The sequence below is a fragment of the Acidiphilium multivorum AIU301 genome (genome assembly GCF_000202835.1).
Lineage (GTDB): Bacteria > Pseudomonadota > Alphaproteobacteria > Acetobacterales > Acetobacteraceae > Acidiphilium > Acidiphilium multivorum.
The window spans coordinates 1-54,248 of the sequence record NC_015179.1 but is presented as its reverse complement, the minus strand read 5'-3'; the positions used below and the strand labels follow the sequence as shown (position 1 = coordinate 54,248).

Sequence of the window (54,248 nt, the reverse complement as noted above, 5' to 3'; positions counted from 1 at the left end):
CGTGATCCTCCGTTGTGGCTGGATCGCGACAGGCAAAGCTCTCCCCTCAGCAGAAACGGCAATTTCCGCTTGGCAAAAAAGCTCGCAATGGCTATGTCTGGGGAAGCAAACTGTTCCAGACGGCCTAGCCACCACGGCCCGTCACGAATTTATGCAAAGCCCGCCCGGCAAGGCGGGCTTTCGCATTTCAAGCGGTCTGCTGAGTAGGTTCTCTCCCGCGCTCGATCAGTTGCAACAGCGCCTGGCTGCGGCTCCGCAGACCCTGGCGTTTCTTGATCTCGTCGATGAGGGCGACAGTCTCGTCGGGGAGCTGGAACAGCACCTCCTGCGCGCCGGCGTCCCGAAGGCGCTGGCGGTAGCGGATGTTCCTCCCAACATAGGAAGCGGCGGCTTTTGGCATCGGCGAATCTCGAATCAATTCCCTAGGGAATTAACTGTCGGCGCTTCGTTCGGGATTGTCTACCACTTCTTCGCAGCGATTCGTGCTTGAGCACTGAAAAGCCCGGTTTCCTTGTGAATTTTCGTTATGGACATTTGGTCCGCGAACACAGAAAAGGGGCGCGACTCGTGCCCCCTGCCCAGACGCAGCTGTACTAATGCTCCACGCGATTCGATTAGAAAGCGCGAAAGCAAGAATTCATGAAAAAGGGAATTCTACCGCTTAAGGCCGCGTTGAACTTCCCAAGCGTCGAGTGCCTCAAAAAGCAGCTCGTTCAGCTTGAGATCGGCAGCGGCGGCACGCTGGCGGAATCGCTTGCGGAAGGCGGGCGACACCTTGAACGCGAGCGCCTGGAGATTGGCAGTCCGGGTGGGTCGCTCGGCCGCATGCTGCGCATTGGCCGGCGCTGGCGGCGGCACTGCCGCTGGAGTCGGGCGCGGGACACGCTGGACTGCCTCAGTCATCGGCCGGGCGGCCTCGGAGGTCAGCGCGGCGAGATCAATGGCCGGGCGCTTGCTCATGGAATTATCTCTTTCATGAATTCTCCCTTTCCAACTTTTCTCTGATTTCGTGCCAAAGCGCCGTAATCTCCTGCGCCGCAATGCCCTTGACCTCGGTTTCCAAGGCGGTTTTCCCGTGAGCGAAGGTTTCGGCGTAGATGACGCGCTCGTGCATCCGGGAGCTGAGCACGAGACCGAGCGCACCGAGCGCCATAGCGGCGCCGTCGTTGTTGCGGAGCTTAGGCCGCACCCGCGTCAGGACGAATTGGAAGGGCTTCCCAGACTCGCGGATCAGTGGCAGGCCTTTGACCAGCGCGCGCAGGTCGGCCGGGGTCGGGTTGAGCGGAATCAGGATCAGGTCGGCAAGCGCGAACAGATCGGCGTTAACTGCGCCAATCGAAGGCGCTGTGTCGATGAAGAGATAAGCAGCCCCTGCCTGGTCGAGCGCCTGCACCCTACCCGCCAGGTCGTCGAGCGACAGCTCCGAGTAGCGCGGCGTCTCGATGCCGCTTTGCTTGCGCTGGTTGAACCAGTCGGCGGCGGTGCCCTGCGGATCGGTGTCGGAGATCACGACCGGACCGTCGCCAGCGGCCTCGGCCGCGGCGGCCAAATGAACCGCCGTGGTAGATTTACCCGACCCGCCCTTCTGATTCGCGATGACGATCGTTTTCATGAAAGTGATATTGTCTGAATTCCCATTTTCATGAAAGAGGGAATTCCTCTCTTTTAGGAGAAAACGAGAATTCTCTCTTTCTCTATAGGATGCTGACAAGCACTCACGAGTCCAGACCAGGTCACGGATCGCTTCATGCGCCGGATCCGGCACCCAGACCGCCGTCAATTCCCCCGCCCGATGTAGCCTGGCCAGGTTCACCGCGTCCCGACGATCCGTCTTGATCCGTTCCCCCGGCTTGCGAGGGATCAGCGACGGCGCCACCACCACGCAGCCATGCCCGGCCGCCGTCAGCTGTCGCTGGATCCCGTAGCCACATGGACCCGCTTCATAGCAAAATCGCAGTTCCCCGCCCACGCGCTGCAACTTCGTCACCACCCTCGTCAGCGCCTCCGGGGTGTTCGCGATCCGGCCATACTCGCGCACGTCATCGCGGCCGCCGGATTCCGCCAGCGCGACCGTGATCGTCTCCTTGTGCACGTCCAGCCCGATAAAAGTGATATGCTTTCCCATGACCCGTCTCCTATGCATTGAGGCTCGGCACCGGACCTCCCGGCGCAACCCTCGGAAACCTGCATACTGCGAGACGGGTCACCCCAATCTCAGGCGAACATCTGGTCTAGCGACGCCCTTTCTCGACATGCTGCACCGGCAAGTCCGGCGTGCTGACGGACAAGCAGCTGATCGATGCGCTACGACCCTCTGACGGCTACATGCGGCTCTACGAGGCGAGCCAGCTCGATGGACGGTCGAGGCGGTCGTTACCGACAATCTGAGGTCGCACCCGCTGTTTACGAGTGATGAACTCGCCCGGGAGCGACAGCGACTCAAGAATTACGGATATATAAGGGCGCTTACCGCCAAATCTGTCCGTAATTCTTGTTTTCACTTTTTCTCTCTTTCCATCTTTTTGGAATTCCGGAAGCGCACAGGAGCGGCCGACCGCGTAGGCTGCGCCTCGGTCTCGTGCAGTTTCAGGGAATGCAGATAATCAGAAGCACGATCACAGCGGGCGGCTGGGGCAGGGCAAGAGATTCAGCCCTGGCATTGTAGTGGGCGGGCAGACCTTCGCACTGAGCGGGACTTCGCTAACCTAGTCGTCGAGCGAGGTCCCGTGTTCACCAGCCGGATGGCAAGGCTATGACGGAGCAGGTGCGATCCCACGTATGGCGTCGTCCGTGAATTACGCGACCGGGCGATATCAGGCTGAAAGGAGGCCGAGACGTCCGGCCCTGATAAGCAAGAGCCTGACCGAAGATGGATGCCAGCGCGTGCCACCCCGAGGGGTGCGCTCACGCATGGCCTCGAGCTGAGTGGCGATCTGCTGCAGGGTGTGGCCGGGTGCCGCCGTCTTGATGCCGGCAACCAGGCGTACCAGCCGATCGTCACTCCTCTGTGGAGGAGCTCGGCCCAGTAGGCTACGGTCAGCCAAACCTTCAGCGACGAGCCGATGGACGGTGCGGCGCAGTCGCTCGACGGTCCAGATTCTGCCGGAAGCGTGGTGTGCTGGTGTGGCCTGTCCGCGGTTGAGAACCCGGACAACATCCCCCCACGGCTGGTCGGGCCGCATCCTACGCACGGTCGGCAGCCAGGAATCGAGCTGGCTCAAAATGCCGTCGAGATACGCTGCATCGCGACTCTTTCTGATCTTGCGGATGGCTTCCGGGTCACGCGCGCGCAGGCCCGGATTACCGCCGATGCGGCCACGGACCCGGGCTGCGCACAGACCCGCCCTGGTGCGCTCGGCGATGAGGGCCCGCTCGAGCTGGGCGACGGCACCGAGCACCTGGAGGGAGAACATGCCTTGCGGTGTTGTGGTGTCGATCGGATCGCGCAGGCTGCGGAAATGCGCCCCCACGTCCTCCAGCTGCTCGATGACGGCGAGCAGGTGGCTGACCGAGCGGGCGAGGCGGTCGAGCCGGACCACGACCAGGGTGTCGCCGGCCTGGATGGTGCGCAGCAGGCGGGCCAGGACCGGGCGGCCGCGGTCGGCGCCGGAGGCGTGTTCCTCGAGGATGTCGGCGCAGCCGGCCGCCTGCAGCTCATCGAGTTGCGGATCCGTGCCCTGTTCCTCTGTAGAGACCCGCGCGTAGCCGATCAGTCGGCCGGGGACGGGGTTTTTTCGGCCCTTGGGCGATGTCACGGCGATCAGGCCCTCCTTGGGGCCGATTTTTACAATTCAACAAGGCATCTGTAAACGACCGTTTGCGGAGGTGGCCAAGTTTCTGGGAAGCGCCGATCCCTCTGCGAGCCGCTCCGATTGCAATCGACCAGGGCATGTTCTGTCAGGATTCAGGGGACGCTTTGCAGCGAACCAGGGCACGGAAACCCGCGCCAAGCGGCCTCAGATCGGCCTTTGTCAGGATCCAGGGCGCGCGACAACTGCGCCCGGGATCCTACGAAAATGCCGTAGTATCGACAACCAGACATCACGACATCAGTGAAAAAACTTTTTTGCGCCCTGAAAAAAATGGTTTTTTCGTGCTATACGGCATATGGCGCAAAATTACGGATCAAAATATTGATTTTTATGATGGAGATCTTTGCGGCTTCCCGCCCGGCCCGGGCCCGATTCCTCTCCTCCATCAGCGGCCGGCGCAAAACATGAGCGACGGCCGACCAAGCGATGATCTCACGGTCGCAGTCGTCGATGACGAACAGAACCCGGACGATGTCACCGTTGCGGCATTTAAGTTCAAGATGGTCTGAGCACCAGCGGATGTTAGAACGCAGCGCGATGACGACGCCATCATGGGTTCTGGCAGGGCGATAGGCGGTATGCCGGGCCAACACTAGGCCATTAGCCTGCATGATGCGCAACACCCGCTTCCGATTGACCGGCGGCAGGTTCTGGGCGCGGCGTTCTGCGGTTGAGCAAGGCCGCGATGCGCCGATAACCGTAACTTGGCCGCTGATCGGTCAGCTCGCGGATCGCGGGCAGGATGGCGACATCTTCAGCCTTCGCATGGGGTTTGCGTCCGGCGTTGTCGGGAGAGGGTGCTTCGCCTGCTCCGCCAGGTTGGAGCGGGCAACACCAAGCGTGTCAGCGATCGCTTTCATGGCGAACCGTCCCTGTCGAGCGAGGCAAGCCGCAAGACTGGCTTTTTGGGGGCGGCCAGAGCGAGCGCCTCCTTGAGGATCTCGGCTTCCATCGTCTTGCGGCCGAGCAGGCATTCCAGGTCGCGCACGCGCTTCTCAAGCTCCTGCACACGCGCCACGCCAACGACATCGTCGTCGGCCTGAACAGCGGTCGCGCCGCCTTCGAGCATCCGCCGCTTCCAGGAAAGGAGCTGGCTGGGAGAAATCCCCGCCCGGCGAGCCACATAGGAAACCGACAAGCCGGGCTGCATGGCCTCTTCGACCAGACGCACCTTCTCGGCCGTCGTCCAGCGCCGGCGGCACTGCACAGAGGTGATCACTTCAACACGCCCGCAACGGCTATCGGGGACGGAACTCATAGTCATATTCATAGGCGTATGCCTATGAATATGCCTTATCGAGCTATATCCCCTGTCCGGTCAAAACGGGGGCACTCCATACTGCCGGGAGGATCTTCGCTATGCAAGCAGCCTTACCGATGCCAAATGGACTTTGATAGCGCGGCGTGGCGCGCATTGCGGGAGAAAGCGTTTGACGGTTCATCCCCGCGCCTGCGGGGAACGCGCTTGGCAATGCATATTCGGGCGCGCTCTCGGCGGTGTGTCGACGAGAAATCGCAGATCCAGGCGCTTGACCGCACGCAACCACTGCTGCCGATGCGCCCCGGCCAGATCGAGCGCCGAACCCACGACTACACCCGGCATGGCACAACCTCGCTGTTCGCCGCGCTCGACATCGCCACCGGTGCGGTCATCGGCCGCTGCTACCCCAAGCACCGTTCCAGCGAGTTCAGGAAGTTCCTCGACCAGATCGAGGCCAACGTGCCGAGCAACCTCGACGTCCATCTGGTGATGGACAACTACGCCACCCACAAGACCAAACCGATCCGCGATTGGCTCGCCAAGCGCCGCGCTGGCATGTCCACTTCACCCCCACAGGAGCATCCTGGATTAACCAGGTCGAGCGCTTCTTCGCCTTGGTGACCGAAAAGCAGATCAGACGCGGCGTCCACCGCTCAACCCAGCAGCTGGAAAGCGATATCCGCGCCTTCATCGACGCTCATAACGCCGATCCCAAGCCCTCCCGCTGGACCAAGTCCGCCGACAACATCCTCGCCGCTATCCAGCGCTTCTGCCAGCGCTCAAGCCAAATCAGAGAAACTACAGAATCACGACACTAGCATTGCTTTGATCCAGATCAAAGACGCTAGGCCGTCTTCGCCCATAGTAGGCCAACCCGGAGCAGGCGGAAGTCACCCGCTTCCCGATCAGCCTCCGGGTATCCGTAACAGAAACGGGAGCGGCCTTGGTGGCTTCCGCACACGGAGTGTCATGCCACAGTTTCCGCACCAATTCCGGCGATACCGAGCACTACATCGCGATCGCGACTCCTGCGCAGCTCAGCTTGGCTCGGCAGATCGATGCGCTAGGGCAGCGCTATGCCGCGGTGCGACAAACCTTGCGCCTGCCGCCGGACAGCGCGGTTTTCCGCCGGCTGTATGTGAGTGATGCCCTCAACCAGGCAGCAATGGTCCGCGACAGCAGCCTTTATCGCGAACCATTGGACAGTCCGGTTGCCGTCTCCATGGTGCAGCAACCGCTGCTGAGCGGAGCGAAAGTCGCGATGCTAGCTTACCACGTGGACTCCGCCACGCCGCTATGCAAGGCCCGCGCGCCATCCTGTGACCTATTGCTGCACAGGGGCGATCTGCGCCACCTGTGGAGCACACAGCTGTGCACATCCACCACAGCGGCGCCCAACTCCGCCGCCGAGCAGCCGCGCGATATTTTCAAACGACTGATCGGGGCGGTGCAGGCGCAGGGCGGTACGCTAGCAGATAACTGCGTTCGCAGCTGGATCTACGTGAAGGACATGGATGTGTTCTACCAGGACATGGTCGCTGCCCGTACCGTGCTGGTTCAGCAGCACGGCCTCACCCGCGATACCCACTACCTGCCCAGTACCGGCATCGAAGACGCCTGTGGCCACCAGTGTGACGTGGTGCTGATGGACACTTACTCCATCTCCATCATCGGCCTCGCGACGGAACAGGTGTCCTATGAATGCCTATGACCGGCTGTGTCACACGCGTGACTACAACGTGACGTTCGAACGCGGCAACCTCACACGCCAGCGTGCGCGCGTACTGGGCAATGTTGATGCGCTGCTGCACGCCGGTGGCGCGACCATCGAGGCAATGAGCCACTTCATCGTCTATCTGCGCGACTCCAGCGACTACAACGTCGTGGAAGCGTGCTTCTCCGATAAGTTTTTCAAATGTCCCGCGCCTGATTCTGCGCGGCCCGCTATGCCGCCCTGAATGGCTGGTGGAAGTCGAGGGCGTGGCAAACTGTCGCTCCCGCTCTGCCTGTGTTCTGAACGACCCCCGCAAGGCTGTCTGCGCCCAGACGCTTCACACGAAAGGAAATCCCCGGATGGCCGACACCAGCGCACCATTCAAGATGCTCGACGAAGCCGCGATCACCGCCGCGGCGTTACGGCGTGATCCGTACGACTACTGCTTTGTCGAGAACGCCATGCCGCAGCTCCTGAAGGAAGAGGTTCTGGGCGATGCGCCCACCATTCCGGAGCGGGGCAGCTATGCCTTGCCTGACCTGCAACACGGTCCGCATTTCGGGGCCGTGGTGCAGGACCTGATGAGCGACCGCTTCCGCCACTTGGTGGAAGCAAAGTTCGACATCGACCTGAGCAAGCGGCCGGCGTGCATTGTGATGATGGGCAATACCAGCGGTCACTACAATGAGGGCTACGCACATCCCGATAGCCCGCACAAGATCATCACCGTGTTGGTCGGATTTACCCGCGCCTGGCCGTATGAGCGCGGCCGGCTGCGCGTACTGCGTAGCAAAAACCGCAACGACTACGCCTTCGAGTTTGCCCCGGAATTCGGCCACATGCTGATGTTCCGCGTCTGCGACCATTCATGGCACGGTTTCCTGCCGCAGAAGGGCCAGCGCAAGAGCTTGCAGCTCTGCTACGTTGATTCTGAGTGGTACGTGCGCAAAGAATACGCACGCCACAGTCTGAGCGCGTACGCTAAGTCGGTGCCACTGCTGCGCAAGGCGATCGACTGGGCGCCGCGCCGCCTACCGGGGGGCCGTTGATGCAATATCCTCCGGTTCCCGCAGTGGAGGACATCGCGCAGCACTTCATGCGTGCAGTGCGCCAGTCGGAATGTGGCGACTGGCCGTATCGGCACTGGAAGTTGCGGGACGTACTGCCCCTAGATGTCTGCACCGGCATCCTGACCCTGCCGATTGCCCCCCCGATGCTCGGCCTCACCGACGGTACACGCAACACCTACAACGACTCGCGCTGCTTCATCACGCCGGCGCTGCGCCGCAAATACCCTGGCTGCGAGGCCCTGGCGCAGGCGCTGCAACGCCCCGACGTTGCGGCGCTGATGGCGGAGATCTGCGACATACAGGTCAACGGCAGCTATCTGCGCATGGAATACATCCAGGACCTGGACGGCGCCTGGCTGGAACCTCACCGGGATATCAAGGAGAAGCTGTTCTCCATGGTGATCTACCTGTTCCTTGGTCCCGACGCGGCGGAGTGGGGCACCGACATTTACGACGCGGACAAGCGCTGGGTCAGCCAGTCATCCGGGGAATTCAATTCTGGCACGATCTTCATTGCCGGCCCGGCGACCTGGCACGGCTTCGATCCGCGACCCATCGTCGGCGTGCGGCGACTCATGGAGATCAACTATGTCAGCCCCGACTGGCGCGACCGACAGCAGTTGGCGCTGCCGGAGGCAGCAATCCAAGTGGGGTAATCCGCTACAGTTGTGAATGGGTCTTGGTGCGGGAACATATTGTCCTTCTGCGCGGGTGACCTCGTGGCCCCGCGATCTGATTGGTGCTACCTGCGTGGCGCTGGAGCCGGTGTTCAAGCACATCGAGACGATGGTGTTCGCCGGTGCGCGCCTGCATGGCGACGACACCACGGTGCCGGTGATGGCACGAGGACAGACCGATACGGCGCGCGTGTGGGTTTATGTGCGTGATGATCGGCCGTTCGGCGGATCGGGTTCCCCCTGCGCGGTGTTCTACTATTCACGGGATCGCGCCGGCGTTCATCCGCAAACCCATCTCGCCGGATACCACGGTATATTCCAGGCCGATGCCTATGGCGGCTACAACAAGCTCTACGAGTTGAACCGATCTCCTGGACCGATCATCGAGGCGGCGTGCTGGTCGCACGCCCGACGAAAATTCTTCGAGCTGGCCGATTGCCGCGCGAACGCGAAGCGCAAGGCCCAGGGTAATAGCCTGCCTATCCGATGACTTTTTTGATCCAGTCTCGTTGGGTGATTGAAGCGATTTGTTCTGGCATCTGCATGAACTTGTTCCAGGCGTTTCGGCAGGCGGCAAGAATTTCGTCGTAGCTGTTCCAGACTTGATGGCTGATGGCTGAGGAAGTTGCCGCGCAGAAATTGCCAGATGTTTTCGACCGGGTTGAGCTCTGGCGCATAGGGTGGCAGCGACAGCAGGCTGATATTGTCTGGCACTGGCAAACGTTCGCCGGCTTGATGCCAGCCGGCACCGTCGAGCACCAGCACGGCGTGCGCGCCCGGCGCAACCTGCGTGCTGATTTCCCGAAGATGCTCGGCCATCGCCTCGCTGTTGACCGCCGGCATGATGATGGCGGCACCAATACTGCGTTCCGGGCAGACGGCACCAAACAGATAGGCGGAATCATGGCGGTTGTCGCGCACAGCCAGTGGTCCGCCCAAAGCTCCAGTGTATCTTCAACCGACGCGCCGCCAATCATCATGTCTCGAATCATGGTTCAACGAGGTCCCGCGGCACAGGTCTTGTCGCTGCTGCGGGCGGGACGTCGTTGAAGCCGGATTGAACGAAGCGATCATCTCGTCGCCAAGATCATGCTTCTGTCCGTGGTCAGTACGCAGGACTGCCACATCATGCCATCAGATCCGGATCCGGCAGGTCAATCTAGAGCGTTTTCTGACCTGAGTGAATCGTATGGGGATTCCCGAATCGGGTGAGAGGTGATTCGGCCCGAAGTAACGGAACGCCCCGCGCTGTAGCATAAGCGGACAAAGTGGGAACGCTGACGGGTTGGGATCGGGGTTTTCTGCGGGTTTGAGCGGAGAGCGCGGTTCTGAGGCCGGAATTGCGTGTGTATGGAAAACACCTGTTTTCCGTCGGTGGTCCGAGACCTGCCGAAAAATTCCGAATTTTGCGCCGAATTATCTACGGAAAACACCGTCGGAATGGCATGATATACGGAAACCGTCTTGAAGGGGATTTCCGTACATGCTGATCGGCTACATGCGCGTCTCGACTGATAATGACCGACAGGTGCTCGACCTGCAACGCGATGCCCTGCTCGGCGCCGGCGTCGATGAGCGGCATCAGAAGAAATCTCTTGCCTGCAGCTTGAAATGGCGAACATGAGAGCGGCATGTGCCCCGCCGAGCCCGCATCCCTCCAATCCAGGCGTCTGGCCATCACCAATTCCGCCAGCCCCGGACCCACACGCCTGCGCTGCTCCACGCCTGCCCAATGTCCGATCGTAAAGCTCACATAATGTCCAAAGCCGAATACCGCGTCAAAAATTTTCAGGTTAGACAAGGCTGTCCGCTGCGGATCATGGCGCAAAAAAAGCGGTGGATCCGGCGGTCCGTAGACAATTCAGGGTGGAAGGTGGCTGCGAGTATGTTGCCCTGACGAACCAAGGTGGGAAAACCTCCATATCGTGCCAAAATTTCCACGTGGGAGCCTGTCCTCACGATACACGGCGCGCGGATGAAGACCATTTCGAGCCCTCCACCGGAGAGGGCGCAATTTCCCATAGCAACACGGGATTCGGTCTGTCGTCCATAAGCATTGCGCTGCACGACTATGTCCAAAACCGCAAGGCTTTGCTGCGGCGACGGCAGAACCTCTTTGGCGAGGATAATGCAGCCGGCACAGGTACCGAACACTGGCTTGGCCATAGAAAACTCACGCACGGCTTCGTACATATTTTCGCGTGTGAGCAGCTTGAGGAGTGCCGTCGATTCGCCGCCCGGAATCACCAAGCCGTTCAGATCAGCCAATTCTTTTGTCGCGCGGACCAACACAATCTCGGTACCACTACTGCGCAAAGCCTCCGCATGTGCCGCGTAATCGCCCTGCAAAGCCACAACGCCGATTTTCAGGGACAAGTCTGTCAATCCCTTATCGGCAGCACCTACCAGCCTCGTGTCTGGAGCAACGCTTCTTCTTTCAAACTAGCCGCAGCAAGGCCGTGTATGGCTCCGAGACATGATTCGCTGATCTCGGCAAGAATCTGCGGGTTGTCGTAATGCGTTGTTGCCTGGACTATTGCTTCTGCGCGTGATTGTGCCTCGCTAGGATCAACAAAATGCTGTGAATCTCTCATGAAGATACCAGAGCCTACGAAAACTGCTTCTGCACCTAGATGACGGACGAGCGCCGCGTCAGCAGGGGTTGCAATGCCGCCGGCCGCGAAGTTTGGCACGGGCAGTCGGCCGATACTGGCGACGATTCTTACCAACTCGTAGGGAGCCGCCAATTCCTTTGCGGCGGCATACAGTTCATCCTCGCGTAGAACCGTTAAGGCGTGAATATCCTTGGCGATTTGCCGGACGTGCCGGACTGCGTGCATCACATCGCCGGTACCGGCCTCCCCTTTTGTCCTTATCATTGCGGCTCCTTCGGCAATCCGCCGCAGTGCCTCGCCCAGGTTACGTGCCCCACAGACGAAAGGAGATACGAAAGCGTGCTTGTTGATATGATGCATTTCATCAGCCGGGCTCAGAACTTCCGACTCATCGATGAAATCTACGCCGAGAGCCTGAAGCACCTGCGCTTCGGCGAAATGGCCGATTCGGCATTTTGCCATCACGGGGATCGAAACGGCAGTCATGATCTCCTTGATTTTTTTCGGAGAAGCCATTCTAGCGACGCCACCCTCAGCTCGTATCTGTGCGGGCGCCCGCTCGAGTGCCATCACCGCCACTGCACCGGCGTTCTCTGCGATCTTCGCCTGCTCTGCGGTAGTGACATCCATGATGACCCCACCCATGAGCATTTCGGCTAGTCCCGTCTTAAGTCGCAACGGTGATGTTTCGATAAGGTTAGTCGGCATATCGCTCATATATAGAACTCCTGTGTAAGTGTCCGTCTAGCAAGCCGACACGCGCTGCGCGGCTAAAATTTCCGCGCATAGGCAGCAGAGTTGAAAGTTATCTCGCTTCTGCCCGCTCATACATCCCTTTGACTTCAGCCTAATATCAACGGCTCGCTATGCGGCTTCTTGTGTGGTCGCTTATGACGACACTCCCTGGCCGAACACTGCGAAGACTCGGAAGATCAGAAACTTGAAAGGGTCGGATCTTCATTATCGGCGATGGCTATGCCCTCGACCTCTACCAGCCATTCCGGCCGGCAAACCGGACCCTGTACAATGATCGCCGGGACTCCGGGCAAGCGCTCGGACAATGCCGTTTTGATCCGTGGATGGTCGGTTGGGTCACGCAGATAGACGATGAGGTGCATCAGCTCACTGAGTCCCGCCGAGCCAGCGCGCAAAAGCGCCTCCACATTGTCGAGCGCGTGGTCGAATTGGCGCAGCACATTTCCGGGATGAACTATCTGCCCGGAGCGATCAATGCTGGCCGTTCCCGAGATAAAGAGATGGGCGCGATCGGCATATGCAATACGGGTGCCACGCTCGAAGGTTACGTTGTAGTCCTTCGTCGGACAAAGATGATCGAAATCATTGAGATAGGACACCTGTTGTGGTGCAAGTCCGAGGATCGAGTAGGCATCCATCGTTACTATATCGAATCTGTGTGCGCACGCTCCCTCGATGCCGGTGCTGGCAATGAAATGCGTCTCCGCCGACAGACCCTGTTCAAGAAACACCTCACTCCTGCTTGTCACCATATCCTTATAGAATACGTCGATGTCCTTGACGTAAATCCAGGTGCGGACGCAATTGTTGTGTAGGGTGCCCCCTAGACCATCGAGCTCATCGATAAGAGTATCGAACAACCGCCGTGTCTGTTGTGTCACAGGAACCTGCCTTTCGTCCGATCCCGGGCAGAGACCTGTTGTCCAGAGATAGGCAAGACCATTTTTTTCAACCACGACATGCCGCGGCGTAAGCCGGCGCTTGGAGAGATCGAGAGCTCCGCTGACATGATAGGCAAGAAGGGACAGCTTGGTTCCTGAGAGAGGCGGCTGCTGGATGATTGACAGTGCCACAGGAGAGTTATCTTCATCCTCTGCAAAACGGCTGTGCCGCAGCAAAGGTGCCTGGTTCATCGCATCGCTGACGAACAATCGCCGGAACACGGCACCGCCGGCCGGCAGGCAGAGCTCCTGCCGTGTTTCATCATAACGTTGCTCAAGACAGGCGAGCTGCTCGGTGAGGTCGAGATCAGCGGGTGGTTCGATGACAATGTAATGTTCGCTTCCGCCGGTCATCCGCCCGAAGCTTTTACTGATAACTCTGCCACTACAGTCCATACTCAGAATGCTTCCCGTTGTTTGGTAGATCCCAAAAGTGTGGTGTCCAGAACGCTGCTGCTATTGCCTCTATCCTGCCCGGCTAGGCTGCCAGTCCATCCCGGCGCGCCCATGCAGATAACCATTGACAAACGGCAGCTGCGCGGTGAGTTCGCGCAGGCGCGTGAGCGCCTCCTTCGCGTCATAAATGCCGTCGAGCACGGCGCGGTAGAGTGTGGCGATTTCGACCATGTCGAGTGCGTGTGGCGAAAGACGGAAATGGGTGACGCCTGCTGCCTGGAGATCGGCGAGTTCGTCGAGCAGAGCGACATGGCCGTGCGAAAGGGTCTGCGTGCCGTTGATTGCCAGAAGTGGACGCCCGTCAAGCTGTGCGATCGCCAAGCCATCCGCATCCTGGCCACAGACGAACTGGCAATTATCCTTATGCAGATCATGCGCGCGCGCATGATAGCAGCGCTGTGAGATGGCCAGCGGTTGGCGGCCGAAAACGAACACTTCAATCTCACCCGCTTGGCTCCGTGCCGCCAACGTGGCAATCGCGGCGATGGATAGCTCCATTGGAGCGTTCACCCGCATGGCACCCAGACGGAGAAGGACATCGAGTGTACCTTCATTGAAAACGTTCACCAGAGGGCCGGAGACGAATGCCTGCCCATTTAGCAGTTGCAGGCAAGCGAGATCGTTGATCTCGATCAGATCGCCTGTCTCGCAGAGCGCGCGGATCATCGCGATCTCATGATCGGTGATGATCAACGCCGGTGTCGAGAACACGACCTGCTTTCCTGCTCGACGCAAACGCTCGGCGATCTTCGGTAGGTCTTTCTCGAACCAAGGCAGACGCTTGCTGCAAACCACCTCGCCGAGATAGACGCAGTCGACAGGCGCCTCGTCAGCGATACGAGCGTAGAAATCCCGCCTACGCGCCGCGGGCCAGTGGAACTGCAGCGGCCCCAAAGTTAAACAGCTCATCGCCAGCCTTTCGCATAGGCGCCGAACGTCTCGCGTCCTCCTTCGGCAACCGCACGCAGCACGGCGGGAATCGGTGCCGGCGGCGCGCCCTCGGCAAGCGCGTCGAGGATGTGGCGGAAAGCGGTGACGACGGTGGCCACATAGGTGCGACTGCGCTGGCGGCCCTCGATCTTCAGGGCAGTTACCCCGGCTGCCTTGAGTTCCGCGAGGAGCGGGATAACGTTGAGACCGGTCGGCTCCTCAAACAGATAACTCGGACGGCCGTGTACTAGGAAGCGACCCTTGCAGGGGGTCGGGTAGGCTGCCGGCTCATCGCGCGCGAATCGGTTAATCATGACTTCGCCGAGACGGGAGACCAAGCGATCGCCGTTCTCATGGTAGGAGGCACACTCGGCCGGAGCGCAGACACCGTCGCTACTCGGCGAACGACCGGTCATGTAAGAGGAGAGAAAGCAGCGGCCCTCCACCATTGTGCCAAGGCTGCCAAAGGCAAACACCTCGGCCTCGATGCCTGTTTGTCCGATCAACGACGTGACTTCTTCGACCGAAAGCACGCGTGGTAGCACGACACGGCTGATTCCAAATATGTCCCGGTAGAATCGGATCCCGAGCGGACTCGCTGCGGCCGCCTGCACCGAGAGGTGCCGTCGTAAGTTCGGATGGCGGCGCGCCGCATAATCGAGCACGCCGAGATCGGCAAGAATAACCGCATCTGCGTCGCATGAAGCAGCATCATCGATCGCGCGCTGCCATGGTCCAAGGTCGCCGGCTCGAGGAAACGTGTTGACAGCGACGAAGACGCGGCAACCGCGGGCATGGGCGTAGCTGATGCCCGCATGTAAATCTTCGCGGGTAAAATTCAGGCCAGGATAGTTGCGGGCATTTGTGCAGTCCTGGAAACCGCAATAGACGGTGTCGGCTCCAGCGTCGACCGCGACGCGCAAGGCGGCAAGAGTGCCCGCCGGACAGACCAGTTCGAGATAGCGTGTCATGTCACCGCCCCGATGGGATTCCGACGCCTCGTTTGCGCTTCAATCTTGGCCATGCGCATTCTCAATGCCTGTAACTCTGCCTCCACCCGTTCGCAATTCGCAGTGACGGGATGTTCTTCTCGTCTTGCCGCATGCAGCGCTTCGTGCCCCATGGTCAGGCGCTGATGCGCTGCGGCGAGCCGCCGCTCGAGCATGAGTGCCACCCGCCGGGCGGCACGCTCTCCCGGTCCGAACAGTGTGGTTGCCGCTTTGAATACATTGACGGTTTCGCGATCGAGTGCGTTGCGCAAGCTGACGACCGCCTCCATGTCTCCTGTAATGATAATCTCTCTGGAAAAGAACAGCGCATCGCTGTCGAGTCGGCCTTCGAGCAGCCCCACTAACGTCGCTAACCGGCCCCTCACGCAGGCATTCAAGGACTGCTCCAAGGTCGATGTAGGCACCAGCGATACTGGCCTTCCCCCGAAGCGGAGCACGAATCGATGCCGCAGATCGGTCGGCTCGATACCGATCGTGCAGGGCTTATGGGCTGCGAGGGCGCGGAACAGCCGAGGATGTGTTCGGCCAAGCCGGCGCGTCAGCAAAATCGTAGCACGCATCAGAGCCGGCGCGGGAAGCAATCCCAACACATTGGTCGCGAGCAGAACCGGGAATTTCGTCTCCGCCATGAGCCAGCACTCCTGCTATTTCCATGCCGCACCGCAACGCCGCACCGCAACGACAACCGCATCTTGTCAACATGCAGAAGACGAACGCGCCTTGATTTAGATCAAGGCGCGTCGACGCAATCACACATATTGTAACTACCGAGGTTTCGCGTGCATGGTTTTGAAACTTGGCGACTTGTAGTATGAGTTCCAGCCACCGAGGCGGGCGATGATCCAGGCGAGGGATCAGGGTGGATGAAGGTTTTTCTGTCTTGGTGTTTTGCCCTCGAGCGTCGGGCCGATGGCATCCGCTGCTGGGAGCAGTCCGGGATCGATGACGTCGGTTGCCGGCCGGCTGCTGCCGTTGCGTGCGTCGACGAACTGGACGGTACGGGTGGTTGCGGCAAGACCGATCAGGGCCAGCTTGAACAGGCGTCTGGCGTCCTGCATCTCGGTTTCTTTGAGCCTGAGGCAAACACTTTTCGAAGACCGGAACACTTCCTCGGTTCTCCACCTCAACCGGTAGAGCCGCTTCGGCGGCGCCGGCAGCGTCGTTGGCCTCGATCGTGGTCAGCAGGCGCGACAATATCGGCGCGCCTCGATCATGGTCAGGCGGACAGGTTTCTGGCGCTGCCGAACGGCATTCCGTCCCACGACACCTTCCGGCGTGTATTCATGCTGATCGATACCGGACATTTCGAGGCATGTTTCGAAGCCTAGGCGCGCTCATTCGGGCGACTTTGGACCGGGAAGTGGTGGCGATTGACGGGAAAACGAACCGCGGTTCGTTTGATCGCAGCCGGGACCAGGCGGCTCTTCACGTGGTCAGTGCCTGGGCGAGTGATCGGGGACTGGTGCTCGGCCAGCGCCAGGTCGGCGACAAATCGAACGAGATCACCGCGATCCCGGAATTGCTGGATGTGCTGGACATCAAGGGCGCCATTGTCACGTTGGACGCGATGGGGTGCCAGCGAGCCATCGCCGCCAAAATCCTTGAGCGGGGCGCCGATTATCTCGTCACCCTGAAAGCCAACCAGGGGGAAAAACACAGCGCCGTGGAGGAGCTTTGCGCAACCACCTGCTTCAGCCGCTCACCCACTTATCGGCCGGTCCACGACGAATTCGATGATGGTCATGGCCGTCTTGTTGGGCGCCGGGTATTCGTCTGTCCGGACGCCGTAGCGCTGGAAACGCTGCGCGACTGGCCGGGGTTGAAGAGCGTTCTGGCCGTGGAAACCATCCGCGGCGTCAACGGATCCGGCAAGATCGAACCCGAAATCCTGGCGAAAGCGATCCGTCAACATTGGCAGATCGAGAACAGCCTACACTGGGTGCTCGACGTCACCTTCAACGAAGATCACTACCGGATCCGGGATCGCAACGCCGTCCAGAACTTCTCCCTGCTTCGCAAGATCGTGATCAACCTCGTTCGCCGCCATCAGGCATCAAAGGTCAGCCTCAAGGGGCGGCGCAAAATGGCCGCATGGGACAACAGATACATGGAGCAAATTCTCACCGGCATCTTTCATGCGTAACCCCTGGAGGAAGGGCCGTCTGTTTAAAATCACGGGAGACTGTAAATGAAGACTTGGTCACATCCCTATTCCTGGCGGCTTGCGGCCGCAGGCATGGTTGCCGCAGCCTGGCTTGCGGCGCCTCACGCTGCCTACGCGATCCCCGCCTTTGCGGCGCAGACTGGCGAACCCTGCTCGGCCTGTCATATCGGCTTTCCTCAACTCACTCCGTACGGTCGTGATTTCAAACTTGAGGGATATATTGCCGGCGGAACTTTTCCGAAATGGAAAAATTTTGCCATCGCTTCTCAAATAGGTTTTACCCAGTTGCACGACAAAATACCGGGAGGACTACGTCCGGGCTTCAAATCCAACGACGTTGTGGTGCCGCAGCAAACAAGCCTGTTCTATGGTGGTGCTCTCGATGCGCAACTTGGGCTAGGCGCATTCATTCAGGCAACCTATTCTGGAGTATCAAAGAGTGTTCACTGGGATGGTATGGATATCCGGTTCGCACACCCCGCTACGCTGTTCGGGAAGCCGTTGTTTTTTGGCCTTACGTTCAACAATGCCCCGACGATCACGGACCTGTGGAACACAATACCTGCTTGGGGCTTCCCGTATATCCACTCAAACGTGCAACCCGAGCCCGTTGCTGATGATCAGATAGATGCCTTAGGCGGCGAAGTCTACGGCATTGGTACGTACGGCGCCTTGAACATCACGCCATCAGATATGCTTTACACTGAAGCCGACCTTTACAAGTCGCTTCCTAACCACCTCAGCTACGCACTGGGGGTTGGACCAGCGCCGCGCGTTAATGGCGTGATTCCATATGTCAGGCTTGCGTTCCAGCACACTTGGGCAAACAACTCGTTCGAGGTCGGGTCATACGCATTAATTTGACCGCCCCTATCCATCGGGCAGGCTCAACGGACCTACCGATAGAATCCTCGACGTCGCCGCTGACTCTCAATTCCAGTACATCACAGCGAAGCAGGCACTTTCGATCCAAGCAAATTTCGTTCACGAGACACAGGATTGGAGGGCAAGCTATCCGCTCGGGATTACTGCAAATCCTTCCGATACTCTAGATATACTAACAGTTAGTGTGTCTGAACTTCTATTTCAAAAATACGGTATTACTGAATCTTTCCGCACAGTTTATGGCAATTCTGATCCGCTGCTGTACGCACCATCACCAATTGGTGGAAGCGCAAACGGCAAACCAGACACGAATAGCTGGACAACAGAGCTTGACTACTACCCGTTCAATAATGGCGGACCCAAGTGGCTACCATGGTTGAACGCCAAATTATTTGTGACCGACACGTTTTATCCCACGTTCAATGGATTGGCCAACAACTACGACGGCTTCGGTCGTAGCGCCGGAGCCAATGACACGCTGTTCGCTGGACTGTGGGTGGCGTTCTGAAACGATTGGTGCCACTCTAGAGGCACATTCTGCAGGAGGCTTCCCCATGGTTAATCGTATCGCCCTCGCCTCATTCGCCGCCGTCTTCGTGGCTGGTTTTGCCACAGCGGCAACCCCGGTTTTCCCCACGCCCGCTCTGGCCGGCGGCATGCCCGATGGCAATGCGGTCAAGGGCAAGACGATCTTCAGCGCACAATGCGCCGCATGCCACAGCGTGGTCGCCGGGCAAAACGGCATCGGCCCGAGCCTTTACGGCGTCTTTGGAAAGCCAGCCGCGAGCGTGGCCGGCTTCCCGTTCTCGCCCGCGTTGAAATCCGCCCACATCGTTTGGACCGCGGCCGCACTGGACAAATTCTTGACCAACCCGCAAGCCGCCGTGCCGGGCACCAAGATGCCTTACATGGGCATGCCGAATGCACAGAAGCGCGCGAATGTGATCGCCTATCTGGCAACCTTGAAGGACCAAAATTAATCAACGTGTGGGCGGCAAATGACCGTGCGGGACACGCCTGACCAATTCGACAGGAAGAATAGCGTGATCCCAACTGCCTGGAGTACCGCCGCCCGATCATGGGTATCGATCGCGAGCGTGTCACACCACTCGGCACCTCGACGGCGAGTCCATGCCGCTTGGCAACAGCCGAAGCAGATCGGCCTAACCGTTAATCGAACACTCTACTACAGCCCTGGTTATGAGCTTCTTGACCGACTTGGCCGTCGCCCAGAACAAGTCGTCGCAGTGACCGCAAGGCAACAACCCATGCAGTTCCCCTTGTATCCCGAGATATTCGCGCTCATCCTAATCCGACCGAACGCAAGAAACGACCGCTGCTACCGATAAAGAACTGGGCGTTTGTATCATTCGGAAGCGCTCAGTTTAGGTAAGATTTTCATGGTTGCCGGCGCCGATTTCGTGCGGCCCACCGACGTGGAGGCAGGAAAGCATGCCTGAAATTGACCCGCTAGTGGAAGTCCGAAGCGGCGCGGAAATCTGCAACGCCTGCCGGTTTTGTGATAGCTATTGTGCGGTATTTCCAGCGATGGAACTACAGCGCGCATTTTCTGATGGCGATCTACGTTACCTTGCTTATCTTTGTCATAATTGCCGTGGCTGCTACTACGCTTGTCAGGAGGCTCCGGAGCCAATCGATATCAATTTACCCCGGAGTTTCGCGGAGTTGAGAGACGAGAGCCACGCACGCTTCGTTTGGCCCGGCCTATTCGCACCTTTGTTTCGACGTAACGGCTTAGTCGTATCTGTCACCTGCTTAGTCAGCATCATGCTGGTGTTTTTAGCCACTTTATTGTTGCCCCCACACCCAGGGGCAATTACACGTGCCCAGAGTGGCCCAGGCGCCTTCTATCAGGTTATCCCCTGGGTGCTGATGGCCAGCATCGCTGGTGGAAGCCTGCTGTTCTCTGTTTTTGCGCTAGCTGTAAGCGGCGTCAAATTTTGGCAAGAATCGGGCAGGAAGGGTAAGTGGATCAAACTGACTGTTATTATGCACGCAATGCGCGATATCGCGACACTTCAAAACCTCGGTCGAGGCGATCAGAACTGTAGCGATCACGATAAAAGCTTCTCGATCCTGCGGCGACGATTCCATCATGCCATGGCCTATGGTTTTTTGTTCTGTTTTTTGGCGACCTGTACCGCGACCATTTATGCACATTTCTTCGACCAGCCGGCACCCTACCCACTATTCAGCCTACCAGTTTTGTTCGGCACGATTGGTGGCATCGGGATCACTATCGGCACATCGGGGCTTATCTGGGTTAAAATAATCAGTGATCCTGCCCCTGCTGTGGCACGGCTGATGAGCACTGACTTTGCCTTGCTCGTGTTGCTCTGGCTAGCTGCGATGACCGGCCTCGTGTTGCTTGCTATGCGCACGACAGCCGCCATGGGCGTCCTGCTTGCGCTCCATCTGGGCATTATCCTCGCACTATTCCTGCTGCTTCCCTACAGCAAATTTGTCCATGGCTTATACCGTAGTCTTGCCTTGCTTCGCGCCGCCGCCGACCGCTCACAACTCGACCGAAAGAATTGCTCTCCGTAGTTCAACGCTTGCCTATCCGGTTGACTCCCATACCTACTAGATCTAGTGTTGGGCATGGATGTCCTGGCCCGTGAAGACCTGCCGTTCCCGCAGTCTCTGCCGGAATTCCAGCGTATTTTCCCGAACGACGCGGCCTGTGCCGCCTATCTCGAAAGCGCCCGCTGGAATGGAGGGTTCGCCTGCCCAAGGTGCGGCGTCGTTGGCGAGCCGTTCCGTTTCGAGGCGCGCCCGGGCGTTCTGCGCTGCCGGGCCTGTCGCAAAGACGTAAGCCTGATGGCTGGGACCGTTATGGAACGCAGTCACACGCCGCTGTCGACTTGGTTCTGGGCGGCTTACTTGATCGCCAGCCAGACGCCCGGAATGTCGGCCGTCCAATTTCAGCGGCAACTCGGCCTGTCGCGCTACGAGACCGCCTTCGGCATCCTTCATAAGCTGCGCGCCGGGATGGTGCGCCCCGAGCGCGACAAGATTGGCGACACGCCGCAAGAACACGTCGAAGTGGATGAAACGTGGGTTGGAGGACGAACCCGAGGCGATGGACGGGGTGTCCATCACAAGGTTCTCGTCGCCTGTGCCGTGGAGGTGCGCCACCGGAAACCGGGAACCAAGCTCGACAATCGGAAAGACGGTCGCTACGCGGGACGCGTTCGTCTCGCTGTTGTCCCCGACCGTAGCGCCAATTCGCTCTGCGGATTCGTCGAAAACGCCGTTGCTCCCGGATCGCTGATCGTTACCGACGACTGGAGCGGCTATGCCGGTCTCGGAAGGCGCGGGTTCGACCACCATGCAATCGCCGAATGCGGCGACCCGGAGGTGGCAGAAGAATTCCTGCCGATCGTCCACTTGGTCTTTACCAACCTGAAGACCTGGATCAACGGCATCCATCACGGGGTCAGCGCCAAACATCTACAAGCCTACCTCAATGAATTCACGTTTCGGTTCAACCGGCGCCTCTATCCCTTCAACGCGTTCCGCTCGCTGCTCGGAATCGCGGGTAGGGCAGCCGCACCAACCTTTGACGAGCTTTATTCCGGGGAATGGACACACCCTACATTTAGTGGGTGTGGGTAACAACCGGATAGGCAAGGTTCAACGTTACCGTTACGTGGATGGGGTTCTCGGCAGGGCTGTTCAACGCTTTGGGATAGTAATGAGGGCGAGAAGGTGATCGAGTCCGGCGAGAGCTGCGCGGTAGCGGTCCTGGCTGAGGGTGCTGGCGCTGGCTTTGCTGTTCATCAGGATGTTGAAGGCGAAGCTGCGCAATCGGGCGATGACGCCAGGGTTGGTTCGGATCCGGGATCGATCCTCGGCGAAGGTGACGTCTCGGACATAGTGGGAGGAATTTTCGATGCCCCAGTGTGCGCGGATGGCCTTTGCGACGATGGCGGCGGTGAGCGAGGTGTTGGCGACGTAGAAGGTGGTATCGTGTGCCAGCTTGAGCAGCCCGGTTTCGGGATTGCGTGTGGCGATTGCGCGCTCGACCTGAATGATGGCGGCGATATGGTGGATCGCCTGTTTCAACGTCGGTTGATTGTCCTTGACCTGGACGATGAGGCGGATGTTGCCTGTCTGGGCGACGTTGAAGGCTTTTTTGGCAATGCAGGGCATCGAGGGTGACGATTGCGTCCTCGGCGATGCCCATTTCGGCGAGCAACGCCTGGGCGGCAGGGATCTCGCTGGATTTCTCACCGATGTCGACATGAGCGAGCACCAGCCTGGTGTCGGTGGCGAAGGCGCTGAGCACATGAGCCGCGGTGCGGTCATGGAACCTGTCGAAACTGCCGCGCAGGGTCTTGCCGTGGAGGGCGATGCTGGCCGTGCCGGGCTTGGCCCTGGCCGCCTGCAGCTGTGCCGCATGGCGTCGGAACGCGGCCTCCACCGCGGCCGGATCGAGCCCCTGGAGGATGTAGCGGATCGCCGTGTGCGAGGGCGCGCGACGCCATTTCAGGCCGAAGCTGCGGTTCAGCCGGCGGCGATGAACGTCGATGAAGGTCACGATGCCGCGATACGAGTTACTGCCGCTGATGATCGCCAGGATCGAGAACAGCAGGACATGCGGCAGCTTGTAGAGCTTGCCTTCCGCGCGCCGCGGATCGGGGACCTCTGCCAGTATATCGAGCAACGAACTGAACGCGACCATGACAACCTCCGGATCGGTTGCCTTCCCAAGAATCCGAAATCCCGCCCGTCGGGAATCCCCGCGCTCCCCGAAAAATCAATTCTCGCCCACCCACTGTCCAACTCGGGCCAAAGCGTTGAACAGCCCAGCTGATGGAGCGACGTCTGGAACAGCGGCTGGGACAAATGCTGACCATTTCTCGCGCCTCTCTTGTTCAGCGAAAGCACGAACTTTGTAAGATTACCCATCCAGAAAATGGTCCTCGATCAACAACCATTCGTACGAACGACGATTTCTGGAATAATCCGTCGCAAGTGTGTAACAAGAGATGTCGCAATGCTGATGTTTTCTGCGCTTAGCGCTGGCTCCACGCAGCCACGGCCACAAAACGGCTGAAGCACCCACCGTCCGATGCCACTCGCTCGGAGATCGAGCGCCAGAGTCTGAAGCACTTGTGCATCCAGCAACGCTGGGTGCACGGTGGTCCGCACTTCATACGGCACGCCACTTTCACGGAGCATCGCAAGGGCGACTCGCGCTCGGGCACCGCTCGCCTCGGAGCCAGTGATCCGAGCATAGTCGCCGAACGGCGCCTTGATGTCCAAACCAACCCACTGGAGCAAAGGCAGTACCCGCCCAAGACGTTTCGGCGAAACGCCGGCCGTATGCAGAGCGACCTCAAACCCCAATGAGCGAACGTCACGTATCATCTGTTCCAGGCACCGATCCATCGTTGGTTCGCCGCCACTGAAGACAACACTATCAAGCAGACCACGTCGCTGATCAAGCCAAGTCAGCGCTTCTAGCCATCGTAAGGGAAAAGTCCCTCGGCGTGCCTGCAAATCCGCATTGTGGCAATAGCGGCAACGGAGTGGGCAGCCACGGAGAAAGAACGTCGCAGCAAGGCGTCCGGGAACATCAAGGGTGGTGAACGGCGCCCAGCCACCGATCTGCGGCTCATCAGGCTGTGGCATGGCACATGGCTCTGGGTTCGACGAAAAACCGCCGTTCGGTGAATTCGCTCTGTTTACCGATATTAAACGAGGAAACAGGACGATGATAACCCATCACACGCGTCCAGACCTCACACGCGCGTGGGATTGTGGCAGGCTCTTCCGCGGCGCAGCGCGGACAGTGATGATGCGCGCCTGGAAGATAGCCGTGCACCGGACAAACAGAAAAGGTCGGGGTTACAGTGAGGTAGGGTAGCCGGAAGCGCGTCAGTGCCCGCCGCACCAGGTCTCGGCAGGCCGCGGAGGAAGAGATCTGTTCGCCGAGATAGAGATGCAGAACCGTGCCGCCGGTATATTTACCCTGTAGTTCATCCTGACGGGTAAGCGCCTCGAAAGGATCTTCGGTAAACCCGACAGGCAACTGTGAGGAATTTGTGTAATAGGGCTTGTCCGGAGTACCTGCCTGAAGAATTTCCGGATATCGGCGCAGGTCTTCTTTCGCAAAGCGATAGGTGGTTCCTTCAGCTGGTGTTGCTTCAAGATTGTAGAGATGGCCGGTCTGTTCCTGGAAGCTGATGATCCTGGCCCGAATATGGTCAAGCAGGTCACAGGCCATCCGATGTCCCACCGGCGTCGTTATGTCGTCGGTATCCGCTGTAAAATTGCGGATCATTTCGTTGATTCCATTGACGCCGATCGTCGAAAAATGATTGCGCAGGGTTCCGAGATAGCGTTTTGAATAGGGAAACAGACCGGCATCGAGATATTGCCCGATCACTTGCCGCTTGATCTCCAGGCTGTCGCATGCATGCGCAAGCAACACATCGAGCCTCTCAAAGAGACTTGAACGATTACCCCTGTGTTGAAAGCCGAGCCGTGCACAGTTGATCGTCACGACCCCGATCGATCCGGTCTGTTCGGCTGATCCGAACAGGCCGTTACCGCGCTTGAGCAATTCGCGCAGGTCGAGCTGCAGTCGGCAGCACATCGAGCGCACCATATGGGGCTCGAGATCTGAGTTCAGAAAATTCTGAAAATAGGGCAATCCATATTTCGCGGTCATTGCGAAAAGACGTTCGGCGTTCTCCGAATCCCAATCAAAATCTGGCGTGATATTATAGGTCGGGATTGGAAAGGTGAAGACGCGGCCGTTGGCATCACCGGCACTCATCACCTCGATATAGGCGTGGTTTATCATGTCCATTTCCGCCCGCAGATCGCCGTAGCGGAAGGGCATTTCATTGCCCCCAATCAGGGGTATCTGATCACGGAGATCCTTGGGGCATACCCAGTCAAACGTAATATTGGTGAATGGCGTCTGGCTTCCCCAGCGGGATGGAACGTTGAGGTTGTAGATGAATTCCTGGATATTCTGCCTAACCTCGGCATAGGAAAGGCCATCCTTGCGCACGAACGGCGCGAGATAGGTGTCAAAAGAACTGAATGCCTGTGCTCCGGCCCACTCGTTCTGCATTGTGCCTAGGAAGTTTACCATTTGGCCGACCGCGCTTGAAAGGTGTCTCGGTGGCGACGCCTCGACACGATCCGCGACGCCGTTGAAGCCTTCCACGAGCAATGTGCGTAGGGACCAGCCGGCGCAATAGCCAGCAAGCATATCCAGATCATGGAGATGGAGGTCAGCCTCCCGATGGGCGCGGCCGACCTCAGGTGGATAAATATGATCGAGCCAGTAATTGGCAACGAGCTTTGCCGCGCCGTGAAGAATCAATCCGCCAAGCGAGTAACTCTGGTTGGCATTGGCCTTAACCCGCCAGTCTTCACGATTGAGGTACTCTTCAAGTGTGGCAATGGGATCGACGACGTTTTGCGTAGCAAAACCCTCGGTTACTCGCTGAGCAAATCCCCGCCCTACAACCGCTGTATCGCACATCAGAAATCCTCCGCGTCTCTCAATATATAGTGGCACGAATCGATTATAATCGCAATATGTAGCCTTTTGATCAGAGCGGTAGCCGAACCATCTGAACCGCTGGGGTACCGGAAGCGGTTGAAATCTGATTGAAGCTATCTGCCGGAGTTTGGAGGCCGGCAGGAATGGCAAAGACTCTTTCGGAGGATCTGCGGGGCCGTGTGGTGGCGGCTGTGGAACAGGGAGCGACGCACCGCGAGGCGGCGGCACGGCTTGGTGTCAGCGCAGCGAGCGTCAGTCGGTGGCGCAGCCTGCTGAGCGCGCAGAGGAACCTGAAGCCCGGTCGACATGGTGGCGACCGACGCTCCGGGCGGATCGAGAAGCAGGCGCATGTGGTTCTCGACCTGCTGGAGCAGATGCGCGATGCGACGATTGAGGAACTGCGCAGTGCGCTGGCCACACAGGGCCACCAATTCGGTTACGGGACGCTGAGGCGCTTCTTCCAGCGGCATCGTATCACGCGCAAAAAAGACCGCGCGCGCCGCCGAGCAGGAGCGCCCTGACGTCCTGAGCCGGCGGTGGGCGTGGTTTGAAGGCCAGGAAGATCTCTCAGAGGACAGCATCTCGCCGTCGAAGCGGGCCAGCACCGGTTTGCCGGCGACAGGTGACAGACCGGGGAGGCATGGGGTAGTTTCAACCGTGGCGGGCATCGCGTTCCGTGCTGATGAAGATTTGGTCTCGACACCAATTTCTTACATCAAATCAACGGTTTACGCTATGCTCGCCAACCTTCATGCATAATGCGGGCTTCTGTAACGGGCCCTTGGATGTCAATCCCTCGTTGAGCGAGGATCCGTCGCCAGGGTCTTGCTTCTGTCCGCAGTCAGCGCGAGGCCGCTGCCTCATGGGGTCTGAAAGGACCGGTCGGTCAATCTAGGGACGCGCGGTCATCCGATGGTGCCGCTCCCGCATTTGCGACCTGACCAGATCCATCGTCCCGGCGACGGGACCTGCTCCGGACGAGAGATGTCAGCCTCGCCCGAACTCGAGATGTCCTCCTGTGCTATGCGTCGTTCATGCCGATGCGCGCGCCGCGGCGGCCAGCGTGACATCGAAGGCGGTGCCGTCGGCCAGCATCCGATGCAGCACGACGGCAAGTTTGCGGGCCAGCGCGACCTTGGCCTTGCGCATCCCGGCACGGCCGGCCACGCGCATGGCCCAACTCTTCAGCCGCGATCCCTTCACCGGTCGGGTGAGAATGACGTTCGCCGCTTCGTAGAGCACGGTACGGACACCGACATCGCCGATCTTGGAGTATCCTGGAGGTCTTTCAGCCGACCGGGCCAGCCGGTCGATCCGGGTGACGACCAGCGTGTCGCCGGCATTGAGGAAGTCTAGCCTGAAGTTTTTACTTGGGAATGACCTGAACGTGGCGGATAGCCTCGCGTAGCGCTGATTTCTTGCGAGCGTTTTGTGTCCATAAATGGGGCTTGCGGTGCGACTCGATCTGTGATTCGCTCGGGTTATGTTCATCGATGTGGTTCCGAATGGCCGATCGGCGCCGGCCGTGCTGTTGCGGGAGAGTTTCCGCGAGGGGCGGAAGGTTCACAAGCGTACCATCGCCAATCTGAGCCAGATGCCGCCCGCGTTGATCGATGGCCTACGAGCGCTGCTCGCGGGTGGCGCGGTGGTTGGTGGTGCCGATCAGGCGCTGGAGATCCGGCGTTCGCTGCCGCATGGTCATGTGGCGGCGGCACTCGGGATGATGCGCAAGCTCGGGATACCTCGCCTGCTGGGCCGGAGGGCGTCGCGCGAGCGCAGTCTCGCCCTGGCGCTGATCGCCGGCCGGGTGATCGCGCCGGGATCGAAGCTCTCGACCCTGCGCGGCCTGAACCCGGAGACCGCAACATCGAGCCTCGGGCAGATGCTCGATCTCGGTGTCATTGAAGAGCGCGAGATCTATGCGGCGCTGGACTGGCTGGGCACGCAGCAGGGGCGGATCGAACGGCAGTTTGCAAGGCGCCATCTGCGCGACGGCACGCTGGTGCTCTACGACGTCAGTTCATCCTACCTCGAAGGCCGGCATTGCGAACTGGCACACCACGGATACAGCCGGGATCACCGGCCCGATCGGCCGCAGATCGTCTATGGCTTGCTGTGCGATCGCGAGGGGCGGCCGATCGCGGTGGAAGTGTTCGAAGGCAACACCGCCGATCCGGCGACGGTCGCCGCCCAGGTGGAGACACTCAAGCGCCGGTTCCATCTCGAGCGCGTCGTCCTGGTGGGTGATCGCGGAATGATCACCACGGCGCGGATCCGCGAGACGATCAAGCCGGCGGGGCTGGACTGGATCAGCTGCCTGCGCGCGGGGCAGATCCAGGATCTTGCCGAGGGACCGCTGCAGATGTCGCTGTTCGACGAGCGCGATATCGCCGCGATCACGTCGCCCGATTATCCGGGCGAGCGGCTGATCGCCTGTCGCAACGCCGCCCTGGCGACCGAACGACGGCGCAAGCGCGAGGCGCTGCTCGTGGCCACCGAGACGGAACTGGCGCGGATCCGGGATGCGACACGGCGCAAACGCGCTCCTCTTCATGGCGAGGCCGCGATCGGGCTGGCGGTGGGGGCGGTGATCAACCAGCGCAAGATGGCCAAGCATTTCGATCTCACCATCACCGCCAGCCGCTTCGATTTCCAGCGCAACGCCGCCAGCATCGCGCGCGAGGCGGCCCTCGACGGGATCTATGTCATCCGCACCAGTGTGAGCGCGGACGTCATGAGCGAGACCGAGGCGGTGTCAGCCTACAAGGATCTCTCACGGGTGGAACGGGCGTTCCGGTCCCTCAAATCGGTCGATCTCGCGATCCGCCCGGTGCATCACTGGCTCTCGCCGCGGGTGCGTGCCCACGTCTTCCTCTGCATGATGGCCTATTACGTCGAATGGCATCTGCGCGACGCCCTCAAGCCCCTGCTGTTCCAGGATCACGACCGGCCAGGCGCGGAAACTGAACGCTCATCGCCGGTTGCCCCCGCATCGACATCCCCGGCCGCCGATCACAAGCGCGGGCGACGCCGCAACGACCAGAACCTGCCGATTTCGAGCTTCAGCGACCTGATGGCGCATCTCGCGACCCAGACCCTGAACACCGCAGCCCTGCCCAAGGCGCCGAATGCCACCTTCACCACCCTGGCAAAGCCCACACCACTGCAAGCCGCCGCCTTCGACCTGATCGGGATCGACCCCATGCGTGTCCAGTAAGCGGCAAAATCAGATCAGAAAGTTTGTCGATAAATGCAGGGAGTTTGCATTCAAATTAGTGAAAACTTCAGTCTAGCAGGAGGGCCAGTTCGGTTCGCCCACCGCGGCGTAAGCCACTGGCTTTTTCCGCACGGATCACCCGGCCGCCCGCAGGGCTTCCTGCTGGATTGTGAGATCCTGGTCGATCATGCTGACACGGGCATAGCTATAAGCAGTCATGAATTGACTCGCGAGGCTCTAGATGTCTTCACGTTATTGTATCAGAATCTCAAAAACAATCCTATTGAAGCGGGAAAATCGTCTCACGAAGACGCCTCTCTTGGGTATACCCAGATGAGTCAATAAAATAGTTATATAACTATTTTCGATTGCCCGGCCTGTAGAACTTCCATAGAGTAGTCATATCACTACTGGAGCGCTCAATGCCTCGCCTCGTATCAGCCGCCGATGCCAACCGGCAATTCTCGGAAATCCTCGGACAGGCTGTTCAGGGAGAGACTGTGATCATCACGCGCCGTGGCGCTCCAGTCGCCCAGCTTACTCCGCTCGGCCGCCGGCCGGCCGATGAGGCCAGGGATCAAGCTTGGGATCGCCTGCTGGCCACGCTCGAGAAAGGCCTGCCTCTCGGCGGTCACCGCTTCGATCGCGACAGCCTGTACGATCGGTGATCCTGTGCGCTTCACCCTTGATACAAATCTCCTAGTCTACGCCGTAGACCGGGACGCGGGTGACCGGCACTGCATTGCCCTCGACATCGCCCGCCGTGCTCGGGGCCGGGACTGCGTCTTGACGCTTCAATCTCTCGCCGAATTATTCCGTGCTCTCACCGGGCCGAAAATGAAAGTACCGGCCGCACTGGCCGCCGACATCGTGCAGGAATGGCAGGATGCCGTGATCCATCATGGATGGTCGTTCTGGGAGGCCATGATTTGGGCAACCGCCAAAAAACACGGTTGCCGGATCCTTTTCACAGAAGATGGACAGGCCGGAAGAACACTGGGCGGCGTGACCATCGTCAATCCTTTTGGCGATGGTGGCGCTGAGTTCGCCAAAGCGGCTTTCGGGACGTAACCCAGTTTCTTCGACGAATGTGAGCACGACCGCCTGATATCGAGCACCGATCACATAATTCGAGCGTCGAGGCAGATAATCCGAGCACGCCGGCCGGCCTGCGATCACGTAATTCGAGCAGAAATCTGCGATGAATTCGAGCACAGGCGCCAGTAAAAGCGAGCAGCTATCTCCCCATCGCCATGCCCCTGTCGCGGGTGCGCTCGAGTTGTTTCTGGACCTCGGCCTGTTTCTCGCCGGCGACCTCCCGGGCTTTGGCCAGTTCGGCGGCCCGCTGCCGTGCCTGCTCGAAGGTCTTCTGCCGCGCCCGTTCCCGGCTGATGTCGCTGAGAGGCATTTCCCGTTCGGCCTCCCGCGCCAGCAGGCTCCGCGCCGTCTGCCGTTCCGCCCAGCGTGACCAGGCGGCGGACAGTTTGTCCCGGTCGTCGGTGATGATGTGCAGCACCGAACGCTCGCGCGATGCCGCCACATAGGCGGTCTGCGCCGTCGCCACCCGCCCCGCCTCCCCCACCACGATCGCCCGGTCCACCGTTGCCCCCTGGCTGCTGTGGATGGTCCGGCAATAGCCGTGATCGATTGCCTGCGCCCGATCCGCGCCGATCCGCAATTCCGCTCCGGCATCGCTCCGTACCAGCGCCTCGCCCCGCGCACGGTCCAGCCTGGTTACCACCCCACCCATGCCGTTGCTGACGCCACGGGCGCGGTCGTTCTCCCGGAAGACAACCCGCTCGCCCTCGGCCAGGGCAAGCGCGCGCACATGATAGGCGGTCGCCATCTCGCCGGATGGCCGCCAGGCGATCTCCCGGGCGCCCGCCCCGCCGGCAGGGGCAGCCAGTGGCCGCAACATCACGTGATCGCCCGCCTGCCCGGCCACCGTCCACTGGCTGCCCCGCGCCGCCACCAGGCGCCGCCCGTCCTTCAGCTCCCGGGAGAACACCACCACCATTCCCGGCTCGTAGGCGTGCGGTCGCTTCGCCTGCTCCCGGGTCAGGTTCGCCTTGTCCAGCGCTTGCACCGTCAGTTCGTCCCGGTCGAGTTCGCCCCGCTGCCGAAGACCGGACCGGATTTCCGCGTTGACCGCCTCGCGCATCCGGTTGGTGCCTGCCAGCACCAGTGTATCCGCCCGCTCCGCCGGCGTCAGGCCGAGATAAGTCGTGGCCGCTGTCAGGGCGAGCCGGTCTTTCTCCACCATCGCCATATAGGGCTGCGCCGCACGCACCGCGCCCGCCGCGTCGCCGCGCGCGAACAGCTGCACGATCTCCCGCAGCGCCGGATCGCGCTGCCGTTGCACTTCATCCATCCGCACATGCCGCAGTGCGCCCGTCTCCAGCAGCTGCTGAAACGGCGATCCCGCCTCCACACTCGCCAGCTGCCGCGGATCCCCCACCAGCAGCGTCCGCGCCCCCTCCGCCTCGGCACGCCGCATCAGCCTGTCCATATCGCGCGCCGACACCATCCCCGCCTCGTCCAGCACATAGAGACAGAGCCGCGCCCCAGGCGTAACTCCACCCACTTCGGCCGCCGGCCGGCGCAAACCGGCCTCCAGCGTCTGGGTCAGGTCACAGCCCGCCTGCCCCAACTCGCGCGCCGCCGCGGCACTCGGCGCCAGCCCGACAATCTCGTAGCCCACCTCCCGGTATGCTTCGGCGATCGCCGCCAGCGCGCGCGTCTTGCCCGATCCCGCCGCCCCCACGATCCCGACATGCCGATCCGCCGAACCCAGGGCGAACCGCACCGCCTCGCTCTGCCCGGCGGTGAACACCAGGCCCTGGTCTCGCTCCTGCCGCTCCAGCACCTGCGCGATCGCGCCCGGCTCGGCCACTGGCTTGGCCGTACCCCGCCCGGACCGCACCACATCGAGCACAAGCCGCTCGGTTTCCAGCGCGTCCCGCGTCGTGAACACCAGACCGCGCCTCTCATCCGTCCCGGCCACCAGGCCACCGGCACGCTCGCCGATCGCTCGCGTCACCGCGGCCGACCCCACCCGGCCCAGCCCCGCCAGCAGCGCCTCCCGTACCAGCTCCGCCTCGCTGAACACGCTCGCCCGCTCGCCCAGATGCCGCGCCGCTCCCGCCACTGCCTCCCGTGCCATCTCCATCTCATGGTCCGGGCCAACGGCATCGCGTTCCACGGCGCCGCCACGATCCAGACCGGATCGCGCCCGCTCGAGGGCGGCGCTTCGCGCCCGATCCAGATCAAGACCAACCTCCCGCGCCCGGGCTCGCCACCCATAGCGCTGCTCCACCTCGCCGGGCTGGCCCTTCTCCAGCCGCGTCGATACATTCGCCCGCACCCGCTGCGCCGCACTCGCCACCTCCCGGTCCAGCCCGCCCGCAGCCAAAGTCCGGTCGATCTCCGCCGTCCGCCGGCTGAACGCCGCGATCTGCTCCCGCGTCAGACCGGCAATCTCGAACCCGTCACGCGTCCGTTCGATCCCGTAGCCCAGCTCCGCCACCCGTTTCCCAAGCTCCGCCTTGTAGACCACATCCAGCATATGCAGAATCTCGTTCCGCGCCCCAAAATCCAGCGACGCCGCGCTCCACACCCCGTCCGATCGCCGCGTCATGTTGGCGATCACCAGATGCGTGTGCAGCTGCGGATCCGCCACCCCATCCACCGGCCGGCTGTCCTCATGCCGATATGCAGCCGCCACCATCCGCCCGGTCCGCTCCACCACCGCACCCGCCTTGCCACGCCGCGCCACCACCATCAGCCGCTCCACCTCACCCGCCGCCACCTGAACCGCCTGGTCATGCGCCGCCAGCAGCCTTGCATCGCCGCCCGCCAGCGCCAGGATGCTGACACTTTTCGGCGTGCTGATCGTCAGGTCATGCCCCAGCCGCCGGCTTCCCGTCCGATTGCCACGCCCGCTCAGATCCGTCCCGTCCGGCAGACAGCCCGACAGCAGTTCCGCCAGCGCCGCACCGTCCACCGCACCGGACAGGCCGAGTTCGGCCGCACCGGCCCCCAGCCACATCGAGGGCGCCGCACGGCCCTGGTAGTAGCCCATCGCCGCAGCGCCGCGCTCCGCCTCCGCGACCGGCCCGTCCTGCCGCATCGCCTCAAGATAGCGGACTACGCCGGCAATACTGGCGCCGGACCCGCCACCTGACCCGGCACCCTGCCCGGAGCCCTGCGCAGTCAGGTGGCTGTATGAGATCATCGTTCGGTCCTCGCTGTCTTCACCGTTTTCGCTGTCGATCATCATGGCAGATATCACCAGAAGGATAGCAGGCCGTTTCCGCTTGCTTGCCGGGGCTGGGACATGATACCCCGGTTTTGGACTTGCCATGCATTATAGGTGCGGTTGTGTGTAAAAGACTAGCGCAGCTAGTCGTCGATAGACAGAAAATAGGGCTCTGATTGCCATATGGTTGTCCATTGAGTGGATGCCGATATTGGATCGATATTCGGTTAGCTATACGTGATAGACCGGTATTGCCTCATGGGTCACATTGGGCAACGATCACTATGAGATCAAATGGAGAGGATAAGCGCCATGGCAGACGACACATCGGGAAAGCCGGCCGCCGGAATCAGCCGTGACGACATCAAGGCGATCGCGGCACAGATGAAGGCGCTTCCCGCCGCCCGTGATGCCGCACTCCTGACCAAGCGTGCCGCGATCGAAGCTCTCAGCAGCGAGATCAGAGCCATGCGCGACAAGGGCTATACCATCGACCAGATCGCCGCCTGGCTGCGCAACAACACCCCCCTCGCCGCCAGCGCCGCCACCATTCGCGCAGCCCTCGCCAGCAAGCGCAGCCGTAAGCCAGGATCATCCGCACGATCGGCGGCAAAGATTGGAGAAGCCACAGCACATGGATCGTCACAGCCCGGTAAAGATGCGGCAGGCATTGCCCGCGACGCGGCCGATCGTCCGTCGAATCCGGCGCCGCCAGCAAAGATGCCAGCCCGCTCTCCCCCGGCAGTGACAGAAAAACCTGTCGGCGCGGGCACCTTCGCCATCGGGAGCGATGACGTATGAGCCGCATCATCTATGTCGGCGGCAACAAGGGCGGCGTCGGCAAGTCCATGGTCGCTATCGCCCTCGCCGATCATCTCCGCCACACCCGCAATCTCCCCGTCTTCCTGGTCGAGACCGATACCGCCAACCCCGACGCCGCCAAATGTCTCGGCACCGAAATCAACGCCACCCTCGCCGCCGATACCCGCACCGAGGCCGGATGGCAGACCATGCTCAACGCCATCGAACAGCATCAGGACAAGACCTGCGTCATCAATGCCGGCGCCCGCGACAACGACGCCATGCGTCGCTATGGCGACTATCTCCACCGCGGCGCCGAAGCCCTTGCCATCCCGCTCGCCATCGCCTGGGTGATCAACGACGAGCGCGACAGCCTCCTCGCCCTGCGGGATTTCATGGAGGGCTATCCTGGGCGCGTCGACGTCATCGGCAACCGTTTCTTCGACGAGGCCGGCAGCTTCGCCGTCTATCGCGACAGCAGGATCCGCGCCGAGATCGAGGCCCGCGGCGGCACGCTCCGCCCCTTCCCCATCCTGCCCCGACCGCTCGCCACCGCAATCAAGACCGATCGCCGCTCCCCCGCCGCCATCCTTGCCCAGGCCCCGCTGTTCGAACGCATCGCCCTCGAAAAATGGCGCACCGATTGCGCCGAGGCTTTTGCCCCCCTCCTCGAGGCTCAACCGCTCACCACCGCCCGGGCCTGAACCGGACCAACCCCAGGCCGCCAGAACGCCAGCATCCAGTCCCAGGTTCGCCGGCGCCGCGGCGGACCTTACTCCCGTCGCAAAGGACCAGCCCGTCGATGGCCACCGATATCGAGACCGCCTACCGCGAAATCGCCGGTTTTGCGCCCGATCAGGAGGCCATCAACCGCATCCGCAGCGCCGGACGGATCCTCCGCCTGCAGGACCAGGACAGCGGCTGGCTCCTCCTCATCACCCTCGAGGCTCACAACGCCGCCATCCGCAACACGCTCGACGCCGCCTCCACCCTCGCAGCCGCGGCAGGAACCGCCGCCGCCGACGCCGGCAAGGCCGCCACCGCCATCGCCCGCGAGATCGGCCGCGCCGGCCCCACCCTTGCCAAATCCATCCAGAACGCCGCCCTCGAGGTCGGGCGCGATCTCCGCGGCTCCATCGATCAGGCCACCGGCGCCGCAAAAGACACAATCGCTGAAACGATCGCCACCGGCACGACCAGGATGGATGGCGCGATCGCCGAGACGTTCCGTCAGGCCACCGACCTGCTCGACCAGGCCGCCAACAATCTCCGCGCGGGCGCCACCGAAACCCGCGACCATTTCATCCAGCACTGGCAGAGCCTCGCCGCCGACGCCACTTCAAAAGCCCTTGACAAACGGGTCCAGATCGAAGCCGCCCGTTCCCGCCGGGCCAGCCTCCGTACCTTCGCCATCGCGTTCGTCATCGCGGCGATCACCTTCGGTGCCTCGGTCTTCATCGCTCACCGCCAGGGCTGGCAGCACGGCTACCGCACCGGCAAAGCCGATCTGCTCACCCACATCCATGACCAGAAACTCCGCGCCTCCTGGGCCAATACCCCAGATGGCATGCTCGCCTACCAACTCTACAAGGCTGGTTTTATCCGCGAACTCGCAACCTGCTCCGGACAGGGATGGAAAATCAAGACCAGAGGCGGCAAACCGCTCTGCCTGCCCTACCAGACAAAAAATGGCTCCATCTACGGCTGGTTCCTGAAATGACCGGCGGCATTTCTCCCCACAAATGATGGTATATATCTTGTAATACTGCGCCGATATGGTATATATCATGTCAGAAACTCCGGAGGGATCATGAGCCAGATCGCCAAACTCTTTAATAACGGCAGAAGCCAGGCCGTCCGCCTGCCCGCGGCCTATCGCTTCGAGGGCGCCGAGGTCTTCATCCGCCGCGATCCCGATAGCGGTGACGTCATCCTGTCCCGACGACCAGCGGATTGGGAAGGGTTTTTCGCTATTCTCCGTAACACAAAAGTGCCGGCTGATTTTCTTGATCGGTCAGAGCGGAACCAGGGCGTTCAAGAGCGCGATCCCTTCGCCGGCTGGCCGGAATGACACCAAACCGGCGGATGCTGGACACTAACACGGTAAGTCATCTGATCAGGCAGCATCCCGCGGTCACCCGGCGCGTGGTCGAAATGCCCATGGCCACCTTGTGCATCTCCGTGATCACCGAAGGCGAGTTGCTGTTTGGCCTGGCTAGACGGCCGAAGGCAACCGCACTGCATCAGGTAGTCAAGGAATTGCTGCGACGGATCGATGTCCTGGCCTGGGATAGCTCCACGGCAGGAATTTACGGCACCCTCCGCGCCGGTCTGACGGCTACCGGCAGGACCATGGGGCCGCTCGATCTGCTGATCGCTGCCCACGCCATCGCCACAGGATCCGTCCTGGTGACCAACGATCAGGCGTTCCGCATGATCGACGGGCTGGCGGTCGACGATTGGACGATGCCGTCTCCCGCATGATGGTCTGTTACGTTGAGTGGCATCTGCGCGATGCTCTCAAGCCCCTGCTGTTCCAGGATCACGACCGGACAGGAGCCGAGGCCGAACGCTCGTCGCCGGTCGCCAATCGCAAGCGCGGCCGACGCCGTAACGATCAGAGCCTGCCGATCTCAAGCTTCACCGACATGATGGCGCATCTCGCGACCCAGACGCTCAACACCGCCGCCCTGCCCAAGGCGCCGAATGCCACCTTCACCACCCTGGCAAAGCCCACACCACTGCAAGCCGCCGTCTTCGACCTGATCGGGATCGATCCCACGCGTGTCCAGTAAGCAGCAAAATCAGATCAGAAAGTTTGTCGATAAATGCAGGGAATTCGGGTTCAAATCAATGAAAACTTAAGTTTAGAACTTCTGGGTCACAAATAGCCATACTACCATTCAGATTCAGGCTCTCAGAGACTATGGGAAGCGCGTCCTCGGCTTAGCGTAGGATTTCGCCCCCTCCCGCAAACGACCCCATGAACGGCTCTTCAGGGCAAATAAACTTTACGGGGCGGTGAGCCGATGCTATACATGTATAACAAAAGGAGTTTTTACCGTGCTGGCTGTCCGCCTTCCCCCTGAAATCGAGAGCCGCCTTGATGCGTTGGCCCAGGCTACAGGCCGAGCCAAGAGCTTTTACGTCCGTGAAGCGATCATGGAGCATTTAGACGACCTCGAAGATTTATATCTTGCGGAACAACGCCTGATTGACTTGCGGGCTGGCAAAACCAAGACCGTTCCGCTCGAAGATGTAATGAAGCGGTATGGCCTGGAAGATTGAGCTCGATCCTGCTGCCGATCGTGAACTTGATAAAATCGACAAGCAAACCGCTCGCCGCATTCTCGCCTTTCTCCATGACCGGGTTGCTGCGCTAGACAATCCACGCAGCATTGGCGAAGCCCTTAAAGGTTCCAAGCTGGGGGATTTCTGGAAGTACCGCGTAGGCAACTGGCGAATTATCGCCAGCATCGAGGACGGCGCTTTGCGTATCCTCATTGTCAGAATCGGCAACCGACGCGAAGTTTATAAGCGCTGAGCGCACACGCGAATGCGCCAACTACTTCAGCTCATGCGGATATGACCCGGACTGATCGAAAAACGCTCTAAATAAAAACGCTCTAAATATAGGCATGCATGTCGTTGCCGAGGGCGTTGCGACCGCCGTGTAATCATATCACGGGATTGCGATCGTTGGATTTGCGTAATCGGGCTGTGTGGTCAGATCGGGGCGGGCGGTTGGCACGGATGATGCAGCAGGTGATGTGACAACGGAGTGGAGCGGGATGCGGAAACAGGGATCGTGGATGCGGCGGTTGGCTGGGCAGGTGGCGCTGGGCGCCTGCCTTGCGGCGACGGCGGCAACGGTGCCGGCGCGGGCGGCTGGTGGGCATTATGGCGGCACGTTGAAGCTGGTCGCTTCGTCGGCGGCGGGGACGCTCGATCCGCAGGTCAACTATACGCTACGCTACTGGCAGATCTTCCCGATGCTCTATGACGGGCTGGTCTCGTTCGAGAGGGCCGGCGGCACCGCCGCCTTCCACATCGTCCCCGATCTCGCGACCGCGATGCCGAAGATTTCCGATGGCGGGAAGACCTATGTGTTCACCCTGCGTAAGGGGGTGAAATTCTCCAACGGCGCGCCGGTGACGCTGACGGATGTGCGGGCGAGCTTCATCCGCCTGTTTAAGGTGCTCAATCCGAATGCCGGAACATGGTATGACGTGATCGTCGGTGGGCGGCACTGCGCCAGCGCGCCCACCACCTGCACGCTGCCGGGGGTTGTGATTGATCAGGCGAAGGATACGGTGACTTTTCACCTGCGTCACCCCGATGCGGAGTTTCTTGACCAGCTGGCGGTGCCGTTCGGCGCGATCCTGCCGGCAAGCACGCCGGACAAGGACATGGGGACGATTCCGATTCCCGGCACCGGGGCCTACATGATCTCGAAATACGATCCGAGCAGCAAACTGGTGATGGTGCGCAACCCGTATTTTCACCAGTGGAGCCGGCTCGCGCAGCCGAAAGGCTATCCCGACCGGATCGTCTACCGATTCGGGCTGACGCCAAACGCGCAGGTGACGGCGGTTGCCAACGATCAGTATGACTGGATGTATAATCCGATCCCGCTCGACAGGCTCGGCGAGGTCGCCACGAAGTATAAATCGCGGCTTTATCTGCACAGTCTGCTCGCACTCTGGTATGCGACGATGAATACGCGGATGAAGCCGTTCGACAACAAGGATGCCCGGCTCGCGGTGAATTACGCGATCGACCGCGCCGATCTGGTGAAACTGTTCGGCGGACCGGCGGTCGCGACCGCGACCTGCGAGATCCTGCCGCCGGGGATGCCAGGCTACAAGCCCTTCTGTCCATTCACCGAACATCCGGGCACCACGTGGACTGCGCCCGACATGAAGAAGGCGATGGCCTACATGAAAAAGTCGGGCATGGCGGGGCAGAAGGTGACGATCATCACCCAGAACAGCGACCCGAGCCGGGCGATCGGAATCTATCTGCAGAGCGTGCTCGACCGGCTGGGCTTCAAGGCGAAGGTGAAGGGCATATCGTCGAACATCCAGTTCACCTACATCCAGAACTCGAACAATCATGTCCAGATGGCGGTGACCACCTGGTATCAGGATTACCCGGCCCCGTCGGACTTCCTCAATGTGCTGCTGTCGTGCAAGTCGTTCCATCCCGGATCGGACAACTCGATCAATATTTCCGAGTTCTGTGACAAGTCGATCGATACCGAGATGGCGGTGGCGGAAACGATGTCGATCGCGCATCCGAAGAAGGCGGATGTGATGTGGACGAAGATCGACCGGGAAATGACCGATCAGGCGCCGGTCGCCCCGCTGTTCACGCCCAAGCATGTCGATTTCGTCTCGAGCCGGCTGCACCATTTCGTCTTCAGCGGCCAGACCTATTTCATCCCCGATCTGGCCTGGATCAAGTGACTGAAGCTCCGTCGCCAGTGATGGTGAGCGATGCTGACTACGAGGAGGCGCTGCGTGCCTGGAACGCGCCCGACCTGCCGGAGGCGGCCTCGCGGGGCTACTGGGCAGCGGCTCTGGCGAGGCTCACGCGGAACCGGACGGCGATCGTCGCCACCACCGTGCTCGCGGTGGTGCTGCTCGCCTGCCTGGCGGCACCGCTCTATGCGCATTTTGTCGCGCATACCGATCCGTTCAAGTCGAATCTCGGCGGCACCGTCACGATCGCAGGCAAACAGGTTTCGGTGATGCAGCCGGCGAGCGACGGGTTCGGCGTCACGCCGATCGGCCCGACCTGGCGCTGGGGACCCTATATGCTCGGTGCCGACGGCCAGGGGCGGAATGTCGCGGCGCGGCTGCTCTATGGCGGGCGGGTCTCGCTGCTGGTCGGGGCTGCCTCGACCGCGATCTGCCTTCTCCTCGCCTCGCTCCTCGGCGTCGCGGCGGGGTTTTATGGCGGGATGACGGACCGCGTGATCTCGGTCATGCTCGATATATTATGGGCGTTTCCGATCTATCTGCTAGCGATCTCGCTTTCGGTCATCCTCATCAATGCCGGGTTTCATCTCGGCCCTGTCATCATCACCTCGAACGACCTGATCATGCCGATCGGCATCATCGCTATCGTTTATGTTCCCTATGTCGCGCGCCCGATCCGGGCACGGGTAATGATGCTGCGGCGCTCGGATTTTGTCGCGGCGTCGATCTCGCTCGGGGCCTCGGACGGGCGGATCTTACGGCGGGATATCCTGCCCAACGTGGCCTCGACGCTAATCGTGTTCGCGCCGATCATGATGGCGCTCGATATCATCACCGAAGCCTCGCTTTCATTCCTCGGCATCGGCATCCAGCCGCCGAGTGCGAGCTGGGGCACGATCATCCGCAACGGCGAGCAGCTGCTCTATACCCGCCCGATCGTCTCGCTCGCGCCGGGGCTTGCGATCGTGATGACCGTGGTCGCGCTGAACGTCCTAGGCGATGCGCTGCGCGACGCGCTCGACCCGCGCGCCCGCCTGACGCTGAAATAAATGCGGGATTCCAGCTTGTCGCTCGGCTTCACCATTCTCCGCCGCCTCGGCCACATGCTGTTCGTCATGTTTGGCATCAGTGTTCTCGTGTTCCTGATCTTCTTCGCGACCCCTGGTTCCGATCCCGCCGCGCGGATCGCCGGGCGCAACGCCTCGCCGCAGACGGTCGCGCTGATCCGCAAGGAGTTCGGCCTCGACCGGCCATTGCCGGTCCAGTACATCCGGATGATGGACAGTCTGGTCGTCAAGCGAAACCTGACGTCCTTCGTCAATCTCGGCGAGAAAGTGGTGCCCGCGGTGTTCCACGCGGCGCCGGTGACATTGTCGCTCGTCGCCGGGGCCGCGACGATCTGGATCGTGTTCGCCATTCTCGTCGGCCTGCTTGCCGCCGCCTACAAGGACCGGGTGATCGACCGCATACTGATGATCGCGAGCCTGATCGGCATTTCCATCCCGGTGTTCTGGCTCGGCGAGGTGGTCAACCTGATCGCGCAGGGGGGGCTGCACAAGACGTGGTTGTTCTCATGGGTGCCGCCACTCGGCTATGTGCCGCTGCGCCGCAACCCCGCACTCTGGTTCAAGTCGCTGCTGCTGCCCTGGTGCACGCTGGCGGTCGCGTTCATCGGCATCTATGGACGCGTCCTGCGCGCCAACATCATCGAGGCGATGCAGGAGGATTACATCCGCCTCGCCCGCGCCAAGGGCCTGTCCAGCCGGGCCGTGCTGATCCGCCACGCGCTGCGCTGCTCGCTGATCGCGATCTTCACCCTTTTCGGACTGGATTTCGGCGCCCTCGTCGGCGGCGGGGCCCTGCTCGTCGAAGTCGTGTTCGGACTGCCCGGTGTCGGCTACCTCACCTATCAGGCGCTGACCAATCTCGACCTGCCGATGATCATGGCAACCGTGATCTACGCCTCGTTCTTCGTCGTCGCCGCCAACGCACTCGTCGATATCCTTTATTCCGTCTTCGACCCACGCGTGCGCGATGACTGATCGAAAACAGGATTCCATATTGCCGCTCGATCGTGTGAACAATCGAGAATTTATTAATCGAAAATTTTTTGATTCTTTTTTACATAAAATAAGCACTTATACTGGAATATGCATCGGATGATAGTCTCAGCAACATTTCTAGAAGATAAGCATCTTCTTTTTTTTAAACAAAGAAGAAATAAAAAAAACTTTGGACATATGGGTGTTTCCCTGTGAAAACGCCGGTGACCCAGCTCAAAAAAATTTTTTGTTTCTTTTTTCCAAAAAAGAAGCCCTTCCTTTACTGCCTTGATCCGACCGCCAAGACGGTCGTGGGCCGTGCCAACTGGTATCACCCTCCCCTGCCCTTTTCCCGGCCCGGCGCCGAATGACGATCGAGGCGCCTTTGCTCGAGGTTTCCGATCTGCGGGTTTCGTTCCGCACGCGGCGTGGGGTGATGCGTGCGGTGGATGGGGTTTCGTTCGTGCTCGGGCGGCGGGAGATTCTTGGTGTCGTCGGGGAATCGGGTTCGGGGAAGTCGGTGTCGCTGATGGCGGTGATGGGGCTGATCGACGATCCGAATGCGATCGTCGAGGGGTCGATCCGGTTCGAGGGGCGCGAACTGGTCGGGTTGGCGGACCGGGAAATGCGCAGGCTGCGAGGCGGGCAGATCGCTATGATTTTTCAGGACCCGATGACCGCGCTGACGCCGGTTTATTCGGTCGGGCGACAGATCGTCGAGCAGTTGCGGCTGCATACCGATCTTGCGGGGTGCGCGTTAAAGGCGCGGGCGCTCGAGCTGCTGGAGGCGGTGGGGATTCCGGGGCCGCGCGATGTGATCGAGCGGTTTCCGCACCAGTTGTCCGGCGGGATGCGCCAGCGGGTGGTGATTGCGATGGCGCTATCGTGCAATCCGGCGCTGGTGATTGCCGACGAACCGACGACGGCGCTCGACGTGACGGTGCAGGCGGCGATTCTTGATCTGATCCGCAATTTGCGGCGGGATTTCGGGTCGTCGATCATTCTGGTCACCCACAATATGGGCGTCGTTGCCGAAATCGCCGACCGGGTTGCTGTGATGTATGCCGGGCGGATCGTCGAGCAGGCCGACAGAAGAGCGATTTTTCAACGGCCGCGCCATCCCTACACGGTTGGTCTTCTCGGCTCGATCCCGCCGATGACGGGGGTGCGGCCACGGCGCCTGCCCTCGATTTCCGGCGCGCCGCCGGCACTCGACCAGCTGCCGCCGGGATGCAGTTTCGCGCCGCGCTGCCCTCACCGGTCGCGCGCCTGCGTGGTTCGGCCGGAGATGCGCGGCGACGGGCACCGTTATGCCTGTGTCCTTGCGGCACTGCCTACGGCCGGGGTTTTGTCATGACCACGCCGGACGGCGTCGTGCTGCTCGAAGCGAGTGGCGTGTCGAAACGGTTCGCAGTCGGGCGCCGGGTGATCGGGGCGGCGCGGCGGATGGTGCATGCGGTGGACGGTGTGTCGCTGTGTGTGGTGCGCGGGGAGACGCTCGGCATTGTCGGGGAGTCCGGGTGCGGGAAATCGACGCTCGGGCGGTGCCTGATGCGGTTGCACGATGTCAGCGAGGGCAGCGTGGTGTTCGACGGGATCAACATCACGCATCGATCCCGCAACGCGCTGCGGCCGATCCGGCGGCGGATGCAGATGGTGTTTCAGGATCCTGCCGCCTCGCTCAATCCGCGGTATCGGGTGCGTGACCTAATCGCCGAGCCGATGCGCATCCACGCGACGGTGCCGGAGCGCGAGATCGGGGACCGGGTTGCCCGCCTGCTCGACCTCGTCGGGCTGCGGCGGGGACATATGGACCGGTTTCCGCACGAATTCTCAGGCGGGCAGCGCCAGCGGATCGGGATTGCCCGTGCGATTGCGCTGGAGCCTGACCTGATCGTCGCGGACGAGCCGGTCTCGGCGCTGGATGTCTCGGTGCAGGCGCAGGTGGTCAACCTGTTTCAGGATCTGCAGGAGCGGCTCGGGCTGACCTATGTGTTCATCGCGCATGATCTCAGCATCGTCCGCCAGATCACGGATCGTGTCGCGGTGATGTATCTCGGCTCGATCGTCGAAACCGGGCCGACCGACCTCGTGTTCACTAGCCCGTCCCACCCTTATACGATGGCGCTGATTTCCGCCGTTCCGATGCCCGATCCGGACCCAGCGCGGCGACCGCGCCGGATCATCCTGACCGGCGACGTGCCGAACCCGATATCCCCCCCTTCGGGCTGTCGGTTCCATCCGCGCTGCCCGCGCGCGCAGGAGCGCTGCCGCGCCGAGCGGCCCGCACTGCGCGCACTGGATGATGGGCGCGACTGCGCCTGTCATTTTCCGGAAACCTGACCCGGCGGCGCGCCGCCCGTTATTTGTGAGGAACGATCATGGATGCAGGGAACTTCGCGCCGTTCGATGGATATCGGACATGGTATCGCGTCAGCGGCGACCTCGAGGCGGGCGGGCCGCCGCTGGTGGTGCTGCATGGCGGCCCGGGCGCGGCGCATGACTATGTAGACCGGTTCCGGCTGCTCGCCACACCAAGGCGGGCGGTGATCCATTACGACCAGCTCGGCTGTGGGCGGTCCACCCACCTGCCCGACCGGGGGGCTGCGTTCTGGACCGTCGATCTGTTCCTCGCGGAGCTCGACAATCTGCTCGATCATCTCGGCATCCGGGACCGTTATGCGGTGCTCGGCCAGTCCTGGGGCGGAATGCTGGCGGCGGAACACGCGGTCCGGCGTCCTCCCGGGCTGAAGGCGCTGGTGATCGCCAATTCCCCTGCTTCGATGGTCACCTGGGTCGCGGAAGCGAACCGACTGCGGGCGGAATTGCCCGCCGAGGTCCAGCAGACCCTGCTCGCGCACGAGCGCGCGGGGACGACCGATCATCCGGACTACGAGGCGGCGGTCGATGTGTTTTATCATCGACATCTCTGTCGGCTGGATCACTGGCCGGACGAGGTGAAACGCAGCTTCGCGCAGATGGCGGAAGACCCAACAGTTTACCACACGATGAACGGTCCGAGCGAATTTCATGTCATCGGCACGCTCAGGACGTGGGACATCACGGAGCGTCTGCACGTGATCGCGGTGCCGACGCTCGTCCTGTCCGGCGCGTTCGACGAGGCAACACCGGAGACGGTTCGCCCCTATGTCGAACTGATCGAAGGCGCGCGCTGGGTGCTGTTCGACCAGTCGAGCCATATGCCGCATGTAGAGGAGACCGCGCGGTGCATGGATGTGGTTGGCGGGTTTCTCGATACGATGGATGAGGCGGAGTAGGAAGTCGCCTGTGAACTATGTGATCTGGCGGTGGGCGAAGCCGAGGCTTGGTGAGCGGTTTGCGGCAGAGAGCCATGCGACGAGGGCACAAAGAAGCCTGATCAACCATCTGCGGAGGAGGCGAAGGTTGTGTCCGACGCCGGCGAGGACGGCGTTGATGGCATCACCGTCGACGCCGAGCAGGAAGTTTCTTCCGAGATGGCCGTCGGTCTTCATGTGGCCGATGACGGGTTCGATGGCGGCGCGTCGGCGCAACTCGCGGCGGATGGTGGGGGTGATGCCGCGTTTCTGGCGGGATATGAAGATCCTTCTGCCCTCGGCTTCTACGCCGTAGCCGCGATAGCCGCGGTCGACATAGGCGCGGGCGACGGCAACGCCGGTGATCCGCTCGACCTGCTCGATCTGGCCGGCCAGGGTGTGGCCGTCATAGGGATTTCCCGGCCGGCTCTGCATGCCGAGAACGAACTGACCGCCGGGTGCAGCGGCGTTGGTGGTGGCGATGGAGACCTTCACGCCGAATTCGAAGCGCGTCCTGGCCTTGCCCTTGCCGATGCACTCCACCTCAGGCGCGTGCAGGGAATAGAGCTTGTCGGCACCGCGGTCGGAGCGCTTCTGGCGAAGCAGGCGATTGATCAGGCCCAGCGTTTCGGCGAACGCCGCCTTCGCTTCAGCGTTGCCTGCGATCTTGCGGGTGATGTCACGAGCCAGCCGGCCCAGCCAGGTCCGCAGCTTGCGCACGCGAGCCTCGGCCTCGCGGCGTTTGCCACCATGGTGCAGGCGCGCCGCCTCCTGCCTGGCGTAGCGCGCAACCCGGCGATACGACTGGCGTAGCGTGATGCCGTGCTTGCGCGCCATGCGGGCGAGTGTCTCAATGCCCTTGTGCAGCAGTTTGCTGTCGGTCGGATGCGTCACGGCCTTTGGCTGGACCGTGGTATCGATGGTGACCCGCCCGTAGTGCTTCTCCGCCACGGCGCCACCCCGCTCGGCCGCCGCCAGCGTCTCGGCGAGCAGGGCCTCCATCCGCTCGGACCCGATCCGTTTGCGCCAGCGCGTCATCGAGGATCGATCGAGCGGCAGGGCATGCTGGAAATGCGTCTCGCCGCAGAATGCCTGGACATACGGACTGTCGAGATAGCGCACGCAGATCGCTTCGTCGGACAGCCCATCCATGTGCTTGAGACTGAAGTTTTCACTAATTTGAATGCAAACTCCCTGCATTTATCAACAAACTTTCTGATTTGATTTTGACGCTTACTGGACACGCATGGGGTCGATCCCGATCAGGGCGAAGGCGGTGGTTTGCAGCGACGTGGGGTTTGCCAGAGCGGTGAAGGTGGCGTTCGGCGCCTTGGGTAGGGAGGCGGTGTTGAGGGTCTGTGTGGCGAGATGCGCCATCAGGTCGGTGAAGCTCGAAATCGGCAGGTTCTGGTCGTTGCGGCGTCGCCCGCGCTTGCGATCGGCGGCCGGGGATGTCGATGCGGGGGCAACCGGCGATGAGCGTTCAGTTTCCGCGCCTGGCCGGTCGTGATCCTGGAACAGCAGGGGCTTGAGGGCGTCGCGCAGATGCCATTCGACGTAATAGAGGCCATAGCATCTGTTGTTCGCCAGACAACGCTAAGGGTGAACCAAGCAAGAACGCCACAAACTCTGTAAGAGGCCAATCATCGGGTGAGTCCATTCACGACAAACACTTCTTTTTCGTGAGTGTGACCGTCCCGGTGGAGCAGCGGCATTTTATCCACGACAAATCCGCAAAAATCTATTGACAGAAAATATTCTATTCGAACAATTTTCGTGAACTAATTCGATAAGGAACGGCTATGTCGATGGTGGGGTATGCACGGGTCTCCACGCGAGAGGAACGACAGATATTCGATCGCCAGATGGATGCTTTGACGGTTGCCGGCTGTGAGCGAATTTTTGAAGATCGCGGCAGCGGAGCGCGTTCGGATCGGCCCGGTATCAAGGCTTGCCTTGACTATCTCCGGCGCGGTGATGTCCTGGTCGTCCTGGACCTCGATCGGCTGGGGCGACTTGCCGGCGAACTGATCGGGCTGGTTGATGACTTGGAAGCACGCGGCGTTGGCTTCCGCGCGCTGAACACCGCCTTTGATACAACAACGCCGGCCGGCCGGGCTTTCCTGCAAATACAGGCTGCATTTGCGGAGATGGAGCGGAACGTCATTAGACAACGGGTGCGAGAGGGTATCGTCGCGGCCCGTGCAAGAGGTCGTAAGGGCGGCCGGCCCCGTATGATGACAGCCGAGCGTTTGCGATATGCTCAACACCTGATGGCAGATTCCACGCGCAGCATCCCGTCTATATGTCGGGAGTTGGGCGGCATCCCGGCGAGCACGCTTTATCATTATATGAAAGCAGATGGGACATTGAAGTCGCCTGGTATCAAATTGTTGGGGAACGCCGCTGTCGCCCTTGAGGCGGTTTGATCAGAAATTCAACCTACGTAATTCAACCTACGTCAGGTAGGAATGAACCACACCGATCAGTTCCTCCGCCGCCTGAGCGCGATCGGTCTCCTGCTGCTTTGGATCGACGATATGCTGGCGGATATGGTGTTCGATCACGGTGCCGATGAACCCGTCCAGCGCACCGCGGCACGCCGTTGCCTGCTGCAACAATGCCGTGCATCGCGCATCCGCGTCCAGCGCCGCCTGCATCGCCTCGACTTGGCCGCGAATGCGGCTGAGCCGGTTCACCAGCTTGCGTTTTTCCTTTTCGGTGTATTGCATCGCCTCTTGACCAAATACTATGGGGGGGTATATGGCACGGATAGCTGCGGAAGGCGAATTTCTGCGGTTTTGATCAACCAAATTTCCAAGGACCCCATGAAACCGCGATCGACCAGCCAGCCTTCGGAGGACGATAGTAAGCGCTTTTCGCTTGCTGTCCGTTCAACCGTGGGATGGACGATTGCCCGGGCCGGATACGCGGCTGGAGTGATGCGCGCAACGCGCTGAACCCCGCCCATCCCTCCCGGGTTCCAGCCAATGCTGACCAGGAGGAGGGATCACGATGATCTTCCGCAGAAAACGAACTGATCGGCCGTCTTCGCCGATCAGGAGTAACCCATCGAGTGACGCGGCATTCCCCCGCCGTCGGCTTGTCACCTGTTGGCGCCCCGACGGTTCGGGGCGGCTCGTGACCTATTGGAAAGTGGTCGCAGCACCACGCGGCGAGCCCCCGGCTGAATCCGGTCCGGATCACCGTCAACTTCCGCATCATTCCCACCTCACATTTGCCGATCACGGAGACATGCCATGTCCGCCGAAACCGATCTCCTGATCTCACCAGAAACGGCCCGCATCACCTTTCCAGAGGGTCTTGAAGCCCGGCTGCGCGATCGGCTGCGCATTCAGCGGCTGCGTATCGGCAAGCAGAGCCTGGGCAGCCGCATCGCCCTTGGCCTTGCGTTGGTCGGTCCTGGCCTGCTGGTCATGCTCGGCGACAACGATGCCGGTGGCGTCATCACCTACGCGCAGACCGGCGCCACCTACGGGTTCAGCCTGTTCATCCCGCTGATGATCCCGCTCGGCTTCATCGCCTATCTGGTCCAGGAAATGACCATCCGGCTCGGCGCCGTCACCCGCCGCGGCCATGCCGAGATGATCTGGAAGCGCTACGGCGCGTTCTGGGGCGCGTTTTCGCTGATCGATCTGGTAGTCGCGAATATCCTGACGCTGATGACCGAGTTCATCGGCATCCGGGTCGCCAGCGCGATTTTTCATATCCCCTACCTCGTGACGATTCCCGCCGCCTTCGTCTTTATCGTCAGCATTCTGCTGTTCCTGAAATACTATACCTGGGAGCGGATCTCGCTGTTCGTTGCGGCATTCAACATGGTGTTCGTGCCACTGGCGCTGTTCTCACATCCCGACTGGAGTGCGATCGGCCGAACCTTCACCGGCACCGGCTGGGCGCTACCGGGCGGGTTGCTCTCGGCTGGGTTCCTGATCCTGATTTCGGCGAATATCGGCACCACGATCGCGCCGTGGCAGTTGTTTTTCCAGCAATCCTGCGTGGTCGATAAGGGGATTCTGCCGCAGGACATCAAGGCAAGCCGACGCGATCTGATGCTCGGCGTGATCGGGATGGTGGTGGTCGCCACCTCGATCATCGTGATTTCTGGGCAATACCTGCACGGTCTGGCAAACACGGCGTCGCTAGGGGACCACTCGGTGCTTGCCGATATCGGTTCACGGCTCGGCCACGGCGCGATGGTGATCTTCGCGCTTGGCCTGTTCGAGGCCGGCCTGATCGCCTCGATCGTGATCACCGCCAGCACCGCCTGGGCGATCGGCGAGGCGCTCGACGTACCGCGCTCGGTCAACATCTCGCCGCGCCGCTCACTGTATTTCTATGCGCCGGCGATTCTCGGTACCGCGATTGCGGCGAGTGTGCCGATGCTGCCGCACGTGCCGGTCGGGTTCCTCAACCTGACCGTCCAGGTGATCGCAACCGTGTTCATGCCAACGGCCATGCTGTTCCTGCTCATGCTGCTCAATGATCGGGAATTGCTGGGCGACCACGTGAATTCACCGATCCGCAACATCCTGTCGGTCGGCGTCATGGTCATGCTGATCGCCTGCAATGGCCTCTACGGCATCGCGACCGTGTTTCCCCATGCCCTTTGAAAATTCGTCGCTCAGGAGCGCCAAGTCATGAACCAGGACAACCGTTTTCCTGCCAGTGAGACCCGTCGCTCGAAAGGCGTCAGCCGGATACCGGTGCTGCGCGCGGCCTGGGCCAGTCAGCGCGACCTCGACCGCACCGCCCATGACAACAGTGCCGACATCGCCGCGATTGCCCGCGCGGAAGGCTGGTTGACGCCACTCATGCCGATCGAGCGGGTAGCTCTGCGGCCCTGGCAGCAGGCCGTGTTCTGGGGTCTGCGCCTCTATATCGGCGTCATGCTGATCGTCATGGGCTGGGGATTTCTTCATGTTGCGGGGGGATAGGCTGACCAGCGAGGTTTTGAATGACAGATTTATCCCAACCATTTCCAGTTCCATTTCTCACGACAGTCGGTGATTTCGCGGTCGCCTTCGTGCTCGGCACCCTGATCGGTGCCGAACGCCAATGGCGGCAGCGCTCCGCCGGCCTGCGCACCACCGTTCTGGTCGCCCTCGGCGCCGCCGCCTTCGCCGATCTCGGGGTTCGCCTCGCCGGTCCCGCCGGATCGACCCGCGTGGTCGCCTACATCGTCTCCGGCATCGGCTTTCTCGGCGCCGGCGTCATCCTGAAGGAGGGCGCCAATATCCGCGGCATCAACACGGCGGGAACCCTCTGGTGCTCGGCTGCGGTCGGCGCGTTCTGCGGCTGCGGCTACTCCGCCGAGGCCACCTTGCTGACCGTTTTCATCCTTGCCGGCAACACGCTGCTCCGTCCCCTCGTGAACGTATGGCCCGCCCCGTCCGCAAGGGGTGATTTTCATCTGGCTCTAATCAGTCTGCTTCAACGTATCCGGTCTCGGGCTTCGAACCCGGCCAAGATGGAGATCCGCGCGGCCTGATCCTCATAATCACACCGGCCTCGGAGGCCGTTCACTGGGTCAGGTTTTCAAGCCGCCGTTCGACTGTCAGGCCATCTTCCTTTCACCTCACGCAGACATCGACTGCCCTTTCGCGCCCAACTATGAGCGCTGTTCGGGCGATTCCGTCATGCGGCCGCAGCCGCCGCTTCGAATTGGGCGTCGTAATCGCAACCGTGCGCCAAAACGGCCCATGCGATCCGAGCCAGCTTCGCGGCCAGCGCGACTACGACCACGTTCTTATGCGCTCGATCGAGCAATCCCCGCGCCCAGCGGCCCAACGGTGTATCGCGTTCGACAAGATAAGGCAGCGCCGCTCGTGCGCCATGGATCAAGTTCTTCCGCAAATAACGATTGCCGCGTTTGCTGATGCCGAGCAGGCGCGGTTTTCCACCCGTTGTCATTTGCCGTGGAACGAGCCCCAGCCACGCCGCCATGTCCCGCCCACGTTTGAATGCCTGCGCCTCGCCGACCGCCGCCGCCAGCGCCGTAGCGTTTATCGTTCCCATTCCTGGGATTTTGGTCAAACGTCGCACAGCCACGTCGTCACGAGCCAACTGAACGAACTCGGCGTCGAAGCCGGTGATCCTCTGGTCGAGTGAACGCCATTCCGCCCGAAGATCTTCGATCAACGTCCGGATGCGCGGGCTCAACGCGGCAAAACCGCCATCTTCGGCCAATGTCTCAAGCTCGGCTTCCAGTTTCCTCCGGCCTTGCGGAACGACGATCCCTCGCTCCAGCAGCAACGCCCGCAAGTGATTGATCAGCGCCGTCCGTTCCGAGACCAGGCGCTCCCGGGCTCGGTGCAAAGCCTGGAGATCAGATTGGTCCTGGCTCTTCACCGGCACGAAACGCATCGTTGGCCGCGTCGCAGCCTCTGCGATCGCCTCCGCGTCGAGATCATCGTTCTTCTGCGCCTTCACGTACGGACGGACATATTCCGGCGACATCAGCCGCACCTCGTGGCCCCGCGCGGCGAAAATCCGCCCGAGGTGATGAGCGCCGCAACATGCTTCCATTGCCACAATGCACGACCCAAGCTCGCCAACGAAACTTTCCAACGTTCCCCGCCGAAGTCTCCGCCTCAAAACAACCCGGCCGGCGGCGTCCATGCCCACCACGCTGCAAGAGTTCTTGCCAAGATCGATGCCGACAATCACGATATCCATCGGTCTGCTCCTCTCTCCAAACCAGCGGCGATACTACCCGATCGCCGCGAGAGGGGCGGGCCATCCCATAATTACATCAACCGCCGGCCGATCGACGCGCGCGCCACCGAAGCGCAATACGCGATCCATGCGCTGTGTGACCCGGCCGACGTGTCGGATGTGCGCGACCTTTTGTTCTCCGAACTGGAGGCCGCACACTACCCGATCCGCGAGATTGCCACCCTATCCGACAGCGAGGAACTGGTTGAACTGGCGGCAACCCTGGTGCCCACCAACGCCAAGCCCGACGAACTCGATGCCGTCGTCGCCGCACTGGAAAAAGCCGGCCCGATCAAGACCGCAACCTGGACCGTCAGCACCACGGCCTGATCGCGAGTTCCTGAAGCGAAAATCACTTTGTTGCCGGAAAAGGGAGGATTGTTCAATCGCCTAATCGACTATGTATCGCAAACGAGTGTTTGGCATACGGCCGGCAGATGACGAGCAAAAACCAATTTCCTTGCTCCATAACCCGTATCACAATCAGCGTGTCGCAGAGGTTCGTACTCAAGAAATAGATTCAGGCGTTAACGTAGGATTCCGCTCCCTCCCGCAAACGACCCCTACAGGCCCTACGCCAGGTCGAGGATGTGCCCGGAACCCTCCTCAGGCATCTCTCGCCGATCGGCTGGGAGCATGTGAACCTGACCGGCGACTACATCTGGAGCGCCAATCAGAAATCGACGGAAAACCATGCCGGATTGCGACCTCTCAGGCCAATCCCCGACACGACCATAAAGGCAGCCTGATGTTCCTGCTTTGTCCGCTTATGCTACAGCGCAGGCCGTTTCGTTACTTCAGGCCAGATAGGCGGCCTATCCACCCCTGATTAACGCCAGAATAGGCTGATAGGTGCCCAACCGGAAGACGAAATGGGGTGGCCACAGCCCTAGGAAACAGGCTCAACGCCTCACAGCGGGCCATAATCACGTCGGTGTATCGCAACGCGTCCCCCGCAGCACGGTTGATTGAGACACCTCGCAAGCGGACGATATCCGCGCTGAAGGTGTGATATAGCTGAGGCCACGATCAGGTCGAAATCCGCGGAATGGAAAGCCCCACCGGTCCACAGCGCAACCGCGGCCCCTCCAACGAGGTACGCGGGACTTCCGGTCTCGCGGCGATATTGCTCGCAGACGCGGCCGAGCAGCCCAAGCGCCTCAAGATAATCGGCTTCCAGTGTCATTATCGCGCCGTCCCGTATTGTCTCACTGCGGCTGATTCCAGCCGTGAGTGTCACGCTTGCTCCGCATGCCCCAGATGGTCTTGCCGAGGTTGAGTTCGCCGGCCCGGGCTTTTGCGACCATGCCGTGGAAATACCCGCCGGGCGTGCTCCGGAAATGCCCCGCGGGCCGTGCCGAGACGATGGCCAGCGCAATCGCCGCCTGCTCCCGCCCCATGGCGATACACGCCTCGCCCCAGAGCGGTTTCGACACCCCCAGATCGTGCCGCAGCCAGTCCGCCGCCTCCACAACGTCAGGCCAGGCCGGCGACGACCGCCCGAGATAGGGAAGCAGCCGCGGCGCGAGGCGCACCAGCTCGTCCGGCGTGATCCGCAGCACCGTTCCATCATCCCGACGGGCAGGTTTTTGCTCGCCCCTCCCCGTCTCACTGCCTGACCGACCGTTCCGCAGCCCCGTCGTCTCTGCCGTTGCCCCCGACCCCACCGGGGCCGGACTACTTTTCTCAATGCCAGATACCGTATCCTGTTCAGGATTTAGGTCTGATTTGTATCTGTATTGGTGGGGCCGGTTTTCCGGCGCCTTGGGGTCGGTTTCCACATCTTTTTGCGCGCTGCCGGTTCCCTGCCGCGCCGCGATCAGGCTCTCCAGCCGCTGGCGCAGATCGCCATGGCGATCCTCGAGCCGCGTCACGCCAAAGGCGAGAACAGCGGAACTCTCCGCCTTCGCCAGACGCCTGGACAGGCGCCGCGCTTCCTCCGCCTCCCGCACGAAGACACCCGGTTCCAGACCTACCTCCACCGCCGTCTCCACGATCTGCTCGATCGCCTTGCGGGCTATCGTCACCCGCCGGCGCAGCTGGCGAACCGCCTCGCGCTCCGCCCTCCCCTTCTCCGCCACAGCCCGGAACTCGTCGAACCGCACCCCAAGCGGCGACAGGTCGAACCCATACGCCTCGATAATCCGGCCCCCACGGTCCCGCCGGCCGTAACGCTTGCCGTTGGGACTGTCCCGCATCACCACCAGGCCCAGCTCGACCAGATGCCGGTTCAGCGCCTTGGTCTGTGATGCCCCGAGATCCAGATCCGCCTGCTGGACGGCAGCAGATGGCCAGACCACCGGCCGCGCACCCGCCTCCCAGTCCTGCCGCTGGGTAAAACGGAACAGCCAGTCCACCGCATGCACCACCCGTGGCGGCAGGCCGAGATACGGCGCCGCCGCCTTGAACGCCGCCAGAACCGCACCTGGCCCCCCTGCCCCGTCTGACAGTCCCGTGAAACCTGCCGCGGTCCGGTCCGTCGCAAGCATCGCCAGGCTCAGCCGGCGAAGCCCGCCAAACCCCTGATTTGTCCTTGAATTCTGCCCGAAACCGGGACTTTCCGTCTCCAT

The 54,248-nt window shown here is 61.2% G+C and carries 50 protein-coding genes and 15 pseudogenes; 39 read left to right on the top strand and 26 right to left on the bottom strand.

Going from position 1 to position 54,248, the window contains the following annotated elements:
- Nucleotides 1-187 precede the first annotated feature (187 nt).
- The 6 genes and pseudogenes from ACMV_RS18965 to ACMV_RS21705 all read right to left on the bottom strand — a co-directional run.
- Nucleotides 188-400 carry a ribbon-helix-helix protein, CopG family gene (locus ACMV_RS18965; RefSeq protein WP_013635139.1) on the bottom strand — a complete coding sequence of 71 codons (213 nt, stop codon included), beginning with the start codon at nt 398-400 and terminating at the stop codon, nt 188-190.
- Between the two features lie 254 nt (nt 401-654).
- Nucleotides 655-960, bottom strand: a complete 306-nt coding sequence (locus ACMV_RS18960) for a hypothetical protein (protein ID WP_013635138.1) — start codon at nt 958-960, stop codon at nt 655-657.
- A 13-nt stretch (nt 961-973) separates the two neighbouring features.
- Nucleotides 974-1,600, bottom strand: a pseudogene (locus ACMV_RS21715) (AAA family ATPase); the annotation flags it as partial.
- Nucleotides 1,601-1,663: 63 nt separating this feature from the next.
- A pseudogene (locus tag ACMV_RS21710) lies at nt 1,664-2,125 on the bottom strand (IS110 family transposase); the annotation flags it as partial.
- A 688-nt stretch (nt 2,126-2,813) separates the two neighbouring features.
- A complete protein-coding gene (locus ACMV_RS18945; RefSeq protein ID WP_013635136.1) occupies nt 2,814-3,755 on the bottom strand; it encodes a recombinase family protein in 942 nt (313 codons plus the stop codon).
- 470 nt (nt 3,756-4,225) lie between these two features.
- Nucleotides 4,226-5,082: pseudogene (locus tag ACMV_RS21705) on the bottom strand (IS3 family transposase); the annotation flags it as partial.
- 231 nt (nt 5,083-5,313) lie between these two features.
- On the opposite strand from ACMV_RS21705, the pseudogene ACMV_RS18935 reads away from it, so the two are divergent.
- The 6 genes and pseudogenes from ACMV_RS18935 to ACMV_RS18915 all read left to right on the top strand — a co-directional run.
- Nucleotides 5,314-5,891 (top strand): annotated as a pseudogene (locus ACMV_RS18935) (IS630 family transposase); the annotation flags it as partial.
- A gap of 128 nt (nt 5,892-6,019) precedes the next feature.
- Complete coding sequence (locus ACMV_RS18930; protein ID WP_013635131.1) at nt 6,020-6,784, top strand: RidA family protein; 765 nt, start codon at nt 6,020-6,022, stop codon at nt 6,782-6,784.
- Nucleotides 6,771-7,031 (top strand): RidA family protein, encoded by a 261-nt coding sequence (locus tag ACMV_RS21335; RefSeq protein WP_048858316.1) that lies wholly within the window; start codon nt 6,771-6,773, stop codon nt 7,029-7,031. The genes ACMV_RS18930 and ACMV_RS21335 overlap by 14 nt, the downstream gene beginning before the upstream one ends.
- A 115-nt stretch (nt 7,032-7,146) precedes the next feature.
- Complete coding sequence (locus ACMV_RS18925) at nt 7,147-7,836, top strand: 2OG-Fe(II) oxygenase (protein WP_013635129.1); 690 nt, start codon at nt 7,147-7,149, stop codon at nt 7,834-7,836.
- A 23-nt stretch (nt 7,837-7,859) separates the two neighbouring features.
- Nucleotides 7,860-8,513, top strand: coding sequence for a 2OG-Fe(II) oxygenase (locus ACMV_RS18920; RefSeq protein ID WP_231844559.1), 654 nt, complete (start codon nt 7,860-7,862; stop codon nt 8,511-8,513).
- Between the two features lie 73 nt (nt 8,514-8,586).
- A pseudogene (locus ACMV_RS18915) lies at nt 8,587-9,003 on the top strand (IS66 family transposase); the annotation flags it as partial.
- 10 nt (nt 9,004-9,013) lie between these two features.
- Here the strand turns inward: ACMV_RS18915 and ACMV_RS20450 are convergent.
- A pseudogene (locus ACMV_RS20450) lies at nt 9,014-9,464 on the bottom strand (IS630 family transposase); the annotation flags it as partial.
- A 553-nt stretch (nt 9,465-10,017) separates the two neighbouring features.
- Here ACMV_RS20450 and ACMV_RS21055 point away from each other — a divergent pair.
- On the top strand, nt 10,018-10,158 hold the full coding sequence (locus tag ACMV_RS21055; protein WP_013635125.1) for a recombinase family protein: 141 nt from the start codon (nt 10,018-10,020) through the stop codon (nt 10,156-10,158).
- A gap of 164 nt (nt 10,159-10,322) precedes the next feature.
- Here ACMV_RS21055 and pdxT read toward each other — a convergent pair whose 3' ends face one another.
- The 6 genes from pdxT to ubiT all read right to left on the bottom strand — a co-directional run bounded on the left by pdxT (nt 10,323) and on the right by ubiT (nt 15,871).
- A complete protein-coding gene (pdxT, locus tag ACMV_RS18905) occupies nt 10,323-10,910 on the bottom strand; it encodes a pyridoxal 5'-phosphate synthase glutaminase subunit PdxT (RefSeq protein ID WP_013635124.1) in 588 nt (195 codons plus the stop codon).
- Between the two features lie 26 nt (nt 10,911-10,936).
- Nucleotides 10,937-11,866, bottom strand: coding sequence for a pyridoxal 5'-phosphate synthase lyase subunit PdxS (gene pdxS / locus ACMV_RS18900; RefSeq protein ID WP_013635123.1), 930 nt, complete (start codon nt 11,864-11,866; stop codon nt 10,937-10,939).
- A 215-nt stretch (nt 11,867-12,081) separates the two neighbouring features.
- Complete coding sequence (locus tag ACMV_RS18895) at nt 12,082-13,200, bottom strand: Rid family hydrolase (RefSeq protein WP_231844558.1); 1,119 nt, start codon at nt 13,198-13,200, stop codon at nt 12,082-12,084.
- Nucleotides 13,201-13,311: 111 nt separating this feature from the next.
- The gene (gene ubiV, locus ACMV_RS18890) at nt 13,312-14,211 is read right to left on the bottom strand and encodes a ubiquinone anaerobic biosynthesis protein UbiV (protein ID WP_013635121.1); all 900 of its coding nucleotides are present in this window, start codon (nt 14,209-14,211) and stop codon (nt 13,312-13,314) included.
- Entirely contained in the window at nt 14,208-15,203 is a 996-nt protein-coding gene (gene ubiU / locus ACMV_RS18885) for a ubiquinone anaerobic biosynthesis protein UbiU (RefSeq protein WP_013635120.1), read from the bottom strand. The genes ubiV and ubiU overlap by 4 nt, the downstream gene beginning before the upstream one ends.
- Entirely contained in the window at nt 15,200-15,871 is a 672-nt protein-coding gene (gene ubiT / locus ACMV_RS18880) for a ubiquinone anaerobic biosynthesis accessory factor UbiT (protein ID WP_013635119.1), read from the bottom strand. The genes ubiU and ubiT overlap by 4 nt, the downstream gene beginning before the upstream one ends.
- 234 nt (nt 15,872-16,105) lie before the next feature.
- On the opposite strand from ubiT, the gene ACMV_RS21700 reads away from it, so the two are divergent.
- From ACMV_RS21700 to ACMV_RS18850, 7 genes are all read left to right on the top strand, one after another.
- Nucleotides 16,106-16,570: a transposase family protein gene (locus tag ACMV_RS21700; RefSeq protein WP_231844565.1), complete on the top strand. Its 465-nt coding sequence runs from the start codon at nt 16,106-16,108 to the stop codon at nt 16,568-16,570.
- Entirely contained in the window at nt 16,555-17,385 is an 831-nt protein-coding gene (locus ACMV_RS18870; protein ID WP_013635117.1) for an ISAs1 family transposase, read from the top strand. The genes ACMV_RS21700 and ACMV_RS18870 overlap by 16 nt, the downstream gene beginning before the upstream one ends.
- A gap of 45 nt (nt 17,386-17,430) precedes the next feature.
- Entirely contained in the window at nt 17,431-18,270 is an 840-nt protein-coding gene (locus ACMV_RS21695) for a hypothetical protein (protein ID WP_013635116.1), read from the top strand.
- 205 nt (nt 18,271-18,475) lie between these two features.
- Nucleotides 18,476-18,799, top strand: coding sequence for a hypothetical protein (locus ACMV_RS21690; RefSeq protein ID WP_013635115.1), 324 nt, complete (start codon nt 18,476-18,478; stop codon nt 18,797-18,799).
- Nucleotides 18,800-18,845: 46 nt separating this feature from the next.
- A complete protein-coding gene (locus tag ACMV_RS18860) occupies nt 18,846-19,271 on the top strand; it encodes a c-type cytochrome (RefSeq protein WP_013635114.1) in 426 nt (141 codons plus the stop codon).
- Between the two features lie 472 nt (nt 19,272-19,743).
- The gene (gene tcuB, locus ACMV_RS18855) at nt 19,744-20,859 is read left to right on the top strand and encodes a tricarballylate utilization 4Fe-4S protein TcuB (RefSeq protein WP_013635113.1); all 1,116 of its coding nucleotides are present in this window, start codon (nt 19,744-19,746) and stop codon (nt 20,857-20,859) included.
- A 54-nt stretch (nt 20,860-20,913) separates the two neighbouring features.
- The gene (locus tag ACMV_RS18850) at nt 20,914-21,930 is read left to right on the top strand and encodes an IS1595-like element ISAcr1 family transposase (protein ID WP_007421341.1); all 1,017 of its coding nucleotides are present in this window, start codon (nt 20,914-20,916) and stop codon (nt 21,928-21,930) included.
- Nucleotides 21,931-21,990: 60 nt separating this feature from the next.
- Here ACMV_RS18850 and ACMV_RS21685 read toward each other — a convergent pair whose 3' ends face one another.
- The 4 genes and pseudogenes from ACMV_RS21685 to ACMV_RS18835 all read right to left on the bottom strand — a co-directional run bounded on the left by ACMV_RS21685 (nt 21,991) and on the right by ACMV_RS18835 (nt 25,822).
- On the bottom strand, nt 21,991-22,467 hold the full coding sequence (locus tag ACMV_RS21685) for an ISAs1 family transposase (RefSeq protein WP_049796650.1): 477 nt from the start codon (nt 22,465-22,467) through the stop codon (nt 21,991-21,993).
- Nucleotides 22,468-22,501: 34 nt separating this feature from the next.
- A pseudogene (locus ACMV_RS22070) lies at nt 22,502-22,999 on the bottom strand (ISAs1 family transposase); the annotation flags it as partial.
- Between the two features lie 245 nt (nt 23,000-23,244).
- The gene (locus tag ACMV_RS20435) at nt 23,245-23,952 is read right to left on the bottom strand and encodes an anaerobic ribonucleoside-triphosphate reductase activating protein (RefSeq protein ID WP_013635111.1); all 708 of its coding nucleotides are present in this window, start codon (nt 23,950-23,952) and stop codon (nt 23,245-23,247) included.
- Entirely contained in the window at nt 23,939-25,822 is a 1,884-nt protein-coding gene (locus ACMV_RS18835) for a ribonucleoside triphosphate reductase (RefSeq protein WP_013635110.1), read from the bottom strand. Before ACMV_RS18835 ends, ACMV_RS20435 begins: the two co-directional genes overlap by 14 nt.
- Nucleotides 25,823-25,986: 164 nt before the next feature.
- Here ACMV_RS18835 and ACMV_RS18830 point away from each other — a divergent pair, with 164 nt between their 5' ends.
- A complete protein-coding gene (locus ACMV_RS18830; RefSeq protein WP_013635109.1) occupies nt 25,987-26,364 on the top strand; it encodes an IS630 family transposase in 378 nt (125 codons plus the stop codon).
- A gap of 6 nt (nt 26,365-26,370) precedes the next feature.
- Here the strand turns inward: ACMV_RS18830 and ACMV_RS22130 are convergent.
- Nucleotides 26,371-26,511: pseudogene (locus ACMV_RS22130) on the bottom strand (IS1380 family transposase); the annotation flags it as partial.
- A 364-nt stretch (nt 26,512-26,875) separates the two neighbouring features.
- A pseudogene (locus ACMV_RS18825) lies at nt 26,876-27,121 on the bottom strand (IS110 family transposase); the annotation flags it as partial.
- A 205-nt stretch (nt 27,122-27,326) separates the two neighbouring features.
- Here ACMV_RS18825 and ACMV_RS18820 point away from each other — a divergent pair.
- Nucleotides 27,327-29,060 (top strand): IS1634 family transposase, encoded by a 1,734-nt coding sequence (locus tag ACMV_RS18820; protein ID WP_013635107.1) that lies wholly within the window; start codon nt 27,327-27,329, stop codon nt 29,058-29,060.
- A gap of 70 nt (nt 29,061-29,130) precedes the next feature.
- Here the strand turns inward: ACMV_RS18820 and ACMV_RS21670 are convergent.
- Nucleotides 29,131-29,279 (bottom strand): annotated as a pseudogene (locus ACMV_RS21670) (recombinase family protein); the annotation flags it as partial.
- A gap of 203 nt (nt 29,280-29,482) precedes the next feature.
- On the opposite strand from ACMV_RS21670, the gene ACMV_RS22065 reads away from it, so the two are divergent.
- Nucleotides 29,483-29,728, top strand: a complete 246-nt coding sequence (locus ACMV_RS22065) for a type II toxin-antitoxin system Phd/YefM family antitoxin (RefSeq protein ID WP_013635106.1) — start codon at nt 29,483-29,485, stop codon at nt 29,726-29,728.
- Nucleotides 29,729-29,846: 118 nt separating this feature from the next.
- Nucleotides 29,847-30,131, top strand: coding sequence for a PIN domain-containing protein (locus ACMV_RS21050; RefSeq protein WP_148361046.1), 285 nt, complete (start codon nt 29,847-29,849; stop codon nt 30,129-30,131).
- Between the two features lie 166 nt (nt 30,132-30,297).
- Here the strand turns inward: ACMV_RS21050 and mobF are convergent, their stop codons facing one another.
- Complete coding sequence (mobF, locus tag ACMV_RS18805) at nt 30,298-33,294, bottom strand: MobF family relaxase (protein ID WP_013635104.1); 2,997 nt, start codon at nt 33,292-33,294, stop codon at nt 30,298-30,300.
- A gap of 336 nt (nt 33,295-33,630) precedes the next feature.
- Here mobF and ACMV_RS18800 point away from each other — a divergent pair, with 336 nt between their 5' ends.
- The 15 genes and pseudogenes from ACMV_RS18800 (at nt 33,631) to ACMV_RS18735 (ending at nt 44,922) form a co-directional block, all read left to right on the top strand.
- Nucleotides 33,631-34,119, top strand: coding sequence for a hypothetical protein (locus ACMV_RS18800; RefSeq protein ID WP_013635103.1), 489 nt, complete (start codon nt 33,631-33,633; stop codon nt 34,117-34,119).
- A complete protein-coding gene (locus ACMV_RS18795) occupies nt 34,116-34,823 on the top strand; it encodes a P-loop NTPase (RefSeq protein WP_013635102.1) in 708 nt (235 codons plus the stop codon). Before ACMV_RS18800 ends, ACMV_RS18795 begins: the two co-directional genes overlap by 4 nt.
- A 98-nt stretch (nt 34,824-34,921) precedes the next feature.
- Nucleotides 34,922-35,839, top strand: coding sequence for a hypothetical protein (locus tag ACMV_RS18790; RefSeq protein ID WP_013635101.1), 918 nt, complete (start codon nt 34,922-34,924; stop codon nt 35,837-35,839).
- 90 nt (nt 35,840-35,929) lie between these two features.
- Nucleotides 35,930-36,190, top strand: a complete 261-nt coding sequence (locus tag ACMV_RS18785) for an antitoxin (RefSeq protein ID WP_013635100.1) — start codon at nt 35,930-35,932, stop codon at nt 36,188-36,190.
- The gene (locus ACMV_RS18780) at nt 36,187-36,603 is read left to right on the top strand and encodes a type II toxin-antitoxin system VapC family toxin (RefSeq protein WP_013635099.1); all 417 of its coding nucleotides are present in this window, start codon (nt 36,187-36,189) and stop codon (nt 36,601-36,603) included. Before ACMV_RS18785 ends, ACMV_RS18780 begins: the two co-directional genes overlap by 4 nt.
- Nucleotides 36,600-36,914 (top strand): annotated as a pseudogene (locus ACMV_RS18775) (IS1634 family transposase); the annotation flags it as partial. The gene ACMV_RS18780 and the pseudogene ACMV_RS18775, both read left to right, overlap by 4 nt.
- Nucleotides 36,915-37,182: 268 nt before the next feature.
- A complete protein-coding gene (relB, locus tag ACMV_RS18770) occupies nt 37,183-37,407 on the top strand; it encodes a type II toxin-antitoxin system RelB family antitoxin (RefSeq protein ID WP_013635097.1) in 225 nt (74 codons plus the stop codon).
- On the top strand, nt 37,391-37,663 hold the full coding sequence (locus tag ACMV_RS18765) for a type II toxin-antitoxin system RelE family toxin (protein WP_013635096.1): 273 nt from the start codon (nt 37,391-37,393) through the stop codon (nt 37,661-37,663). Before relB ends, ACMV_RS18765 begins: the two co-directional genes overlap by 17 nt.
- Nucleotides 37,664-37,931: 268 nt before the next feature.
- Nucleotides 37,932-39,587 carry an ABC transporter substrate-binding protein gene (locus ACMV_RS18760; RefSeq protein WP_041665874.1) on the top strand — a complete coding sequence of 552 codons (1,656 nt, stop codon included), beginning with the start codon at nt 37,932-37,934 and terminating at the stop codon, nt 39,585-39,587.
- 20 nt (nt 39,588-39,607) lie between these two features.
- Nucleotides 39,608-40,651 carry an ABC transporter permease gene (locus ACMV_RS18755; RefSeq protein WP_013635094.1) on the top strand — a complete coding sequence of 348 codons (1,044 nt, stop codon included), beginning with the start codon at nt 39,608-39,610 and terminating at the stop codon, nt 40,649-40,651.
- Nucleotides 40,652-41,644 (top strand): ABC transporter permease, encoded by a 993-nt coding sequence (locus ACMV_RS18750; protein WP_013635093.1) that lies wholly within the window; start codon nt 40,652-40,654, stop codon nt 41,642-41,644.
- 224 nt (nt 41,645-41,868) lie between these two features.
- Nucleotides 41,869-42,015, top strand: coding sequence for a hypothetical protein (locus tag ACMV_RS21045; protein ID WP_154653566.1), 147 nt, complete (start codon nt 41,869-41,871; stop codon nt 42,013-42,015).
- On the top strand, nt 42,012-43,001 hold the full coding sequence (locus ACMV_RS18745) for an ABC transporter ATP-binding protein (protein ID WP_013635092.1): 990 nt from the start codon (nt 42,012-42,014) through the stop codon (nt 42,999-43,001). Before ACMV_RS21045 ends, ACMV_RS18745 begins: the two co-directional genes overlap by 4 nt.
- A complete protein-coding gene (locus tag ACMV_RS18740) occupies nt 42,998-43,987 on the top strand; it encodes an ABC transporter ATP-binding protein (RefSeq protein ID WP_013635091.1) in 990 nt (329 codons plus the stop codon). The genes ACMV_RS18745 and ACMV_RS18740 overlap by 4 nt, the downstream gene beginning before the upstream one ends.
- Before the next feature lie 38 nt (nt 43,988-44,025).
- Nucleotides 44,026-44,922 carry a proline iminopeptidase-family hydrolase gene (locus ACMV_RS18735; protein ID WP_013635090.1) on the top strand — a complete coding sequence of 299 codons (897 nt, stop codon included), beginning with the start codon at nt 44,026-44,028 and terminating at the stop codon, nt 44,920-44,922.
- Between the two features lie 15 nt (nt 44,923-44,937).
- Here ACMV_RS18735 and ACMV_RS18730 read toward each other — a convergent pair.
- Nucleotides 44,938-46,101: pseudogene (locus ACMV_RS18730) on the bottom strand (IS5 family transposase); the annotation flags it as partial.
- Between the two features lie 72 nt (nt 46,102-46,173).
- Nucleotides 46,174-46,515, bottom strand: a pseudogene (locus ACMV_RS22125) (IS1634 family transposase); the annotation flags it as partial.
- Nucleotides 46,516-46,742: 227 nt separating this feature from the next.
- Here ACMV_RS22125 and ACMV_RS18725 point away from each other — a divergent pair.
- A complete protein-coding gene (locus ACMV_RS18725; protein WP_013635088.1) occupies nt 46,743-47,369 on the top strand; it encodes a recombinase family protein in 627 nt (208 codons plus the stop codon).
- Between the two features lie 27 nt (nt 47,370-47,396).
- Here ACMV_RS18725 and ACMV_RS18720 read toward each other — a convergent pair whose 3' ends face one another.
- Nucleotides 47,397-47,672 (bottom strand): metal/formaldehyde-sensitive transcriptional repressor, encoded by a 276-nt coding sequence (locus ACMV_RS18720; RefSeq protein WP_013635087.1) that lies wholly within the window; start codon nt 47,670-47,672, stop codon nt 47,397-47,399.
- A 528-nt stretch (nt 47,673-48,200) separates the two neighbouring features.
- Here ACMV_RS18720 and ACMV_RS18715 point away from each other — a divergent pair.
- From ACMV_RS18715 to ACMV_RS18705, 3 genes and pseudogenes are all read left to right on the top strand, one after another.
- On the top strand, nt 48,201-49,574 hold the full coding sequence (locus ACMV_RS18715; protein WP_013635086.1) for an NRAMP family divalent metal transporter: 1,374 nt from the start codon (nt 48,201-48,203) through the stop codon (nt 49,572-49,574).
- Between the two features lie 27 nt (nt 49,575-49,601).
- Nucleotides 49,602-49,898: a hypothetical protein gene (locus ACMV_RS18710; RefSeq protein WP_013635085.1), complete on the top strand. Its 297-nt coding sequence runs from the start codon at nt 49,602-49,604 to the stop codon at nt 49,896-49,898.
- 20 nt (nt 49,899-49,918) lie between these two features.
- Nucleotides 49,919-50,338: pseudogene (locus tag ACMV_RS18705) on the top strand (MgtC/SapB family protein); the annotation flags it as partial.
- Between the two features lie 260 nt (nt 50,339-50,598).
- Here the strand turns inward: ACMV_RS18705 and ACMV_RS18700 are convergent.
- Complete coding sequence (locus ACMV_RS18700; protein WP_013634884.1) at nt 50,599-51,639, bottom strand: IS110 family RNA-guided transposase; 1,041 nt, start codon at nt 51,637-51,639, stop codon at nt 50,599-50,601.
- Between ACMV_RS18700 and ACMV_RS21930 the strand changes: the two genes are divergently transcribed.
- Nucleotides 51,613-52,008 (top strand): hypothetical protein, encoded by a 396-nt coding sequence (locus ACMV_RS21930; RefSeq protein ID WP_331429023.1) that lies wholly within the window; start codon nt 51,613-51,615, stop codon nt 52,006-52,008. The genes ACMV_RS18700 and ACMV_RS21930 overlap by 27 nt on opposite strands.
- Nucleotides 52,009-52,241: 233 nt before the next feature.
- Nucleotides 52,242-52,427 (top strand): annotated as a pseudogene (locus ACMV_RS20410) (Tn3 family transposase); the annotation flags it as partial.
- Between the two features lie 459 nt (nt 52,428-52,886).
- Here ACMV_RS20410 and repC read toward each other — a convergent pair.
- Nucleotides 52,887-54,248, bottom strand: coding sequence for a plasmid replication protein RepC (gene repC / locus ACMV_RS18690; RefSeq protein ID WP_013635081.1), 1,362 nt, complete (start codon nt 54,246-54,248; stop codon nt 52,887-52,889).

What these genes read in the sequence shown, in the direction of transcription:
- ACMV_RS20435 (WP_013635111.1), bottom strand. Translation starts at nt 23,952, where the DNA reads ATGCCACAGCCTGATGAGCCGCAGATCGGTGGCTGGGCGCCGTTCACC.
- ACMV_RS18715 (WP_013635086.1), top strand. Translation starts at nt 48,201, where the DNA reads ATGTCCGCCGAAACCGATCTCCTGATCTCACCAGAAACGGCCCGCATC.
- ACMV_RS18760 (WP_041665874.1), top strand. Translation starts at nt 37,932, where the DNA reads ATGCGGCGGTTGGCTGGGCAGGTGGCGCTGGGCGCCTGCCTTGCGGCG.
- ACMV_RS18720 (WP_013635087.1), bottom strand. Translation starts at nt 47,672, where the DNA reads ATGCAATACACCGAAAAGGAAAAACGCAAGCTGGTGAACCGGCTCAGC.
- ACMV_RS18850 (WP_007421341.1), top strand. Translation starts at nt 20,914, where the DNA reads ATGGATGTCCTGGCCCGTGAAGACCTGCCGTTCCCGCAGTCTCTGCCG.
- ACMV_RS22065 (WP_013635106.1), top strand. Translation starts at nt 29,483, where the DNA reads ATGCCTCGCCTCGTATCAGCCGCCGATGCCAACCGGCAATTCTCGGAA.
- ubiV (WP_013635121.1), bottom strand. Translation starts at nt 14,211, where the DNA reads ATGAGCTGTTTAACTTTGGGGCCGCTGCAGTTCCACTGGCCCGCGGCG.
- ACMV_RS18870 (WP_013635117.1), top strand. Translation starts at nt 16,555, where the DNA reads ATGTTTCGAAGCCTAGGCGCGCTCATTCGGGCGACTTTGGACCGGGAA.
- ACMV_RS18800 (WP_013635103.1), top strand. Translation starts at nt 33,631, where the DNA reads ATGGCAGACGACACATCGGGAAAGCCGGCCGCCGGAATCAGCCGTGAC.
- ACMV_RS18745 (WP_013635092.1), top strand. Translation starts at nt 42,012, where the DNA reads ATGACGATCGAGGCGCCTTTGCTCGAGGTTTCCGATCTGCGGGTTTCG.
- ACMV_RS18925 (WP_013635129.1), top strand. Translation starts at nt 7,147, where the DNA reads ATGGCCGACACCAGCGCACCATTCAAGATGCTCGACGAAGCCGCGATC.
- ACMV_RS18700 (WP_013634884.1), bottom strand. Translation starts at nt 51,639, where the DNA reads ATGGATATCGTGATTGTCGGCATCGATCTTGGCAAGAACTCTTGCAGC.
- ACMV_RS18795 (WP_013635102.1), top strand. Translation starts at nt 34,116, where the DNA reads ATGAGCCGCATCATCTATGTCGGCGGCAACAAGGGCGGCGTCGGCAAG.
- ACMV_RS21055 (WP_013635125.1), top strand. Translation starts at nt 10,018, where the DNA reads ATGCTGATCGGCTACATGCGCGTCTCGACTGATAATGACCGACAGGTG.
- ubiT (WP_013635119.1), bottom strand. Translation starts at nt 15,871, where the DNA reads ATGGCGGAGACGAAATTCCCGGTTCTGCTCGCGACCAATGTGTTGGGA.
- ACMV_RS18750 (WP_013635093.1), top strand. Translation starts at nt 40,652, where the DNA reads ATGCGGGATTCCAGCTTGTCGCTCGGCTTCACCATTCTCCGCCGCCTC.
- ACMV_RS21695 (WP_013635116.1), top strand. Translation starts at nt 17,431, where the DNA reads ATGAAGACTTGGTCACATCCCTATTCCTGGCGGCTTGCGGCCGCAGGC.
- ACMV_RS18830 (WP_013635109.1), top strand. Translation starts at nt 25,987, where the DNA reads ATGGCAAAGACTCTTTCGGAGGATCTGCGGGGCCGTGTGGTGGCGGCT.
- pdxS (WP_013635123.1), bottom strand. Translation starts at nt 11,866, where the DNA reads ATGAGCGATATGCCGACTAACCTTATCGAAACATCACCGTTGCGACTT.
- ACMV_RS18895 (WP_231844558.1), bottom strand. Translation starts at nt 13,200, where the DNA reads ATGACCGGCGGAAGCGAACATTACATTGTCATCGAACCACCCGCTGAT.
- ACMV_RS21685 (WP_049796650.1), bottom strand. Translation starts at nt 22,467, where the DNA reads ATGCCCTGCATTGCCAAAAAAGCCTTCAACGTCGCCCAGACAGGCAAC.
- ACMV_RS18710 (WP_013635085.1), top strand. Translation starts at nt 49,602, where the DNA reads ATGAACCAGGACAACCGTTTTCCTGCCAGTGAGACCCGTCGCTCGAAA.
- ACMV_RS18835 (WP_013635110.1), bottom strand. Translation starts at nt 25,822, where the DNA reads ATGTGCGATACAGCGGTTGTAGGGCGGGGATTTGCTCAGCGAGTAACC.
- ACMV_RS21700 (WP_231844565.1), top strand. Translation starts at nt 16,106, where the DNA reads ATGAAGGTTTTTCTGTCTTGGTGTTTTGCCCTCGAGCGTCGGGCCGAT.
- ACMV_RS18725 (WP_013635088.1), top strand. Translation starts at nt 46,743, where the DNA reads ATGTCGATGGTGGGGTATGCACGGGTCTCCACGCGAGAGGAACGACAG.
- ACMV_RS18780 (WP_013635099.1), top strand. Translation starts at nt 36,187, where the DNA reads ATGACACCAAACCGGCGGATGCTGGACACTAACACGGTAAGTCATCTG.
- repC (WP_013635081.1), bottom strand. Translation starts at nt 54,248, where the DNA reads ATGGAGACGGAAAGTCCCGGTTTCGGGCAGAATTCAAGGACAAATCAG.
- ACMV_RS18735 (WP_013635090.1), top strand. Translation starts at nt 44,026, where the DNA reads ATGGATGCAGGGAACTTCGCGCCGTTCGATGGATATCGGACATGGTAT.
- ACMV_RS18765 (WP_013635096.1), top strand. Translation starts at nt 37,391, where the DNA reads ATGGCCTGGAAGATTGAGCTCGATCCTGCTGCCGATCGTGAACTTGAT.
- ACMV_RS18790 (WP_013635101.1), top strand. Translation starts at nt 34,922, where the DNA reads ATGGCCACCGATATCGAGACCGCCTACCGCGAAATCGCCGGTTTTGCG.
- tcuB (WP_013635113.1), top strand. Translation starts at nt 19,744, where the DNA reads ATGCCTGAAATTGACCCGCTAGTGGAAGTCCGAAGCGGCGCGGAAATC.
- ACMV_RS21335 (WP_048858316.1), top strand. Translation starts at nt 6,771, where the DNA reads ATGAATGCCTATGACCGGCTGTGTCACACGCGTGACTACAACGTGACG.
- ACMV_RS18860 (WP_013635114.1), top strand. Translation starts at nt 18,846, where the DNA reads ATGGTTAATCGTATCGCCCTCGCCTCATTCGCCGCCGTCTTCGTGGCT.
- ACMV_RS18740 (WP_013635091.1), top strand. Translation starts at nt 42,998, where the DNA reads ATGACCACGCCGGACGGCGTCGTGCTGCTCGAAGCGAGTGGCGTGTCG.
- ACMV_RS18820 (WP_013635107.1), top strand. Translation starts at nt 27,327, where the DNA reads ATGTTCATCGATGTGGTTCCGAATGGCCGATCGGCGCCGGCCGTGCTG.
- ACMV_RS18965 (WP_013635139.1), bottom strand. Translation starts at nt 400, where the DNA reads ATGCCAAAAGCCGCCGCTTCCTATGTTGGGAGGAACATCCGCTACCGC.
- ubiU (WP_013635120.1), bottom strand. Translation starts at nt 15,203, where the DNA reads ATGACACGCTATCTCGAACTGGTCTGTCCGGCGGGCACTCTTGCCGCC.
- ACMV_RS18960 (WP_013635138.1), bottom strand. Translation starts at nt 960, where the DNA reads ATGAGCAAGCGCCCGGCCATTGATCTCGCCGCGCTGACCTCCGAGGCC.
- ACMV_RS18785 (WP_013635100.1), top strand. Translation starts at nt 35,930, where the DNA reads ATGAGCCAGATCGCCAAACTCTTTAATAACGGCAGAAGCCAGGCCGTC.
- mobF (WP_013635104.1), bottom strand. Translation starts at nt 33,294, where the DNA reads ATGATCTCATACAGCCACCTGACTGCGCAGGGCTCCGGGCAGGGTGCC.
- ACMV_RS18755 (WP_013635094.1), top strand. Translation starts at nt 39,608, where the DNA reads ATGGTGAGCGATGCTGACTACGAGGAGGCGCTGCGTGCCTGGAACGCG.